The 47123-nt window shown below is 58.8% G+C and carries 43 protein-coding genes; 23 read left to right on the forward strand and 20 right to left on the reverse strand.

Annotated features, from left to right (window positions below; translation table 11 throughout):
• Nucleotides 1–318: 318 nt before the first annotated feature.
• Complete coding sequence (locus tag CYR52_RS19115) at nucleotides 319–771, reverse strand: DMT family transporter (protein WP_072925961.1); 453 nt, start codon at nucleotides 769–771, stop codon at nucleotides 319–321.
• Nucleotides 772–774: 3 nt separating this feature from the next.
• Nucleotides 775–1209: a DMT family transporter gene (locus CYR52_RS19120; RefSeq protein ID WP_072925963.1), complete on the reverse strand. Its 435-nt coding sequence runs from the start codon at nucleotides 1207–1209 to the stop codon at nucleotides 775–777.
• 144 nt (nucleotides 1210–1353) lie between these two features.
• Here CYR52_RS19120 and CYR52_RS19125 point away from each other — a divergent pair, with 144 nt between their 5' ends.
• The gene (locus tag CYR52_RS19125) at nucleotides 1354–2292 is read left to right on the forward strand and encodes a LysR family transcriptional regulator (protein ID WP_072926861.1); all 939 of its coding nucleotides are present in this window, start codon (nucleotides 1354–1356) and stop codon (nucleotides 2290–2292) included.
• On the opposite strand, the gene CYR52_RS19130 is transcribed toward CYR52_RS19125, so the two are convergent.
• On the reverse strand, nucleotides 2277–2741 hold the full coding sequence (locus CYR52_RS19130; RefSeq protein WP_072925965.1) for a GNAT family N-acetyltransferase: 465 nt from the start codon (nucleotides 2739–2741) through the stop codon (nucleotides 2277–2279). The two genes, CYR52_RS19125 and CYR52_RS19130, sit on opposite strands and share 16 nt — an antisense overlap.
• Before the next feature lie 216 nt (nucleotides 2742–2957).
• On the opposite strand from CYR52_RS19130, the gene CYR52_RS19135 reads away from it, so the two are divergent.
• Both CYR52_RS19135 and CYR52_RS19140 read left to right on the forward strand, forming a co-directional pair.
• The gene (locus tag CYR52_RS19135) at nucleotides 2958–3635 is read left to right on the forward strand and encodes a DcrB/PsbP domain-containing protein (protein WP_101829209.1); all 678 of its coding nucleotides are present in this window, start codon (nucleotides 2958–2960) and stop codon (nucleotides 3633–3635) included.
• 188 nt (nucleotides 3636–3823) lie between these two features.
• Nucleotides 3824–4408, forward strand: a complete 585-nt coding sequence (locus tag CYR52_RS19140; RefSeq protein WP_072925968.1) for a YceI family protein — start codon at nucleotides 3824–3826, stop codon at nucleotides 4406–4408.
• A gap of 149 nt (nucleotides 4409–4557) precedes the next feature.
• Here CYR52_RS19140 and map read toward each other — a convergent pair whose 3' ends face one another.
• From map to betI, 5 genes are all read right to left on the reverse strand, one after another.
• Complete coding sequence (map, locus tag CYR52_RS19145) at nucleotides 4558–5346, reverse strand: type I methionyl aminopeptidase (protein WP_072925970.1); 789 nt, start codon at nucleotides 5344–5346, stop codon at nucleotides 4558–4560.
• Entirely contained in the window at nucleotides 5343–5555 is a 213-nt protein-coding gene (locus tag CYR52_RS19150; protein WP_072925971.1) for a ParD-like family protein, read from the reverse strand. The genes map and CYR52_RS19150 overlap by 4 nt, the downstream gene beginning before the upstream one ends.
• A 132-nt stretch (nucleotides 5556–5687) precedes the next feature.
• A complete protein-coding gene (gene betA / locus CYR52_RS19155; RefSeq protein ID WP_101829210.1) occupies nucleotides 5688–7373 on the reverse strand; it encodes a choline dehydrogenase in 1686 nt (561 codons plus the stop codon).
• 138 nt (nucleotides 7374–7511) lie between these two features.
• Nucleotides 7512–8984, reverse strand: a complete 1473-nt coding sequence (gene betB / locus CYR52_RS19160) for a betaine-aldehyde dehydrogenase (protein ID WP_101829211.1) — start codon at nucleotides 8982–8984, stop codon at nucleotides 7512–7514.
• A 48-nt stretch (nucleotides 8985–9032) separates the two neighbouring features.
• Nucleotides 9033–9629, reverse strand: coding sequence for a transcriptional regulator BetI (gene betI, locus CYR52_RS19165; protein ID WP_101829212.1), 597 nt, complete (start codon nucleotides 9627–9629; stop codon nucleotides 9033–9035).
• Between the two features lie 364 nt (nucleotides 9630–9993).
• On the opposite strand from betI, the gene CYR52_RS19170 reads away from it, so the two are divergent.
• The 3 genes from CYR52_RS19170 to CYR52_RS19180 all read left to right on the forward strand — a co-directional run bounded on the left by CYR52_RS19170 (nucleotide 9994) and on the right by CYR52_RS19180 (nucleotide 13184).
• Nucleotides 9994–12024, forward strand: coding sequence for a choline transporter (locus tag CYR52_RS19170; protein WP_072925978.1), 2031 nt, complete (start codon nucleotides 9994–9996; stop codon nucleotides 12022–12024).
• Between the two features lie 125 nt (nucleotides 12025–12149).
• Nucleotides 12150–12608 (forward strand): helix-turn-helix domain-containing protein, encoded by a 459-nt coding sequence (locus tag CYR52_RS19175; protein WP_101829230.1) that lies wholly within the window; start codon nucleotides 12150–12152, stop codon nucleotides 12606–12608.
• Nucleotides 12609–13184, forward strand: a complete 576-nt coding sequence (locus CYR52_RS19180; protein WP_072925980.1) for a PIN domain-containing protein — start codon at nucleotides 12609–12611, stop codon at nucleotides 13182–13184.
• Between the two features lie 73 nt (nucleotides 13185–13257).
• Here the strand turns inward: CYR52_RS19180 and CYR52_RS19185 are convergent, their stop codons facing one another.
• Nucleotides 13258–14157 carry a LysR family transcriptional regulator gene (locus tag CYR52_RS19185; RefSeq protein WP_101829213.1) on the reverse strand — a complete coding sequence of 300 codons (900 nt, stop codon included), beginning with the start codon at nucleotides 14155–14157 and terminating at the stop codon, nucleotides 13258–13260.
• 180 nt (nucleotides 14158–14337) lie between these two features.
• On the opposite strand from CYR52_RS19185, the gene CYR52_RS19195 reads away from it, so the two are divergent.
• Nucleotides 14338–15831, forward strand: a complete 1494-nt coding sequence (locus CYR52_RS19195) for a UbiD family decarboxylase (RefSeq protein WP_101829215.1) — start codon at nucleotides 14338–14340, stop codon at nucleotides 15829–15831.
• A 106-nt stretch (nucleotides 15832–15937) separates the two neighbouring features.
• Nucleotides 15938–16843 (forward strand): type I 3-dehydroquinate dehydratase, encoded by a 906-nt coding sequence (gene aroD, locus CYR52_RS19200; protein WP_101829216.1) that lies wholly within the window; start codon nucleotides 15938–15940, stop codon nucleotides 16841–16843.
• Nucleotides 16844–16851: 8 nt separating this feature from the next.
• On the opposite strand, the gene CYR52_RS19205 is transcribed toward aroD, so the two are convergent.
• The 4 genes from CYR52_RS19205 to CYR52_RS19220 form a co-directional block, all read right to left on the reverse strand.
• Nucleotides 16852–17976 (reverse strand): endonuclease/exonuclease/phosphatase family protein, encoded by a 1125-nt coding sequence (locus tag CYR52_RS19205; RefSeq protein WP_101829217.1) that lies wholly within the window; start codon nucleotides 17974–17976, stop codon nucleotides 16852–16854.
• Between the two features lie 117 nt (nucleotides 17977–18093).
• Complete coding sequence (gene eptB, locus CYR52_RS19210) at nucleotides 18094–19746, reverse strand: kdo(2)-lipid A phosphoethanolamine 7''-transferase (protein ID WP_101829218.1); 1653 nt, start codon at nucleotides 19744–19746, stop codon at nucleotides 18094–18096.
• A gap of 136 nt (nucleotides 19747–19882) precedes the next feature.
• Nucleotides 19883–21265, reverse strand: coding sequence for a heavy metal sensor histidine kinase (locus tag CYR52_RS19215; protein WP_072926001.1), 1383 nt, complete (start codon nucleotides 21263–21265; stop codon nucleotides 19883–19885).
• Nucleotides 21262–21933 carry a heavy metal response regulator transcription factor gene (locus tag CYR52_RS19220; RefSeq protein WP_072926003.1) on the reverse strand — a complete coding sequence of 224 codons (672 nt, stop codon included), beginning with the start codon at nucleotides 21931–21933 and terminating at the stop codon, nucleotides 21262–21264. The genes CYR52_RS19215 and CYR52_RS19220 overlap by 4 nt, the downstream gene beginning before the upstream one ends.
• A 165-nt stretch (nucleotides 21934–22098) precedes the next feature.
• On the opposite strand from CYR52_RS19220, the gene CYR52_RS19225 reads away from it, so the two are divergent.
• From CYR52_RS19225 to CYR52_RS19235, 3 genes are read left to right on the forward strand one after another with little or no spacing between them, the layout of a single operon-like run.
• Nucleotides 22099–22743, forward strand: coding sequence for a hypothetical protein (locus CYR52_RS19225; RefSeq protein ID WP_101829219.1), 645 nt, complete (start codon nucleotides 22099–22101; stop codon nucleotides 22741–22743).
• A 19-nt stretch (nucleotides 22744–22762) separates the two neighbouring features.
• A complete protein-coding gene (locus CYR52_RS19230) occupies nucleotides 22763–23377 on the forward strand; it encodes a cytochrome b/b6 domain-containing protein (RefSeq protein ID WP_072926006.1) in 615 nt (204 codons plus the stop codon).
• Nucleotides 23370–24128, forward strand: a complete 759-nt coding sequence (locus CYR52_RS19235) for a molybdopterin-dependent oxidoreductase (RefSeq protein ID WP_101829220.1) — start codon at nucleotides 23370–23372, stop codon at nucleotides 24126–24128. Before CYR52_RS19230 ends, CYR52_RS19235 begins: the two co-directional genes overlap by 8 nt.
• A gap of 98 nt (nucleotides 24129–24226) precedes the next feature.
• Here CYR52_RS19235 and ompX read toward each other — a convergent pair whose 3' ends face one another.
• Nucleotides 24227–24760, reverse strand: a complete 534-nt coding sequence (gene ompX, locus CYR52_RS19240; RefSeq protein WP_072926010.1) for an outer membrane protein OmpX — start codon at nucleotides 24758–24760, stop codon at nucleotides 24227–24229.
• Between the two features lie 368 nt (nucleotides 24761–25128).
• On the opposite strand from ompX, the gene rhtA reads away from it, so the two are divergent.
• The 7 genes from rhtA (at nucleotide 25129) to CYR52_RS19275 (ending at nucleotide 34091) form a co-directional block, all read left to right on the forward strand.
• The gene (gene rhtA / locus CYR52_RS19245; RefSeq protein WP_072926011.1) at nucleotides 25129–26004 is read left to right on the forward strand and encodes a threonine/homoserine exporter RhtA; all 876 of its coding nucleotides are present in this window, start codon (nucleotides 25129–25131) and stop codon (nucleotides 26002–26004) included.
• Between the two features lie 56 nt (nucleotides 26005–26060).
• Nucleotides 26061–26837, forward strand: coding sequence for a trans-aconitate 2-methyltransferase (gene tam / locus CYR52_RS19250; protein WP_101829221.1), 777 nt, complete (start codon nucleotides 26061–26063; stop codon nucleotides 26835–26837).
• Nucleotides 26838–27298: 461 nt separating this feature from the next.
• Complete coding sequence (dps, locus tag CYR52_RS19255) at nucleotides 27299–27802, forward strand: DNA starvation/stationary phase protection protein Dps (RefSeq protein ID WP_072926015.1); 504 nt, start codon at nucleotides 27299–27301, stop codon at nucleotides 27800–27802.
• A 514-nt stretch (nucleotides 27803–28316) separates the two neighbouring features.
• Complete coding sequence (locus tag CYR52_RS19260; RefSeq protein ID WP_101829222.1) at nucleotides 28317–29093, forward strand: ABC transporter permease; 777 nt, start codon at nucleotides 28317–28319, stop codon at nucleotides 29091–29093.
• Nucleotides 29090–29755: an ABC transporter ATP-binding protein gene (locus CYR52_RS19265; RefSeq protein WP_072926018.1), complete on the forward strand. Its 666-nt coding sequence runs from the start codon at nucleotides 29090–29092 to the stop codon at nucleotides 29753–29755. Before CYR52_RS19260 ends, CYR52_RS19265 begins: the two co-directional genes overlap by 4 nt.
• 101 nt (nucleotides 29756–29856) lie before the next feature.
• Nucleotides 29857–33354: an HAD family hydrolase gene (locus CYR52_RS19270; RefSeq protein ID WP_146001356.1), complete on the forward strand. Its 3498-nt coding sequence runs from the start codon at nucleotides 29857–29859 to the stop codon at nucleotides 33352–33354.
• Between the two features lie 80 nt (nucleotides 33355–33434).
• The gene (locus CYR52_RS19275) at nucleotides 33435–34091 is read left to right on the forward strand and encodes a CatB-related O-acetyltransferase (protein ID WP_101829224.1); all 657 of its coding nucleotides are present in this window, start codon (nucleotides 33435–33437) and stop codon (nucleotides 34089–34091) included.
• Nucleotides 34092–34134: 43 nt separating this feature from the next.
• Here CYR52_RS19275 and CYR52_RS19280 read toward each other — a convergent pair whose 3' ends face one another.
• The 5 genes from CYR52_RS19280 to CYR52_RS19300 form a co-directional block, all read right to left on the reverse strand.
• Nucleotides 34135–35403 carry a capsule biosynthesis protein gene (locus tag CYR52_RS19280; RefSeq protein ID WP_101829225.1) on the reverse strand — a complete coding sequence of 423 codons (1269 nt, stop codon included), beginning with the start codon at nucleotides 35401–35403 and terminating at the stop codon, nucleotides 34135–34137.
• A gap of 91 nt (nucleotides 35404–35494) precedes the next feature.
• Nucleotides 35495–37555: a capsular polysaccharide biosynthesis protein gene (locus tag CYR52_RS19285; RefSeq protein WP_101829226.1), complete on the reverse strand. Its 2061-nt coding sequence runs from the start codon at nucleotides 37553–37555 to the stop codon at nucleotides 35495–35497.
• Between the two features lie 9 nt (nucleotides 37556–37564).
• Nucleotides 37565–39238 (reverse strand): polysaccharide biosynthesis/export family protein, encoded by a 1674-nt coding sequence (locus CYR52_RS19290; RefSeq protein WP_072926865.1) that lies wholly within the window; start codon nucleotides 39236–39238, stop codon nucleotides 37565–37567.
• A 22-nt stretch (nucleotides 39239–39260) separates the two neighbouring features.
• Complete coding sequence (locus CYR52_RS19295) at nucleotides 39261–40415, reverse strand: capsule biosynthesis protein (protein WP_394854024.1); 1155 nt, start codon at nucleotides 40413–40415, stop codon at nucleotides 39261–39263.
• 125 nt (nucleotides 40416–40540) lie between these two features.
• Complete coding sequence (locus CYR52_RS19300) at nucleotides 40541–41524, reverse strand: KpsF/GutQ family sugar-phosphate isomerase (protein WP_101829227.1); 984 nt, start codon at nucleotides 41522–41524, stop codon at nucleotides 40541–40543.
• Nucleotides 41525–41897: 373 nt separating this feature from the next.
• On the opposite strand from CYR52_RS19300, the gene CYR52_RS19305 reads away from it, so the two are divergent.
• The 4 genes from CYR52_RS19305 to glnQ all read left to right on the forward strand — a co-directional run bounded on the left by CYR52_RS19305 (nucleotide 41898) and on the right by glnQ (nucleotide 44748).
• On the forward strand, nucleotides 41898–42164 hold the full coding sequence (locus CYR52_RS19305; RefSeq protein WP_101829228.1) for a DksA/TraR family C4-type zinc finger protein: 267 nt from the start codon (nucleotides 41898–41900) through the stop codon (nucleotides 42162–42164).
• A gap of 388 nt (nucleotides 42165–42552) precedes the next feature.
• Complete coding sequence (glnH, locus tag CYR52_RS19310; protein WP_072926030.1) at nucleotides 42553–43305, forward strand: glutamine ABC transporter substrate-binding protein GlnH; 753 nt, start codon at nucleotides 42553–42555, stop codon at nucleotides 43303–43305.
• A 67-nt stretch (nucleotides 43306–43372) separates the two neighbouring features.
• Entirely contained in the window at nucleotides 43373–44029 is a 657-nt protein-coding gene (gene glnP, locus CYR52_RS19315) for a glutamine ABC transporter permease GlnP (RefSeq protein ID WP_072926038.1), read from the forward strand.
• A complete protein-coding gene (gene glnQ / locus CYR52_RS19320) occupies nucleotides 44026–44748 on the forward strand; it encodes a glutamine ABC transporter ATP-binding protein GlnQ (protein ID WP_072926040.1) in 723 nt (240 codons plus the stop codon). Before glnP ends, glnQ begins: the two co-directional genes overlap by 4 nt.
• Nucleotides 44749–44812: 64 nt before the next feature.
• On the opposite strand, the gene rlmF is transcribed toward glnQ, so the two are convergent.
• A complete protein-coding gene (gene rlmF / locus CYR52_RS19325) occupies nucleotides 44813–45781 on the reverse strand; it encodes a 23S rRNA (adenine(1618)-N(6))-methyltransferase RlmF (protein WP_101829229.1) in 969 nt (322 codons plus the stop codon).
• A gap of 159 nt (nucleotides 45782–45940) precedes the next feature.
• Between rlmF and CYR52_RS19330 the strand changes: the two genes are divergently transcribed.
• A complete protein-coding gene (locus CYR52_RS19330; RefSeq protein ID WP_072926043.1) occupies nucleotides 45941–46585 on the forward strand; it encodes a flavin reductase family protein in 645 nt (214 codons plus the stop codon).
• Nucleotides 46586–47123: the final 538 nt, after the last annotated feature.

The following is a 47123-nucleotide window of genomic DNA, read 5'->3' on the forward strand; positions in this document are numbered from 1 at the left end:
GGCAATGATTCAGCCGGGGCACCGAAAGCGCGCGGGTGCAGGGCCGGCGCGCCGGCAGGCCCTGCTCGGTTGAGGCTCGGAGGCTCAGGCAGCCAGCGATGCTGAACAACCGAAACATGCCACGTTACCCATTAAAATTAACATGCGGCACTTATGCCCGCGGGTGCAGGGCCGGCGCGCCGGCAGGCCCTGCTCGGTTGAGGAACGGAAAGCCGGGTAGATATCCGCACATGAACAACCGAAACATTCCACTTCACCGAAACATGCCACCTCGCCGAAACATGCCACCTCACCGCCCCCCGGCAGGGGAGAAAACCCCTACTCCCCCTTCTTATTACTCCGGTAAATCAACACCAACGCCACCGCCAGACACACCAGCGCCGCCAGGCGGTTCCCATTGAGCGGGATCTCCGGGTTATCCAGCCAGCCGAAGCTGTCGATCAGGATGCTCATCGCCAGTTGGCCGAGGATCACCGCCACCGTCGCCACCGCCGTGCCGACACGCGGCACCGCCGTCACCATGATGATGATATACGGCACGCCAAACAGCGCACCGGCCAGTTGCCACTTCGGCACCGTCATCAGCGTTTGCGGATGCGCGCTCTCAAAGAACAGGATCAGCAGCATCGTCACCAGCGCCCCGAGGCTGAAGGTGAGGAACGCACTTTTCAGCACCCCGACGCGTGCGCCGAGTTGCCCGTTAATCGCTGCCTGTACGCTCAGCGCGGCCCCGGCGACGATCGCCAGTACCACCATAATCATTTCTGTCATCGTTTATCCCCGTGCAATCAGCCACAGTGCCGCAATAATGAACAGCAGCGCCAGCAGGCGTTCCCTGCCGATTTTCTTCTTCGCCCCACCAAACCAGCCGTAATGGTCGATCAGCACACTTTTGGCCACCTGGCCGGAGAGAATGGCGATCATGGTCATGGCCAGCCCGATAACCGGCGTGGTCAGCGTCAGCACCACCACATACACCGGCCCCAGGATGCCGCCGAGCAGTTGCCAGCCGGGTTGCGCGGTAAATGAAGGCGCGTTGCGCGGGCCGAAAAACAGTACCAGCAGCAGCGTCAGGGCGCTGCCGACGCCAAAGATGCTCAGGGTGGCCCAGAGATGGCCGACTTCGCTGCCCAGCGGGCCGAGCAATCCGGCCTCGACCGACAGCCCCATGCCGCCGAGGATCACCAGCGGGATCAGTAACAAATTCATACGTTGCCTTTTTGTTGTTAAAAGAAAGGTGTCAGCACGTGAATGCAAAAACAGGCCGCCCACCGGGCGGAGGCGGACTATAACGTGGCGCGCTATTGCGAAAAACCGGATAATAGCGAAAAGAGTTTTGCGGATAATGCACAGATGAACGATTTCGATGCCGTTTCCCTACGGGCCTTGCGCCTGTTTGTGGCCGTACTGGATGAAGGGAGCTTTTCCGAGGTAGCGCGTCGCACCGGGGTCGCGCCCTCTTCTGTTTCGCGGGTTGTCCAGCAGCTCGAGCAGCATCTGCACACCCAGTTGCTGTACCGCAACACCCGCGCCCTGGCCCCCACGGAAGCGGGGCTGGCGTTCAGCCATTACGCACGGCGGATGCTGGAACAGGCGGATGAGGCGGCGCGCACCTTGCAGGAGCGGGAACAGTTGCCGGGCGGGCTGGTGCGCATCAATGCGCCGGTGGTGTTCGGCCAGCGGCACCTTGCCCCGTGGCTGGCGGCGCTGGCGGAGCGTTACCCGAAACTCAACGTGGAGCTGACCCAGACCGACGACTATGTTGACCCGCTGCACACCGCCGCTGACCTGCTGATCCGCATCGGTGTGCTGAACGATTCCAGTATGCACGCCCGCCCGCTGGCACGGCTGCGCTACCGGCTGGCGGCCAGCCCGGCCTATCTGGCACGGTTCGGCACGCCGCGCACCCCGGAGGATCTGCACGCGCACCGTTGCCTGGTGTTTAAGGGGTCATCCGGGCCGCAGCGCTGGTTTTTCCGCCCGCGTGAGGGTGAACAGCCGTGGCAGGCCTACAGCCTGCGCGGGCCGCTGACCGGCAACAACGCCGAAACCCTGACGCAGGCGGCGCTGGACGGCCTCGGGCTGGTGCTGTTCCCGAGCTGGCTGATTGGCGAGGCGCTGCACCAGGGGCGGCTGGTGCGGCTGCTGCCGGCGTATCAGGCGTCGATTACACTGGAACCGTCCACGCTGGCCGCGCTCTACCCGCGCAGCCGGTTGCCGTCACGCAATGTGCGGGCGGTGGTGGATTTTCTGGTGGAAAAAATGGGCGACCCGCCCTACTGGGATCGCTGATCGCCGTGCGTTAGCCGCATATCGATATGCGGGATGCCATCTTCGTCATACACCTCTGAACAGGGCTGGAACCCCAGCGCGCGGTAAAACGGCTGGAGATGCGCCTGGGCAGAGAGCATCACGCCGGCCTGCGGCCAGTGGCGCGCGCAGGCCGCCAGTGCCTGTTCCATCAGCGCCCTGCCGAGCCGCTGCCCACGCGCGGCAGGCGCGACGATCACCCGGCCAATGGCGGCCTCGTCATGTTTCAGCAGCCGCGCATAGGCCGCCGGTTTCCCCGCCTGCCAGCCGATCAGGTGGCGTGTTTCGCCGCTCAGGTCTTGCCCATCCACATCCAGATAGGCGCATTGCTGTTCCACCACAAACACCTCGCAGCGCAATGCCAGCACCGCGTAGAGCTGGGCGGCGGTGAGGTCACTGTGGTGCAGATCCTGCCACACTATATTCGCCATAATAATTCCCTAATTAATAATTCACGCTGGTTATATCTCACCTGGGCACGCCGCCTGCCCCGCGGCCGCGGCAGTAATCCGCCGCCCCCACTTTTTCATCTTTCAATCAATTAAACAATAACTTAACAATGTAGCCAGAGTGAAATCAGATTGTATTCGCCTCCTGCCATGACCTGTGTATATTGCGCCAGCTACATTACCTTAGGAATTTATACCATGACCCCGTTTATGAAATACTCTCTGGTGGCGCTGATGCTGACCGGGTTGACCGCGTGTGACAATGCGGCAGACAGCACCAAAACCGCTGCCGCCAAACCGGCAGAAAGCAAAACCGCCCCGGCGGCTGACGCCAACGCGGCCCCTGCCCCGGCAGTGAAGGCGCAGGAGGCAACGGCAGAGGAAGCCAAGGCCGCACCCAGCGCCCCGCAAGCGCCTGTTCAAGCGGAAGCCCCGTCGTTCTCGATGAATATCCCGAAAGGCTTCGCGGACAAATCCCCGGCGGTGGACGAGAAATCCAACTCGCGCACCCGCATTTTCGTCAACCCTGAAACCCGCCAGATGATCACTGTCACCACCGTGATGGGTGTGCAACCGGTGGCAGACGAGAAGATGAAGGCGTCACTGGAAGAGGCGATCCCGAGCATGATGACTGCCCTGAAAAAGCAGTACTCCACGGTGAACGTCGCCAAAAAAGAGGTGATTACCCTGGCTGACCACCCGTTCCTGCATATTGATGCCGCGCTGAAACAGCAGGAAAAGAGCGCCCTCAATACCACGCTGTTGACCCAGCAGGGCGTGCAGCTGATTAACGTCCAGCTGATGACGGTTTCCGACGACAAAAAAGCCCATGAGGCGTTGGTTAAACAAGTCAGCAGCCGGATTACCTTTAAGTAATCGCTGTTTTTTGCCAAAACCGCCTGCGGGCGGTTTTTTTATGCCGGGAAAACAGCAGGCCGCGGGCGGTGGATTGGTAAAATTTTTTGAATATACCGGTCAAATATATTCGCTGGCGGGATCAGGGGGAGTCACGCAGACTGCAGGAAGACGTAAATGCATATTCTTTAACGAAAAGGACGTAACCCATGTCAGTCATGAAAAAAGTATGGCTTCCGGTGATCATGAGCATCGGCTTGTATTCTCAGGTGTCTGCCGCCGCGACCCAACACTACGCGATGGACCCCGGCCATACCTCCGTGGTGGTTTCCTGGACGCACTTCGGCTTTTCACACCCGACCGCTGACCTGTCCAACGTCACCGGCAACATCGCTTTTGACGCGCAAAACCTCGCGCAGTCCAAAGTGGATGTCAGCATCCCGGTGAGCAGCATTGATACCCACGTTGCGGCCCTGACCAGCGAATTCAAAGGCGCCGAGTACTTCGACGTCGCCAAATACCCGACCGCCACCTTCCACAGCACCAAAGTCACCGCCACCGGCGACAACAAGTATGATGTTGAAGGTAACCTGACCCTGAAAGGCATCACCAAGCCGGTTGTGCTGCACGCCGTGCTGAACAAACAGGGCGAGCACCCGATGATGAAGAAACAGGCGATCGGTTTTGACGCCACCACCACCCTCAAACGTTCTGACTTCAAGCTGGACAAATATGTCCCGGCAGTGGGCGACGACGTACAGATCACTATCTCTACCGAAGCCTACGCCAAATAAGTTTCCGGCCCCTTGCCGCGCGCTTCAGGCCTGTCTCCGGACAGGCCTTTTTTTTGCCGGGCCGCTCAGCCCCCCGGCGACGCGTTAACCCGGCGCGCAGTTAACGCAGGGCGCAATGACATCGGGGCCGTAATCAAACCGGGGCGTAATCAAATCGGGGCATAGTCGCCGTAGCCGTCCGGCCACGGGGTCAGCAGGTCAAACCCGGTTTCCGTCACTGCCACGGTGTGTTCCCACTGCGCGGAGAGCGAACGGTCACGCGTGACCACCGTCCAGCCGTCGGCCAGGGTGCTGGTCGGCGCTTTCCCGGCGTTGATCATCGGCTCAATGGTAAAGATCATCCCGGCTTTCAGCGGCATCCCCTCACCTGGCCGGCCGTAGTGCAACACCTGCGGATCGGTGTGGTATTCGGTGCCGACCCCATGCCCGCAATATTCACGCACCACGGAGAAGCCCTTCTCATGCGCCACGTTCTGGATGGCATAACCGATGTCGCCCAGCGTTGCGCCCGGCCTGACCACGCGGATGCCCGCCACCATGGCGTTATAGGTGGTTTCCACCAGCAATTTGGCGCGGATTGACGGCTCGCCGACGAAATACATGCGGCTGGTGTCGCCGTACCAGCCATCTTTGATCAGCGCCACGTCGATATTGACGATATCGCCCTCTTTCAGCGCCTTTTTATCGGTCGGGATACCGTGGCACACCACATGGTTGACCGAGGTGCAGATGGTTTTCGGGTAGCCGTGATAGCCGATGTTGGCCGGGGTGCAGTGCAGTTTGTCCACGATATAGCGGTAGCAGATCGCGTCCAGTTCATCGGTGGTGACGCCCGGTTTGACATACTCACCGATCATCGCCAGCACTTCCGCCGCCAGATGCCCGGCAGTGCGGGCCTGTTCAATGTCGGCGGCAGAGTGCAGCATAATGTTGTTCATGAAGGCTCCTTGGTGGTCAGTGTTCCGTTGGCCTGTTCAGGCGCATGCAAGAGGGTGATGATGTCGCTGTAGGTCAGGCCGGGGTTACGTTCGGCCAGCCGGCCGATGCGCAGCCAATATTCCGCCTGCGCGTTGATCGAGCGGCAATAGATGTCGCTGGCGGCGCGCAGTTCGTCATGCATAAGGTCAGAGATTTTAATGATGCCCATCGGGTTCCCCCTGATATGAAACATATACAAAGTATATATAGAACATAGCCACGAAGTATAGATGAACCGGATGAAAAACGGCGATAAAAAAAGCTGCCCGGAGGCAGCTTTTATCACACAACAGCAACAGAATCAGGCGCTTTTCTTCAGCGGCACCGTGCGTACCGGCGCGTCACCGGCCACATAGTAGTCGGCGGTGCTGCGCGGCAGCGGCTGGCGGCCGCGGATGGCGTCAGCCATCTTCTCGGCGATCATGATGGTGGTGGCGTTCAGGTTACCGGTGATGATCTGCGGCATGATGGACGCATCAATGACGCGCAGGCCGCTCATGCCGTGCACCCGGCCCTCGCCGTCTACCACCGCCATCTCGTCGGTGCCCATTTTGCAGGAGCCGCACGGGTGGAAGGCGGTTTCGGCATGTTCCCGGATAAAGGCGTCCAGCTCCTCATCGCTCTGCACATGCTCGCCGGGGCTGATTTCGCGGCCGCGGTACGGGTCGAGCGCCGGTTGCGCCATGATCTCACGGGTAATGCGGATCGCGTCGCGGAACTCCTGCCAGTCCTGCTCGCTGGACATATAGTTGAACAGGATGCTCGGGTGCTGGCGCGGATCTTTGGATTTCACCTGCACCCGGCCGCGGCTCGGCGAGCGCATCGAACCGACGTGCGCCTGGAAACCGTGCTCTTTCACCGCGTTGCTGCCGTTGTAGTTAATCGCCACCGGCAGGAAATGGTACTGGATGTTCGGCCACGCAAACTCTTCACGGCTGCGGATAAACCCGCCCGCCTCGAACTGGTTGCTGGCCCCGACGCCGGTGCCTTTGAACAGCCACTCCGCACCGATTTTCGGCTGGTTGTGCATCTGCAATGCCGGGTAGAGCGACACCGGCTGGGTGCAGCTGTACTGCAGGTACATCTCCAGGTGATCCTGCAAATTCTCGCCCACGCCCGGCAGGTCATGCACTACCGGGATGTCGAGGCTGTTCAGCAGCGCGGCCGGGCCGACGCCGGAACGTTGCAGGATCTGCGGTGAGGCGATCGCCCCGCTGCACAGCAGCACTTCGCGGCTGGCGCGGGCGGTTTTTGCGTTGTACTCATCCTGGTGGAAATAGCTGACGCCCACCGCACGCTTGCCGTCGAACAGGATGCGGTCGGTGGTGGCGTGGGTCAGGATGGTCAGGTTGCTGCGTGATTTCGCCTGGTCGAGGTAACCGCGTGCGGTGCTGGCGCGGCGGCCGTTCGGCGTCACGGTGCGGTCCATCGGGCCGAAACCTTCCTGCTGGTAGCCGTTCAGGTCGTCCGTGCGCGGGTAGCCGGCCTGCACGCCCGCTTCCACCATCGCGTGGAACAGCGGGTTATTGCCGGTTTTCGGCGTGGCCACGCTCACCGGGCCGTCGCCGCCGTGGTAGTCATTCGGGCCGATGTCACGGGTTTCCGCTTTGCGGAAATACGGCAGGCAGTCGAGGTAGCTCCAGTGCTCCAGCCCCGGCGCTTTCGCCCAGTTGTCGAAATCCATCGCGTTGCCGCGGATGTAGCACATGCCGTTAATCAGCGAGGAACCGCCCAGCCCTTTGCCGCGCCCGCACTCCATGCGGCGGTTGTTCATATGCGGCTCCGGGTCGGTTTCATAGGCCCAGTTATAGCGTTTGCCCTGTAACGGGAAGGCCAGCGCAGCCGGCATCTGGGTGCGGAAATCGAGGCGGTGGTCGGGGCCACCGGCTTCCAGCAACAGTACGGTGACACCTGGGTCTTCGGTCAGGCGGGTGGCGAGGACGTTACCCGCGGAACCGGCCCCGATGATGATGTAATCGTATTCCATTGAATGTCTCCTCAATGTGATTGCTGTGGGTCGGGGCATCGGCCGCCGGAAAGCGGCGGCAGGCGGGGTAATCTCTCCCCGCATAAACCGCGGCAGGCGTTACCGGCCTGCTGCCCCTGACAACATGTCGTGGGTCGGTCAGAACACGGAGCTGAATTCGCCCAGTTCCACTTCAACCGATTTGATCTGCGTGTAGTGTTCCAGCGTGCCGAGGCCATTCTCACGGCCGACGCCGGAGTGCTTGTAGCCACCGACCGGCATCTCAGCCGGGGATTCGCCCCAGGTGTTGATCCAGCAGATGCCGGCTTCGAGCTGGTGGATGACGCGGTGCGCGCGGTTCAGGTCGCGGGTCACCAGCCCCGCGGCCAGGCCGAAGGTGGTGTTGTTGGCGCGGGCAATGACTTCCTCTTCGGTCTGGTAGGTGAGGATGCTCATCACCGGCCCGAAGATCTCTTCCTGCACAATTTCCATGTCGTCGGTGCAGTCGCTGAACACCGTCGGCGCGACCCAGGCACCCTGCGCCAGCACGCCGTCGGTCAGGCGTTCGCCGCCGGCCAGCAGGCGCGCGCCCGATTTTTTACCGCTTTCGATAAAGCGCAGCACGTTTTCCATGTGGGCGAAGCTCACCAGCGGGCCGAAGTTGACGTCCGGCTGGGTCGGCTGGCCGATGCGGATGCGCTGCACGCGCGCCAGGATTTTCTCCTCAAACGCCGCTTTCAGGCTTTCCGGCACAAACACGCGGGTGCCGTTGGTGCAGACCTGGCCGGAACTGTAGAAGTTGGCCATCATGGCGATGTCTGCCGCGCGGTCGAGGTCGGCATCGTCAAACACGATCAGCGGGGACTTGCCGCCCAGCTCCATCGTCACCTCTTTCAGGGTGGAACCGGCCGCATTCGCCATCACTTTTTTGCCGCTCACCACGCCGCCGGTAAAGGAGACTTTGGCGATGCCGGGGTGCTCGGTCAGCGCCTGGCCGACCTGCTTGCCGCTGCCCGGCAGCACGTTGAACACGCCGTCCGGCACGCCCGCCTCGGTGTAGATCTCGGCCAGCTTCAGCGCCGTCAGCGAGGTGACCTCACTCGGCTTGAAGATCATCGCGTTACCGGCGGCCAGCGCCGGGGCGGATTTCCACAGCGCAATCTGGATCGGGTAGTTCCAGGCGCCGATGCCGGCCACCACGCCCAGCGGCTCGCGGCGGGTGTAAACGAAGGCGCTGTCGCGCAGCGGGATCTGCTGCCCTTCGATGGCCGGGATAAGCCCGGCGTAGTACTCCAGCACGTCCGCGCCGGTCACGATGTCCACTGCCGTGGTTTCAGACAGCGGTTTGCCGGTGTCGGCGGTTTCAATTTCCGCCAGTTCATCATTGCGCTCACGCAGGATATCCACGGCGCGGCGCAAAATACGCGAACGCTGCATGGCGGTCATCGCCGCCCACACTTTCTGCCCTTTCGCAGCAGCCGCGACGGCGCGGTCCACATCGGCGGCGGTGGCGGCCTGAACCTGGGCGATCACCTCGCCATTGGCCGGGTTAACGGCATCAAACGTCTCGCCGGTGGCGCAATCGGTGTAGGTGCCGTTGATATAGAGTTTTTGCAAGCCATAGCGGGACATAGGTTTCTCCTGTCAGTTGCTCTGTGTGGTGCCGGTTAATCGTGCCGGTTAATCGTGCCGCGCGTCGCTCAAGAGCTGGTCAATATAGTCAAACGTGATCTCCAGTGCCTCCCGGCGGTCGAAGCTGTCGCCGCTCAGGGCGCTGCGTAACCAGAGGCCATCGATCATGCCCGCCAGCCCGTTGGCGGCACGGCGCGCCTGCGCTTTCGGCAGGCAGCGGCGGAACTCGGCAGATAAATTGGAAAACAGCCGGCGGCTGTTAACCCGTTGTAAACGTTTCAATTGCGGGCTGTGCATACTGCTGACCCAGAAGGCCAGCCAGGTTTTCATCGCCGCGCTGTTGGTCTGGCTTTCATCAAAGTTGCCTTCGGCAATCGCCCGCAGGCGGAGCCTGGCATCACCGCCCTGTAACGGCCGCAACCGCTGGCGCACCGCCTCGCCCAGGTGGCTTATCAGGTAGCGCATGGTCGCTTCCAGCAGCCCGTTCTTGTCACGGAAGTAGTGGCTGATAATGCCGTTTGACACCCCGGCGCGCCGGGCAATCTGCGAAATGGAAGCGTCATGCATCCCCACTTCATTCACGGCGGCCAGCGTCGCCTCAATCAATTGCTGCCGCCTGATCGGCTGCATTCCTACCTTCGGCATGGTGCCCTCTCCGGGTAAAAGCCAGAACGACTCGCGTCAGAACCGGCCAATGCTTCCGGCTGCGGCGCGTTGTTGGCCCCTATTAAACTTTTTTTTGATTGAACGTTCAATTAAAAATGCATATATTTTATTACCGCAACGTTATGGAATTGTGTAAATTAAGGATAGAAATCGTTGATTTGCGGCGCGTTTTTTGATCTGGCGCAAACAACAAACTTTTTGATCTGACAGGTTGCAACGGCAAGCGGTCTCAGCGGATGCCCTGTAACAGGCGTTTTTTTAAGCAGTCGACTCGCCCTTTGATATGCGCTAAGCGCGCTTCTGTTGCCCATCAGATCCCGTTTGAGACAAGTATGGGGAAAGCATGAGTACACCCGAAGACGTTAAACCGCAGGCCGACCGGTTAAACCCTGTCGTGTTCTTCACGTCAGCCGGCCTGATCCTGGCCTTCTCGCTGATGACCATTTTCTTTACCGCGGAGTCCGGCCGCTGGATAACCGCCACCCTGAACTGGGTGTCGGCCACCTTCGGCTGGTACTACCTGCTGGCGGCCACCCTCTATATCGTGTTTGTGATCTTTATCGCCTGCTCGCGCTACGGCGACATCAAGCTCGGGCCGGAGCAGTCCAAACCGGAATTCAGCATGATGAGCTGGGCGGCGATGCTGTTTGCCGCCGGGATCGGCATCGACCTGATGTTCTTCTCCGTGGCGGAGCCGGTGACGCAGTACATGATGCCGCCGGAAGGCCAGGGGCAGACGCTGGAAGCGGCGCGGCAGGCGATGGTCTGGACGCTGTTCCACTACGGCCTGACCGGCTGGTCAATGTATGCGCTGATGGGCATCGCGCTGGCCTACTTCAGCTACCGCTATAACCTGCCGCTGACCATCCGCTCCGCGCTCTACCCGATTTTCGGCAAGCGCATCAATGGGCCTATCGGCCACACGGTGGACATCGCGGCGGTGGTCGGCACCATTTTCGGCATCGCCACGACGCTGGGGATTGGCGTGGTGCAGCTCAACTACGGGCTGAAAGTGCTGTTCCATATCCCGGAAGATTTGCGGGTGCAGGCGGCGCTGATTCTGCTGTCAGTGATTATGGCCACGGTTTCCGTGACGTCCGGCGTGAACAAGGGCATCCGCTTCCTGTCGGAGCTGAACGTGCTGCTGGCGCTGGGGCTGATCCTGTTCCTGCTGTTTGCCGGTGACACCGAGTTCCTGCTGAATGCGCTGGTGCTGAATGTCGGCGATTACATCAACCGCTTTATGGGCATGACGCTCAACAGCTTCGCCTTTGACCGCCCGACGCAGTGGATGAACAGCTGGACGCTGTTCTTCTGGGCCTGGTGGGTGGCGTGGTCGCCGTTTGTCGGGCTGTTCCTGGCGCGGATTTCGCGCGGGCGCACCATCCGCCAGTTTGTGTGCGGCACGCTGATTATCCCGTTTGTGTTTACCCTGCTGTGGCTCTCGATTTTCGGCAACAGCGCGCTCTACCAGATTCTGCACGGCAACCTGGCCTTCGCCCATGAAGTGATGCAATACCCGGAGCGCGGCTTCTACAGCCTGCTGGCGCAGTACCCGGCGTTCAACCTCAGCGCCTCGGTGGCGACCATCACCGGCCTGCTGTTCTACGTGACCTCAGCGGACTCCGGCTCGCTGGTGCTCGGCAACTTCACCTCAAAACTGGCGGACATCAACAACGACGCACCGAACTGGCTGCGGGTATTCTGGTCAGTGGCGATTGGCCTGCTGACGCTCGGCATGTTGCTGACCGGCGGGGTGTCGGCGTTGCAGAACACCACGGTGATCATGGGCCTGCCGTTCAGTTTCGTGATCTTCTTTGTGATGGCCGGGCTGTATAAATCGCTGAAAGTCGAGGATTACCGGAAAGCGAGTGCGATGCAGAACGCCCCGGCCCCGGTATCACGTGATGGCGTGCTGAACTGGAAACAGCGCCTGGCGCGGGTGATGAACCACCCCGGCGCAACCTATACCCAGAAGATGCTGGACAACGTCTGCCGCCCGGCGATGGAAGAAGTGGCACGCGAACTGGCGGTGCGCGGCGCGAAAGTGGAGTTCAGCGAGCTGCCGCCGCAGGGCGAGGAGCGCCTGAGCCACCTGGAGCTGCTGGTGCGCCTCGGCGAGGAGCAGAACTTCGTCTACCAGATCTGGCCGCAGCGCTATTCAGTACCGGCGTTCACTTACCGCGCCCGCGCCGGCAAGTCACACTATTACCGGCTGGAGACCTACCTGCTGGAGGGTACCCAGGGCAATGACCTGATGGACTACAGCAAAGAGCAGATTATCAACGACATCCTCGACCAGTACGAGCGTCACCTGCACTTCCTGCACCTCCACCGTGAAGCCCCCGGCGCGGTGCTCACCTTCCCAACCTGACTTCCAAAACCGGCACAAGCCGGTTTTTTTGTGCCCATGCACGCCAGGCATTTCGTTTGTTTCGATTATTGTGCATTTCGTTTATTTCGATTAACCTGACAACCTACCTTGAAGAGGAGATGATTATGACCACATCCCTGCCCCATCCCGTCTTACCTGATCGCCGTGAAAGCGAACTGGCACAACAGGGCCAGCGGGCATTGGCCGCTTACCTGTCCACCAAACTGGAAACACAGCGCATCACGCTGATGGCGGGGGACGCGCACGGCCATACCATTGAATTACCCACCAGCGCGCTGACGTTGCTGATGGACATTCTCGGTGAACTGGCGTTGGGCAATGCCGTGCAACTGGTGCCTGTCCATGCTGAGCTGACCACCCAGGAGGCCGCCAACATCCTGAAGGTATCCCGCCCCCATATGGTGAAACTGCTTGAAGAGGGGCACCTGCCTTTCCACAAAACCGGCCGCCATCGCCGGGTCTTGTTTGCTGATCTCATGGAATATAAACAGAAACGTGAACATGCCAGCCTTGATGCCATGCAGGCACTGGCCGATCAGGCGCAGGATTTAGGGATCTACTGAATGAGACATTCGCCTTACCCGGTGGTGTTGGATGCCTGTGTGCTTTATCCCGCAAGGTTAAGGGATTTATTGATGCATCTCGGCATCGTGGGGCTTTACCAGCCCAAATGGAGTGACGCCATTCATGAAGAGTGGTGCCGAAATTTATTGGCCAACCGCCCGGATATCGCCCCGGACGCGCTGAAACGCACCGTAGCCCTGATGGACTCCGCCCTGCCTGATGCGCGTGTGACGGGCCATGCGTGTTTGATAGACGGGCTAAACCTGCCGGACAGCGGCGATCGCCATGTGCTGGCGGCGGCTATCCGTGCCAAAGCCGAGGTGATTGTCACGCTCAACCAAAAAGATTTCCCCGCCGCGGCGCTGGCAGAATTTGACATCGAAGCGCTGCATCCTGATGAGTTTATTTCCGATCTGTTTGATTTGAACCATGCCCTGGCGCTGGAAGCCGTGCGGCGTCAGCGCCAGTCATTAAGGCACCCACCGCTGGGTGTGGATGACTTTCTTGAAATGCTATTGAAACAGGGTTTGCCGATGACGGTAAAAGCGCTGGAAGGCTATACCTGCGCCTTCTGACTTCTTCCTGTTTTTAACCTTTACCTTAATGCCGTACCGCCTGCCTACAGCCGGGAACCTGCTGAGGCAGGGGTCACGACGGCGTGGCCGCCGCCCCCTGGTATGCCAGCAGCACCGCCATCAGTTCCGGCTGTTGCGGGGCGGCGGCCGGCGTCACCAATGCCGGGAAGAAAACGTTGGGCATGGGGCGGATGTCTGCCATGTGGCAGAGGGTTTTCACCTGTTCCGGCACCTCGGAGGCCGGCATCAGCGAGGCGGCCTCAATCCCCTGCGAGAGCATATCGAACACAATGCGCGGCTCATTGCCGGAGATAATAATGTTCGGCTGCACCCCCAGCTTGCGCAGCTGGGCAGAGATCAGCTCGAATGTCCCTTCGCCGTGGATGCGCCGCAACAGGATCAGCGGCAGTTTTCCCAGATCCGCCAGCGACACCGGCGCGCCCGGCGCAGGGGCCGGCAGTGAGCGGGACATCACCGCCACTGCCTTGATCGGCGGCAGGCTGACACAGGCATACCCCGCCAGCGACTGCGGCTGCTGGATCAGCGCCACATCAATGCGCCGCTCGTTCAGCATGGTTTCCAGCGTGCTGGAGTCAGAGATCACTGTCTCGACCCGGATGCCGTCAAGCTTCTGGCAGAACAGGGCCACCAGCGGGCTGAAATAACACTGATAAAGGTAAGAGATGCCGATGCGCAACACCTGCGCCTGATGCCCGGCGGCCTGAAGTGCGTCGCTGCGCGCCTCTTCCACACTGCGCAGGATGTCGCAGGCACGCTGGTAGAGCACCTTCCCGGCCTCGGTGGGGCTGATGCCGCGGCCGTTACGGGTCACCAGCGCGGTGCCGATCTCCTCTTCAAGCTCTTGCAGGCGTTTACTCAGCGGCGGCTGGGAAATATTCAGTATCCGTGACGCTTTGCTGATCGACCCCTGCTCCACAATCACACAAAAGTAACGCAACCTTTTCAGATCCATACTCCCTCCCTGATGCTTACCCGCCCCACGCGGATCACCCGCAGGCAGATCAGCATGGATACGCGCCGGTTACAACCTTTCTGGTATAGGTCGGGGGATGAAAACAGTATTACCCCCTGCTTTTTGTTGCTGCCTATGCTTAGGGCTGAAGAAATCATCCCCTGAAAGAAGGTGAACATTATGATTAAAACGACACTGGAACCGGGCACCGTTTATGACTTGCGCTCCGCCCTCGCCCTGCTGGCGCGCTACCCCGATGAACTGATCAGCACCGATGTGGAAGCTGACCCGAATGCCGAAATCAGCGGCGTCTACCGCTATGTCGGCGCAGGCGGCACGGTAAAACGGCCGACCCGCATCGGCCCGGCGATGATGTTTAACAAGGTTAAAGGTTTTGATGACGTGCGGGTGCTGATTGGCCTGCTGGCCTCGCGCCGGCGCGTGGGGCGCCTGCTGGGTGCTGACCCGGAGAAACTCGGCTTCCTGCTGAAGGATTCCGTCAATAACCCGGTTCCGCCGGTGGTCATCGCCAATGAGAACGCGCCGTGCCAGGAAGTGGTGCACCGCGCCGGGGAGCCGGGCTTTGATGTGCGTAAACTGCTGCCCGCCCCGACCAACACCGAAGAGGATGCCGGGCCTTACTTCACCATGGGCATGTGTTACGCCTCTGACCCGGAAACCGGCGAATCAGACGTCACCATCCACCGCCTCTGCATCCAGGGGCCGGATGAAATTTCGATGTATTTTGTGCCGGGCCGCCACCTGGACACCTTCCGCCAGAAAGCGGAGGCGGCCGGGAAAGCGCTGCCGATCTCCATCAGCATCGGCGTGGACCCGGCGATTGAAATCGGGGCCTGCTTTGAGCCGCCGACCACCCCGCTGGGCTACGACGAGCTGGCGGTGGCCGGCAGTTTGCGCAATCAGGCGGTGGAGCTGGTGAAATGCCTCTCGGTGGATGCCCGCGCCATTGCCAATGCCGAGATTGTGATTGAGGGCGAACTGGTGCCGGACTACCGGGTGCGGGAAGACCAGAACACCAACACCGGCAAAGCGATGCCGGAGTTCCCCGGCTACACCGGCGAGGCCAAAGCAGCGGTGCCGGTCATCAAGGTGAAAGCGATCACCCACCGCAAGCACCCGATCCTGCAAACGGTGATTGGCCCCAGCGAGGAGCACGTCAACATGGCCGGTATCCCGACAGAGGCGAGCATCCTGGAGATGGTGGAGCGCGCCATGCCGGGCCGCCTGCTCAACGTTTACGCCCATTCGTCCGGCGGCGGCAAATACCTGGCGGTGATGCAGTTCAAAAAAGCGTCGATTTCTGACGAGGGGCGGCAGCGCCAGGCGGCCCTGCTGGCGTTCGCCGCCTTTGGTGAGCTGAAACATGTGATCCTGGTGGATGAGGATGTCGATATTTTCGACACCAACGACGTGCTGTGGGCGATGCAAACCCGCTACCAGGGCGACGTCAGCACCGTCTTCATTCCCGGCGTGCGCTGCCACCCGCTCGACCCGTCGCAGTCCCCGGCGTTCAACCCGCTGATCCAGGATACCGGTATCTCCTGCAAAACCATTTTTGACTGCACCGTGCCGTTCAACCTGAAAGATCAGTTCCAGCGTTCCCGGTTCAAAGAGGTGGACGTCTCACGCTTTATTCCCGGTTTCACGGCCTGACGGCGAAACCTGTCATCAGGGGGCGATATCGCCCCCTTTTTCTTTTCTGCTTATACACTTAAACGTCCCCAGCTATTTTTTTGACAAGGAAACAGGAGAAGATGTGATGAAACGCCGTGAATTTATGTTGTCCGGGGCCGCGCTGGCGGCCGGTACGCTGGTCATGCGTTCTGCCGCGGCAGCCCCCGCCGGCCATGTTGAGGAGAAAGGGAGCGCCCTGATGCCGCCTGTCACCGATCGTATTAAGACCCTGACCATCAAAGGGACAGTGATTGGCGAGGGCAAACCGAAACTGATTGTGCCCACCACCGCCACCACCCCCGGTGACGCGCTGGCGGCAGTGAAAAAATATGCCGGCAACCCGGCGATTCAGGTCGTGGAATTGCGCATCGACACCCTGCGTGATACGCCGGACAACGCGGCGATCGCCGCCCTCACCCGCGAGGCCTGGGCGTTGCTGCCCCGGCAGGCGCTGCTGGTCACCTTCCGCACCAAGGCAGAGGGCGGCAACCGCGCCATCAGTGATGACGACTATGCTGCGCTCTACCGGGAGATTATCACCCACGGCAAGGCCGACCTGCTGGACATCGAGATGTTCCGCGGTGAGGCACAGGTGAAAGCGCTGGTGGCGCTGGCGCACCAGGCCAACATGGCGGTGGTGATGTCGAGCCATGACTTCCGGAAAACACCGTCGGCAGAGGAGATCATCACCCGGTTGCGCCGCCAGCAGGCACTGGGGGCGGACGTGCTGAAAATCGCCGCCATGCCGCAGGATTCCGGCGATGTGCTGCGGCTGATGAGCGCCACCTGGGAGATGCACAGCCGCTACGCAGAGCGCCCGCTGCTCACGATGGCGATGAGCGGCACCGGCGTGGTGTCGCGGCTGGCGGGCGAACTCACCGGATCGGCGCTGACCTTCGGCATGGTGGGCGAGGCCTCCGCGCCTGGCCAGATAGAGGCGGATGACCTCAGCCGGGTGCTGAACATCATCCACACCGCCAACCAGGCCTGACGCGCAGATCAGTTCTCCGCGCTGTGCACCTGGCGGCTGACGATCCCGGCGGAGGCCATTTTCTCCCGCGCTTCCAGCCGGTCACCGGCCGCCAGCTCCAGCGGCTGCTGCAAGCGGCCGACGCGCGGGTTCAGCGCCAGTTCGGCCAGGATCGGGAAATGGTCAGAGCCGATATGCGGCAGGCGCTGCATCCGCACCAGCGTAAAATCGCGGCTGTGGAACACGTGGTCGAGCGGCCAGCGCATACAGGGGATCCCGGCATGGAAGGTGTTAAACATGCCGCGGCCGCGGCGCGGGTCGAGCAGCCCGCTGACTTTCATAAACAGCCGGGTGGTGCGTGACCACGCCACGTCATTCAGGTCACCGGTCACTACCGTCGGGTAACGGGCGCGGGCGGCGCAATGGCCCACCGCCACCAGCTCACCGTCACGGTTGGTGGACTCATCATCCTCGGTCGGGCTGGGCGGCATCGGGTGCAGGCAGTGCATCACCACCTCATCGCCCGAGTCCAGTTCCACGCGGAAGTGCATCGACGGGATCCCCTCTGCCACCAGGTACTGGATCATCGCGTCCTTGATCGGCAGCCGTGAATAGACGTGCATCCCGTACAGGTTGTCCTGCGGGCATTTCAGCTGATACGGGTATGGCGCGCCGCTGTCGCCGCGCTCCAGCACATCAAGCTCGGCCTGCCACCAGAGGTCGGTTTCCAGCGCCACCAGCACATCGGGCTGATGCTCCCGCACCAGCGCTTTCAGGGCGCAGGCGTTGCGGTTGGTCATCAGCACATTGGCAGTGAGAATTTTCAGGGTCGGCCGGTTGTGCAGGCGCGAACGTTTGACCTGCACCGGCCAGAGCCGGGTATAGGGAATGATCCAGTGCGCCTGGTAGAGCGCGCACAACAGCGACAGCAACACAATCAGATCCCCGGTGGGGATGCCGGCAAGCGTCGGCCCGCCACTGCCCGGCAGCAGGCAGAGTTCCACCACCAGCAGCAGCACCGCGATCGAGGCCATCTGCAACCGCGGGAAGTCCCATACCCGCACCCACCACGCCTGACAACGGCAAAACGGCAACAGCGTCAGCACGGTCATGACCACCGTCAGCCCGCTGAACAGCATCCGTATTTTATCCATACTTAATTCTGTTCCCTTGCTGTAACAGCCTGGGCACGCCGCCCGGCTAAAAAAGTGACGATTCTGGTTATTCACCCATGTTATCGATTTCCACCGGGCTTTGTCGTGAAATTTTGATCAGGGTGCCGGGGTATGGCACCAGTTGCGTCCGTCCAGCAGGCCGCCATCCGGCGAGGTAAAGCCGATGCAGCCCAGCACGCTGTCAAACAGCTTGCCGTGGAACGCCGGTTTCTTCTCCGCCGCCATGCGCTGCAACTGCGTAAAGGCGGCGCGGTGGGCCGGTTCGGCCAGGAACGCATCCGAGGCCCACACCATGATCGGGATGGTGCGCTGCTCCGGCGGCGCGCGATCCCGCGGGGTGCTGTGGAAGTGGATGTTGTCGGAGATCGACTCGCCGTGGTCAGAGGCGTAAAACACAATCGCCTTGCGGTCACGCACCTGGTCAATCACCTGTTTCAGGAAGGCATCGGTGTAGAGCACGCTGTTGTCATAGGCGTTGATCATGCTCTGGGTCGAGCAGGCTTCGTCAATGCCCATGCACTCCGGCTGCCAGCGGGCGAAGCTGCGCGGGTAGCGCTCGGAGTAGAGGTAGTGCGAGCCTTTGGTGTGCAGGATAATCAGGTGGCGGCCGTGCGGGTGGCGTTGCAGCGAGCCTTGCATCTGCCCCACCAGCAGCATGTCGCCAATCGGTTTACCGGCGTTGCGCGCCTGGGTTTCGATGTCATCGCGCAGCACATAGCGGTCCGCCAGGGTTTTGCTGTAGAACCAGTCCTCCGTCTGCATGGCGAACAGCTCGGAGCTGAAGCCCTGCTGTTTCAGCACCGAGAAGACGTTCATCTCTTTCAGCGTGCGAGACGGGTCATCGGTGGTGCCGCCGATGCGCACAAACATGCAGCGCAGCGAGAGTTTGGTGGAGGTGTCACACGAGGTGCCCTGCAAGGCCACCAGGTTCTTCTCACGCGACAGGTTCGGCGTGGTGTCACGCGCATAACCGTAAAGGCCGAAGTGGTCGCGGCGGGCGCTTTCGCCAATCACGAACACCACGTCGATGTCATCGGCATCTTTCGGCGGCAGGTAGGTAAAGTGTTTGGCCGGGTCGAACAGATTATTCAGCTCCTCCGGCTGGGTGTAGGCGCTGTAGGCAAACAGCCCGAGCGCCGACAGCCAGTTGGACGGCAGGTAGGTGCCGGCCACGGTGTCATCATACTGGGCGGCCATCGTGGGGTTGCCGTCCACTTCCAGCACCTCGCCCATCAGCTTCAGCGGCAGCCAGCAGAACAGCGCCGCCGTCAGCAGCACGCCGGTTTTGCGCAGCAGCAGGCGGCGGTTCACCGGGCGCAGATCGCCGTCCGGCAGGCGGCTGAGCCAGAGCGCCGCCAGCGGCGGCAGCCCGGCCACCACAATCCACAGCATAAAATGGTAACCGATGGAGGCTTTCGACAGGTCGAGGTCGGTGGTCATCACCGCCGCCAGGATGCCGTAACCGATATCGACATTAAACACCGCCATATAGTAACTGGCGGCGGCCGACGCCAGGATAACAATGGTGGTGAGCAGCCGGAACAGCCAGCGGCCGGTAAATGAGAACAGCAAACAGAGGAAATAGACCAGCGAAAAGGCGGCCAGCATCTCGGCGGCCAGCGCCAGCGGCGTATCCTGCGGCACCTGGGTAAAGCGCCGCCAGAACACCGGGGCGTTAAGGATGACCCCGACATAAAAGGCGATAAACAGCATGACCTGCTGCTGGGAAAGAAGTCTGAAACGTTGCATGGTGACCTGTGACCGGAGGGTGAGTGTTGTTCTGTACCCCGCACGAGCGCGCAGTAATGTTTAAGATATATGACAAGGCGCGCGCTTTTGCCAACTTCCCGGCCCATCCAACTGAAAATTCAGTGCATTCTTAGGGTTAACCCGGAAACCACAACGTAAACCGTACCCGGCCCGGCAGCGTGCAGTCGGGCGTGACGCTGCCGTGGTGCAGCTCCATGATCGCGCGGACGATCGCCAGCCCCAGCCCGTTGGCGGCACCGTCACTGCGGGCGGCGTCGGCACGGTAGAAGCGGTCGAACAGCTTCGCCTGCTGCGCCTGGGGGATAGGTGCGCCGCGGTTATCGACGTGCAGCGCCACCCCGCCCGCCTGCGGTGCAATGGTCAGGCGGATGTCGCTCTCCGGCTCGCCGTAGCGGATGGCGTTCGCCACCAGGTTGCTCAGGGCGCGCTGCACCATCAGCGCATCGGCGGTGATGTGCGCGTCGCCGTGGTAACCCAGCGTCATGCCGCGTTCGGCCGCCACCCCTTCGAAATAGTCACAGATGCGCCCCGCCTCCTGCGCCAGGGCCAGCGCCACCGGTTTCACCACCGACTGCGCATGGCTGGCACGCGCCAGGAACAGGATGTTCTCCACCATGCGTGAGATGCGCTCCAGCTCCTCCATATTACTCTCCAGCAGCATCTCATACTCCGCCGCACTGCGCGGCTGGTAGAGCGCCACCTGGCAGTGGCCCATCAGGGCGTTGACCGGCGTGCGGATCTCATGCGCCAGATCAGCGGAGAACTGCGTCAGCCGCTGGTAGCCCTCGTCCAGCCGGTCCAGCATCGCGTTGAAGGCGCGGGTCATCCGCCGCAGCTCCGGCGGCGCGTCCTGCTCGCTCAGCCGGTGGCTGAGGCTGGCCGGGTGGATCGACGCCATCTCACGCGCCATGCGCCGCAACGGCCGCAGCCCGCGCCGCAGCACCAGGTAACCCAGCAGCGCAATCAGCGTAAACGCCCCCAGCACCGCGCCCACCAGCCGCCAGCGGAAGGCCGCCAGCAGGTGCTGTTCGTTGAACATCAGATGCGCGGCGGTGATCTCCAGCACCCGCCCATCCGCCAGTTGCACGTCAGCCACCAGGTAGCGCACCGGCACGCCGTCAGGCGTCACCACGGCGTGCACCGCCGACAGCGACGGGGGCTGGTCAGCCGCCAGTGCCGCCACCGGCGGCAGCGTCAGGCGTGACGGGTTAACGTTAATCAGCGTGGCACCGTGGTGCAGCCGGAAGCGGATCACATCGCGCTCATTGCCCATCATGTTCTCAAACAGGCCGGGGTTCTGGCTGAGTTGCGACAGCGGGAAGTTGTCCGCCAGCAGGTGGCGGAAATACTGCACCCGGCCAATCACCTGGTACTCACTGCGCCGCGCCAGTTGCTGCGCCATCTCACCATAGAGCCACAGGCTCACCGCGCTGAGCACCAGCGAGGCCACCAGCGCAAACAGCAGCGTACTGCGCAGCGTCAGGGATACCGGCCTCATGGCCGTACCTCGCACACATAGCCGATGCCGCGCACCGTGTGAATAAGCTTGGGCTCCCAGTCGCGGTCGATTTTGGCGCGCAGCCGTTTCACCGCCACATCCACCACGTTGGTGTCGCTGTCAAAGTTCATGTCCCAGACCTGCGAGGCGATAAGCGTGCGTGACAGCACCTCCCCTTCCCGGCGCAGCAGCAGGTGCAGCAACATAAACTCTTTGTTGGTCAGGGTGATAAGCTGCTCTTTCCGCGTGACCCGGCGGCGCAGCACATCCACTTCCAGGTCGGCCAGCGTGTAGAAATCCGCCTCACGCACCGTGCCGCGCCGCAGCAGGGTGCGCAGCCGCAGCAGCAGCTCGGTAAAGGAGAACGGCTTGACCAGGTAGTCATCCGCGCCCAGCTCCAGCCCGTGAATGCGATCCTGCACCGCGTCACGCGCCGTCAGGAACAGCACCGGCACCTCGTGTTTTTTACGCAGCACCTCCATGACCTGCCAGCCGTTCAGCCCCGGCAGCATCACGTCCAGGACGATGGCGTCAAAGCTCTGCTCCAGCGCCAGAAACAGGCCGTCGGTGCCGTTGCGCGCCAGATCCACGCAGTAGCCCGCCTCGGTCAGCCCTTTTTTCAGATAGTCACCGGTGCTGGTGTCATCTTCTACAACCAATATGCGCATTGTCTGTCTACCCACGGTGTCATCAGCCAATTCTATCAGTTTGCTGCCCGGCACTTGATGACAATATTGTCATGCAGCGGTCATCTGCCGGTGCCGGTTAAGGGGGCAGGATGAATCACCGAACGGCGGCCGCCCGGCTGCCGCGGTTGCCAAGGAGAAGTCACCATGTCCATCCTGTCCCGCTTTACCACCACCCGTCTGGCCTCTGCCCTGCTCGCCTCGCTGCTGCTCAGCAGCGCCGCCCACGCCGCCCCCACCACGCCGGGCAATGACGTCATCAAGCCGGTGCGCGGCACGCTGACGCAGGTCAGCGACCACGACCTGACCCTGACTGACCGCCGCGGCGGCACCCTGAACGTCGGCCTGACCGACCAGACCAGGGTCAACAGCGTCACTACCGGCAAACTCAGCGACATCCAGCCGGACAGCTTTATCGGCACCGCCGCTGTGCCGCAACCGGACGGCAGCCTGAAGGCGCTGGAAGTGCATGTGTTCGCCCCCAGCCTGCGCGGCACCGGGGAAGGCTTTAACCCGTTTGAATCACCGGACGGCAAAGTCAACACCATGACCAACGGCACCGTGGGCAAGCTGGTACAGGCCAATGGCCGCACCCTGACCGTGACCTACCACAATGAGCAGAAAACCGTGCAGGTGCCGGATGATGTGCCGGTGGTGACCATTGCGCCGGGCGACCGCAGCCTGCTGAAACCGGGCACCCATGTGGTGCTGTTCGCGATGAAAGATGCGCAGGGCAACCTGGTGGCGCGGGGTATTTCCGCCGGGAAAGACGGCACCGTACCGCCGATGTAATCCGGCTGAGGAGAACATGATGGCCGTTTCCGCTTCCCGACCGGTTCACCCCTGGCCGGTGCGCCTGTGCCACTGGCTCAACGTCTTTGCCATGGTCTGCATGGTGATGAGCGGCTGGGGCATCTACAACGCCTCGCCGCTGTTTGGTTTCACCTTTCCGCCCGCTGCCACGCTGGGCGGCTGGCTGGGCGGCGCTATCGCCTGGCACCTGGCGGTGATGTGGCTGCTGGTCGCCAATGCGCTGGTTTACCTGGTGTGGGGCGCGGCGCGCGGCCACTTCCGCCGCCGCTTTTTCCCGCTGTCACCGCGGGCGGTATGGCAGGACACCCGGCAGGCGCTGGCGCTCCGGCTGCCGCACCGGCTGGGGCAGTACAACGCGGTGCAGAAAGCGATGTACCTCGGCGTGCTGCTGCTCGGGGCGCTGCTGGTGCTCTCCGGCCTCGCCATCTGGAAGCCGGTGCAGTTCAGCGGGCTGGTGGCGCTGCTCGGCGGCTTCGGCTGGGCGCGTTACGTCCACTTTTACGCCATGAGCGGCATCGTGCTGTTTGTGGGGGTCCATGTCCTGATGGTGCTGCTGGTGCCGAAAACCCTGCCCGCGATGATGACCGGCGGTAAGGAGCCGAGTGATGAGTAAAAAAGAACGCAGGCTGGTGCTGGAACCGGACCAGCGCAAACAGCTGGTGAACCTGCAACGCCGGATGCTGCTGCGCGGCGGCCTGACGCTGGGCGCGGTGTCGATGCTGACCGGCTGCAATCTGCAGGACGGCGACAGCGTGGACAAGGTGCTGTGGGCGATGTCACGCTGGAATGACCGGGTGCAGGCGTGGCTGTTCCACGGCCAGAAACTGGCGCAGACTTACACCCCGGCAGAGATTACCCGGCCGTTCCCGTTCAACGCCTACTACCCGGAATACAACGTGCCGGCGGTGGACCTGGCGAGCTGGAAACTGGAGGTCAGCGGGCGGGTGCAGGATAACACCCCCTGGACACTGGATCGCCTGAAGGCACTGCCGCAGGCGAGCCAGATAACCCGGCTTATCTGCATTGAAGGGTGGAGCGCCATAGGCCAGTGGGGCGGCGTGCCGCTGCGTACCTTCCTGCAACGTATCGGGGCCGATACGCGGGCGAACTATGTCGGGTTCCACTGTGCCGACCGCTACTACACCAGCATCGACATGGCCACCGCGCTGCACCCGCAGACGCTGCTGGCGCTCGATTTCGGCGGCGAGGCGCTGGCGGATGATTACGGTTTTCCGCTGCGGTTACGGATGCCGACCAAGCTCGGCTTCAAGAACGCCAAACATATCGTGGCCATCAGCGTCACCAATGACTATCCGGGCGGCTACTGGGAAGATCAGGGCTACAATTGGTTCAGCGGCATCTGACGCGGTGGCCGCAGCGCGCAGAAACAAAAAATCCGCCCGGAGGCGGATTTTTTTTAGACACAGCGAATAACGCGCTGAGGTGCTCCGGCAAGAATGCCTTAGAAGCGGTAACCTACACCGGCGATCCAGGTGCCGACGTCAACGTTACGGATGCGGCTCTGCTCGTAGGAAACGTCCAGTGCCACGTTTTCGATCGGGTTGAACTGCAGACCGGCACCGTAGGAGAAGCCGTAATCGCTGGAGGATTGCTTGTCACGGTTGTCAGCGGTCGCGGCGTTAACCACGTTGTTGTCGAATTTGCCGTAGCCCACACCGATCACACCGTAGATGCTTGCCCAGTCGTTCAGACGGTAAACCGGACCTGCGGTGATGCCGTAGTATTGGCCTTTGCTGTACACGTCGGACGCGGTGTCGTCATGCTCGATGTAGGTGAAAGAGCCGATCACGCCCAGCGGGTTGGTGTTATCGAAATCGTAACGGTATTTCAGGTTGAAGCCGTTAGCTTTGTTCGCTACGCCTTGTGCGTCGCCCTGTGCGTAACCTGCAGTCACGGTGCTGTCGCCAGCGAATGCGTTAGTTGCACCAACAGCCAGTACACAAGCCAGAGCGGAAAGACATGCAATTTTTTTCATAACCACCTCAAATGAGAAAATTAATTACCTTCACGACAAAAATATAACAAAGATCTGGCGGAAACTCTGCCCGAGATAAGGTGTCTAAGCCGTGTTATGGTGTAACAGGAAATTTCCAATACCCTCTATCCTTCTAATTTAGAAGGATTTTTTTCAATCCAAATTATAAGGCAATCTTATTGAACTTTTTATCCAATACAGATAATTCCTAAAAATTTGGTCAGCATTCATGCGTTTTTTCCCATTTTGTAAACGGCTGTTTACCCTTTAATTGACCTGTTTTTACACTTCACGCCGCCTGCCCCCTCCCTTACACTGGCCCGACCCGCCCACTGACCGGGCCTTTTGTGGATCTGAAAAGGAATGCGATGAAATCCCCTGCCTCTCTTACGCCTGCCGCCGGCCCGGCTTCCATGCTGCTGCCGGTGGGGTTGCTGCTGATCTCCATGATTTCCATCCAGGGCGGCGCAGCGCTGGCCAAATCGTTGTTCCCGCTGGTGGGTGCGCCGGGCATCACCGCCCTGCGCCTTGGGCTGGCGACAATTATCCTGTTTGTGATTTTCAAACCCTGGCGGATGCGCCTGCACGCCGGTAACCGCCTGCCGCTGCTCTGTTACGGGCTGGCGCTCGGCACCATGAACTTCCTGTTCTATCTGTCGATCCGTACGGTGCCGCTGGGCGTGGCGGTGGCGCTGGAGTTCACCGGGCCGCTGGCGCTGGCCATCTTCGGCTCACGGCGGGCGGTGGATTTCCTCTGGGTGGTGCTGGCGGTGCTGGGGCTGGCGTTCCTGCTGCCGCTCGGCCATGCGCTGGGCAGCGTTGACCTCAAAGGCGCGCTGCTGGCGCTTGGGGCCGGGGCCTGCTGGGCGCTCTACATCCTGGCCGGGCAGCGTGCCGGCAGCCACGACGGCCCGGCCACCGTGGCGGTCGGGTCACTGATTGGCGCACTGATCTACTGCCCGATAGGCATTATCGACACCGGCAGCGCACTGTTCGCGCCGTCACTGTTACTGCCGGCACTGGCGCTGGCGATCCTCTCCAGTGCGCTGCCCTACTCGCTGGAGATGGTGGCGCTGACCCGGATGCCCGCGCGCACCTTCGGCACGCTGATGAGCCTGGAACCGGCGCTGGCAGCCTTTTCCGGCATGTTGTTTTTACATGAGCACCTGAGCGTGATCCAGTGGCTCGCTCTGAGCGCGATTATCTGCGCCTCGGCCGGGGCAACGCTGAGCGCCCGGCGCTGATCCGGCCAAAGCGATCTACGCTTGATACGTCGCCTACCTATTAACAGGAGATCGCCATGCCGGATTGGAACCCTGAGCTTTACCGCCAGTTTGAAGCAGAACGTACCCGCCCCGCCCAGGAGCTGCTGGCGCGGGTCACGGGCCAGCGCGCCCACCACATCAGTGACCTGGGCTGCGGCCCCGGCAACTCCACTGAGCTGTTGAAACAGCGCTTCCCACAGGCTGACCTCATCGGCATTGATAACTCCGGCACCATGCTGGAGAGCGCACGCACCCGCCTGCCCGGCTGTACCTTTGAGCAGGCGGATATCACCGACTGGCAACCGGCCGCGCCGCAAGACCTGATCTACGCCAATGCCTCCTTGCAATGGCTGCCTGACCACCCGACGCTGATGCCGCGCCTGATGGCCTTGCTGGCACCGGGCGGCACGCTGGCCGTGCAGATGCCGGACAACCGCAATGAACCGACCCACCGCCTGATGCGTGAAGTGGCGGCGCGTGACCCGTGGAAAGCGAAAATAGGTGACGCCGCGGCTGACCGGGTCAGCATTCTGTCGCCCGGCGAATATTACGACCTGCTCTCACCGCTGGCCGACAGCGTGGACCTCTGGCGCACCACCTATTTCCATATTCTGCCCTCCACCGCCGCCGTGGTGGACTGGGTGCGCGCCACCGGCCTGCGCCCGTTCCTGGCGCCGCTCGACCACGTGGGGCAACAGACCTTCCTTCAGCATTACCAGTCAGAGATCGACCTGGCGTACCCCAAACGCCGGGACGGCAATGTGCTGCTGGCGTTCCCGCGGTTATTCCTGGTTGCCCGCCGGAAAATATAATCTGCCGCCTGCCTGCGGGCAGGCCGCTTATTTCCCTGCCCGGTCAGCGCGTTATTTCCCCCCGGCCTTTCCGTTATGTTTTGTTACATAGAAGTGAATTTATTCTGACAGCGCGGCAGGCATTATTGCGCCGTAAGGCAATTCCTAAAAAACAGGCGTCTCATTCTCACCTCCGCTGGGCAAAATAAGTTCACCCTGATGCTTTTTAAATAAATTCACTTATAAAACAGTTAATTGAAAAAATATTCCCTGATAGCGGTTGAATTCCGACCTGGGTGCCCTTAGGTTTATTAACAGCAGCGTGATTGCACTGAAAAATCATGACGCTGGAAAAGGAGAGGATGCCGCTGCCTATTAATGTGATAGGCGAGACTGGGGCAATCATTTCCGGCAGATGTTTAAAAGGTTGCTATACTTAACCCGTATTGAATCCGCAACCGACAATCAAGAGGATAACTATTATGAGTACCGCTAAACTGGTAAAAACGAATTCTTCTGAACTCCTCTATACGCGTAACGATGTAGACGAAAACGTCAAAATTGAAACCATCAAGATCCTGAACCGTCTGGTCGCGCAATTCATTGATCTGTCGCTGATCACCAAGCAGGCGCACTGGAACATGCGCGGCAGCAACTTCATCGGCGTGCATGAAATGCTGGACGGCTTCCGTACCACCATCACTGACCACCAGGATACGCTGGCAGAACGTATTGTTCAGCTGGGCGGTGTGGCGCTGGGTACCGTACAGATCGTTAACGATCAGACCCCGCTGAAAAGCTACCCGACCAATATCCACAGCGTACAGGAACACGTGAAAGCGCTGGCTGACCGCTACGCCGTGACCGCGAACGAAACCCGTAAAGCGATCACCCAGGTGCAAGACGAAGACACCGCCGACATCCTGACTGCGGCGTCCCGCGACCTGGATAAATTCCTGTGGTTCATTGAATCCAACATCGAATAACCGTTTTCGCGCCGCGCCACGGCGTAGGAATATGTTCTTTGATCGTGATGGCCTTTGCGCCAGCCAGACAGGCAACCTTTGGGTTGCCTGTTTTTTTTGCCTGTTCACCCCGCCTGATACCTGCTCCTCCCCCACTGACGGCGCGCGTTACTAAGAATTATCTTAAATTGATAGGGCTTGTGAATGGATTCTTCATTATTAATAGCGCAAAGCAGCTTTCACCCTTCTGCCATTCCCTGTAACGTTCGCCCCACTTTCTTTACGCTTATTTACGGATGCCCTAAAGGTGCCCGGCGGGGCCGTGGCCTGCGCCGTCGCGTAAACAACTATGATTTTTGTGCCTTTTTCCGGGCATTACATTGCACTAAATCAAATTATTATTTTCCTGCCGGTCCCGCTGCCCGTGTCGCCTCTGGGGGAACAGTTCCCGCCGGCACTTGGCCTGCGGGTGAGCCATGCCCTTTTTTATGCATGGCAGCCGCCCGGACTCTTTTTATGACCTGATGGATTTCTTATGGCCCGTAGTGGACTGGAAGTACAAAAAGCGGCCGTCAAAGCGCTGTTTTTACGCGAGATAAAAACACGTTTCGGTAAATATCGCCTGGGGTACCTGTGGGCGGCGCTGGAGCCGGCGGCCCATATCGTGATTATGCTGACGATCTTCGGCTATATCATGCATCGCACCATGCCGGACATCTCTTTCCCGGTCTTTCTGATTAACGGCATTATCCCGTTCTTTATTTTCAGCAATATCAGCAACCGCTCGATCGGCGCGATTGAGGCCAACCAGGGGCTGTTCAATTACCGCCCGGTTAAGCCTGTCGACACCATTATTGCGCGCGCCGGGCTGGAGCTGGTGATTTACGGGCTGGTGTACCTGTTATTGATGCTGGGGGTCGGGTTATTGGGTGAACAGTTTGCTGTGACCCGGCTGATTACCCTGATCGCCGTCTGGCTGCTGCTGGTGCTGTTCGCCGGCGGTGTCGGGCTGATTTTTATGGTGGTCGGCAAAAGTTTCCCGGAGACGGAGAAGTTTCTCCCTATCCTGATCAAGCCGCTCTACTTCATCTCCTGCGTGATGTTCCCGCTACACAGTATCCCCAAAGAGTACTGGCCCTATTTGCTGTGGAACCCGCTGGTGCATGTGGTGGAGCTGTGCCGGGAGTCGGTGATGCCCGGTTACGTCAGTGACGGCGTCAGCCTCGGCTACCTGGCGCTCTGCACGCTGGTGGTGCTGTTTATCGGGCTGGCACTTTACCGGGTACGCGAAGAGGCCATGCTGACGTCATGATTACCATTGAGAACCTGACAAAATCTTACCGCACCCCGGCCGGGCGTCATTACGTCTATAAAGACCTGAACGTGGTGTTGCCGGAAGGCAAAAGCGTGGCGCTGGTGGGCCGCAACGGCGCGGGGAAATCCACGCTGCTGCGGATGATTGGCGGTATTGACCGGCCGGACCACGGCCGGGTCGTGACCCACAAAAGCATCTCCTGGCCGGTCGGGCTGGCAGGCGGTTTTCAGGGCAGCCTGACCGGCCGTGAAAACGTGAAATTTGTCGCGCGGCTCTATGCCCAGGCCTCAGAGCTGAAAGAAAAAGTCGCCTTCGTGGAAGAATTTGCCGAGCTGGGCAAATATTTCGACATGCCGATTAAAACCTACTCCTCCGGCATGAAATCCCGCCTGGGGTTTGGCCTGAGCATGGCCTTCCGTTTTGACTACTACCTGGTGGACGAAGTCACCGCCGTGGGCGATGCGCGTTTCAAACAGAAATGCGCGGAGCTGTTCAAGGCGCGCCATGCCGAATCCAGTTTTCTGATGGTTTCCCACAGCCTCAACAGCCTGCGCGAGTTCTGCGATGTGGCACTGCTGATCGGCCGCAACAATCAGGTCACGTATTATGACGCAGTGGATGACGCCATTGCGGTGTATCAGCAGGAAGAGGGGCTGTAGACGGCCCTTTAATTATTTTCCTGCAAGATAAAATTAATTCACAGCATTAAATGCACGTTGCTTTATGCAGCTAATAACGTTAATTACTTTGGTATTTTGACATGAATGTTCTGTTTTACCTTGAGCCGGCCATTGAATTTGGAAACCCGCTCTTTCGTTACGCCACATTAAGAAACTCCTTTCTGCCACAAATTAAATCCTTGCAACAGGCAGGCATGAATGTTGTTACTTTAATGGGGTTGCCGGTTGCCAGCCAATGCCTGGAAGATAGGCACGCACGTAATATTAATACGCTGGCTGTTATCGATCCTTTCGAATGGATGAAAGGTGAAAGTTATCTTACCCGTGCACAGCGTCACCATGATGAAGAGTATCATGAAGGTGAGGTAGAGAGATTAGGTGAGTTACTGACTCAGTCGCTCCCGGACGCCTTTACGCCGGATGTGATTATTGTCTGGGAAAGTCCGGCTAATTTCCTTAACACATTATATCCTCAGGCCAAAATCCTCTATCAGATGCCGGGCTTCTTCTCACGCCCGCCTTTCGGCCAATTGGTTTCTCTGGATATCGGGCTATTAAAATATGCGGCGGCTAAAACCTATGAAGGCAATGTTGTTTCCAATGAAGAAATGGATGCATTGCATACTTTACGGTTGACAGAAAATCAATTTTTGCAGGCTGTTTCACCGGTAAAAGAGATTGTCGCCGATATTTATCATCGTTTCTCTAAAGTCGTGCTGCTGCCGCTGCAAATTGACAACTACTTTATGATAAACAGCGTCATCGGTAATCATAAAAGTCAATTTGATATCTTAGTAGATATATTAACGCGTTTGCCTGATGATCATGCGCTGCTGGTCACGAATTATAAGTCTAAAGATGCACAAAGTGCCGTCTTGACTGAGCAAGGCATTACCTATCTGCGTAGCCGTTTCCCTAACTTTATCTATCGTCAAGAGACGGATAACGTTCCCTGGGTTTCTCAATTCCTGGTGCCCCTGGTGGATGGTATTATTACTATCTCCTCCTCAATTGGTTTCCAGGCAGCATTTTGGCAAAAACCTTTGCTGGCATTGGGCCAGAGTCATCTTACGCCTTTTGCAACTGCGGCTACACTGGACGCCTTCTTAACACAAGCCGCCAGCCCCATTCCGCAAAACCGCGATAAGTTGATGTTAGAAACTATCCGTCATCAGCATTGTCCGATGAATTTCCTAGCAGATAGCCGCTATGCTGAGTGGTTGAAAAAATTTGTGGCCACCGGCGAATTGACGCCGTGGTGCGACCGCCCTGTCGGCCAAATGTTATTGGAAGAGCGCCGTGAAAGTCAGTTATTGGACGCATTAGGATATTTCAATAACGTACGAGGGGAATCCTCAATGGATCATTGCCACGAGCTTTCCCAGCAAATCATAAAACATGATATCGTCTCTTTCGATATTTTTGATACTTTGCTTTACCGGCCATTTAAATCGCCTACCGATCTTTATACCTTCATTAATCATGAAGCCCGTGCTATCACCGGCATTGCCACACTGGATTTCAAAACAGTCCGCCGTGCCGCAGAAAAAACAGCCTTCCTTGCTGCCATTGAGCGTGGCGAAGGTGAAGTAACATTTGAAGAGATTTATCAGGTATTGGCGGCAGACCTGGCGTTGGATGAAACCATCATGCGTCGCCTGATGCAGGCAGAAATGTCTGCTGAACGCGAGTTACTTTATCCACGCGTGTCCGGCTATAAAGCCTTTTTAGAAGCCAAGAGTTTGAAGAAACGTATCATCATCATCTCTGATATGTATCTTCCGGAATCTTTCCTGGCTGAAATTCTGGAAAAAAATGGTTATACCGGTTATGAACGTTTATTTGTCTCCTCTACTTACCGTGCTAAAAAACACAGTGGTGTGTTGTTTGACCGGGTATTGGAGCAGATGCAGGTTGATCCCAGCCGCATCCTGCATATTGGCGATAACCTTGATGCTGATGTAAAACGCGCAAAATCACGTGGTTTAAAACCATTCCACCTGATAAAAGCGTCTGAAGTATTCGAAAAAAACAGCAACTATACGTTGCCCTGGTCTCGTGATGAAGCGCGCCATGCCCTTGACTGGCGTATGCTGCTTTCAATCGCCGGTAACCGCCTGCATGACAACCCATACCTGCCTCACCGTAATGGCACAGTATTTGGGGGATCCCCCTGGAAGCTGGGCTACTACGGATTTGGCGCCTTACTCCTGGGTTATACTAAGTGGCTGTTGGAAAATGCTGTTCGCGATGGTGTGGAAGACCTCTATTTCCTGTCGCGCGATGGCAAGGTGATGAAAGCCGCTTATGACGCAGTAGCACCTCTTTATCCCAACGCGCCACGATCGCATTATTTACTTTGCTCACGCCGTGCCGTTAACCTGGCGAAAGTAGAAAATATGAGCGATATTCTGGATCTTCTGCATGTCGATTTTGCGCACCGGGTCAGACTGTCACATCTGTTAAAACATCGCTTTGGGATTAATAGCGATATTATTCCGCAAGAGATCCTTAAAGAGCATGATTATACGCTTGAAAGCCCGCTGACAGCGGCGGATATCCCACGCCTGGAAGCGTTATTTAACGATCTTCAACCGATACTGCTTGCCGCAGCGGCCGAGGAACGTACCCACTATCTTGATTACCTGCAACAAAGCGGCATTTATGGCGCGACCAAAAATGCCATTGTTGATATAGGGTATGCAGGCACCATGCAGGAATCACTGCATCAGCTGTCGGGCGGAGAAAAAGAGATTGGCGGATATTATCTGATGACCTTCCGTCAGGCCCTGAAGCGGGTGGCACAACGCAACCTGCCTGTTCGAGGCTATCTGGCTGAATTTATTGACCGGCATGATACTTACCATCCTTTCTGCCGCCATGTACCGCTTTATGAAACCTTGTTCAGCAGTGAAGATACGTCCTTTATCTGTATGACGCGGGACTGGGAAAAAAACCTTTATCCGGTCTTTATGGCTCGCTCGCCAATCGAAGCGCGCCGTGAAGAGGTCGTGTATAAAGTCCAGCAAGGGGCAATAGAATTTATTTCAGAGGTCGTCCGTATCCTGGGGCCGCGTTTTGATGCGCTGGATATCGAACCTAATAAAACCCTGCGTATTATGGATAATTACTTCAATAATCCACATCCTCGTGATGCTGCTATTTTGTCAGGCGTCATGTTTGAAGATGCCTATGGCGGCACAGCTTATAAAACAATTTTACCGGATGTCAACGCGTTAGATGTGCCTTGCGTCTGGCAAAAAGGCCGGGAAGTGCTGCTGAAAGATCAAGCTATTAAACAGGCCCCGGCTCCTGCGCCGAAACGTGCACCAAAGCCTGCTGCCCCGAAATCTGCAGCCGTACCCCCTGCCCCGGTGAAAGCGCGTAGTCATGCCGGAGCGCCGCCTGCGCCACGCGGGGTTACACACCATGTCATTCGCTGGGTAATGCTTAATACCCTTTCTGAAAAGAAAAAATATAAATTTGAACATAAACCGCATCTTTTCTTTAACGATGCAAAAAACCCGTTACTGCGTAAATTGGGTAAACGTTATTTAAAAGGGTATAGCAACCTATGATCACGCCGTTCTTTGAATTGGCCCGGCGTCATATCGATATTGTCTCTCCGTAAGAAACGAAATTGATTCGTCCGGCAGAGATGACGTTTGAGTCACCTATCTGGCTGGCCCGCGGACATTACGATGTCCGCTCTTTTGGCGCTTACAGCTATGTGAGAGAAGATGCCTTAATCATGGCGACCGGCCGTATCGGTCGTTATTGCTCTATTGCACGGCGTCTTAATGTTGGTGAAAGTGAACATCCGACCGGTTATTTCTCTACGTCGCCTATGTTCTATACCACCCGGTACTGGAAACGGCATCAAGAGACGATGTCATTTTATCGTCACCAGGCCGGAACTATTAAGAAAGCCGCAGAGATCTTTCGCCAGGAAGGTAAGAATGAAGGGCGTAATAGCATTGGTAACGATGCGTGGATAGGTGAAGGTGTGTCTATCCGGCGCGGCTGTAAGATTGGCCATGGGGCGATTATCGCCTCACGAGCAGCCATTACCCGTGATGTTCCGCCTTACGCTGTTGTCGGAGGAACACCGGCACACATCGTAAAATATCGGTTTGCGCCTGATATTATTGCCCGTTTACTGGCGTTGAACTGGTGGGATTATGATATCCGCAATGTGGATGGATTGGACTGGACGAATGTAGAAGCAACGCTTGGACGTCTGAAAATGCTGAAAGCGGCAGGCAATCTGCTGCCCTTAACGCCGGATCTTATTACCTGGAACGACGTTACATAATGATAACCGGGCAGCATTATATTGCTGTCCGGTATTTATGTGTTCAGGGTTTAAGCGATTTCCCTATATTACCTGCTTCATTACCCCACCTTTCAGACTGTTCCGGCTCTTCCCTCTTATCAAGAATAAAATGATAATTCTGCCCATAATACACCGCATTGATTTGGGTGGTATTTAACAGATAAGTGCGGAACCGTTGAAAAAGCTTCATATCGGGTTTGAAATCCGATCCCCAGAACTGGTTCAGATGCCCCTGAAATGTCAGCCCACGCATATCGTAGAGCGCCCTGCCCATCACTTTAAGCGGTTTATTGTGGATAAGTGCGGAGATTCCGGCGGTGCTGTTGATGGTCACTACACCTCTTGCATGATTCAGCAATTCCGGCATCGGCAAATCATGCACATAAAATACCCGTTGGCTGACTTTATACTGCTCGCTCAGGCGACGAATCAGCGGCCCATAAAGCCGGTGTCCGCGATCCATAGGATGATGCTTGATGACCAGTGTTTGGTCTGCCGGAGCTTTTTTGGCAAAGGAATAAATCACATCGTTAATATAATCACGGACATCATGATAAGGGCTATGGTGACGGATTTGGCTGTCATTATAAACCTGCAGGATAGCCAGATAATAGCGCTGATCTAATGTGGTGCACAATTGTGGCAAAATACCGCGCTGACGGAACCCATACCAATATTTCCGGCACGCTGCCCTCATCCAGCAACGCGCTTCATAAGTGGGGGAAAAGGATTTATGGTGCCGGTATTCCGGAAACTGCTTGCGATACCACTTACCCATTAAATAATAGAGAATGGCATGACCTGCCCTCAATGAAAAAGAGGGAGAAAGATCGGTAACGTCCATAGATATCTGGGGAGGTAATTGCCGGTAGAACTCTCCCTCACGCGGTATGCCGGAAAAGGCATTGACGCCCCCTTGCTCTACAGTAATAAAGTGCGGCCGGAGGTAGCCCTCTTCAAACGCCAAAAAACGGATCCCTTTTGCCTGTGCCCAACGCTTTGCTTCACGGTGCAAGGGGCGGCAATCACCAAAGCAGAGTATCGTGTCAAAGTCATAATGACGATAGACCTCTTTCAGCCAGCCGGGAAACTCTTTGGGGGTGGCCCGATAAGGAAGCACCGTGCGTTGGCGGCAATAAAACTGATCGCCCCCATTAAACACCACATTGACAGTCTCCCGCCCAAGCGTTTCCAGCCACTGTGCCACATCACTGAAAAATGGGCCCATTGGTCCTTGCAATAGCAGGTATTTCTTACCAGAAAGTAATAACGTGAGGGCGCTATTTTCCATATACACCAACGTGAGAAAACCGGCCCCACTTTATGGGCCTTATTTATTATTCATGCCTTTAGCAGTGCTGTATTACGGCATGACCAGAGTATTAAAGCTGTTGGGCGGCGTTATAATTTAATTTGACTTTAATCAGCATCTTAATCTTTTTATACATATTGATGATGCTGCTGAATTTTCTTTTTGCGATAAACATCTCCCCACGTGGGAGACTTTCCAGATAATTCACGGCGGCTTCTGCGGTAAGGGGTTTACCGGAAACAGGGTGAATATAACTGGGGTAACGGATCAGAGCCTGATATACCAATTCATCCAGTGTGATTCTGCGTGTACGCCGGGAACATGGGTATTCATCCTGGGTTAACCCCCAACCGGCGTAGAACGGGATCCCATAGCATGTCACCGGTTTGCCGTGCATCAGGGCTTCGAAACCGGCCAGTGATGTCAGGGTATGTACTTCATCTGCTGCCCGGATACAGTGAATAATATCGGCATCCAGCACCATTTCATTAGCCCAGCACGCCACATCCTCTGCGGCGATGGCACCTTTGCGGTTACCGGCCAACACATCCGGGTGCGGTTTATAGAGGATGTAAGCGTCTGGGTTACGTTCCCGCACTGTACGCAGTAAGGCGCTGTTACTGCAGATCCCTACGGTTCCGGTCAGGATAGAAGCGTCATCCTCAACCTGTCCCGGCACCAGCAACAGCCGTTTGCCGGCTGCTGCTGCCGGCCGTGAGAAGGCAGCACCCAGGTTGTATTTACTCAGGCGGGCTGCCAACAGACGGTGGCGGAGCGCAGCTGCCCGCTCACACTGCTGCTTTGTCAATGCACTACGGTTCAGCAGCGTTTCAAGATCACTTGGACGGGTAGCATCGTAATAGATGCCGCACTTATCCAACACCAGCGATAAGGGGGGATGCAGATGAGAACCCAGCCCGGCAGAACGCAGGAAGCCATCCTCCATGCGCCAGACTGGTAACGCCGGATCGTGCGCGGCATTCTGCCACTGACGCTCCCCTTTAATGCCCCACACAACAGCGGCAGTGGCTCCTGCCGGCGTTGGGCTGAAACGCAGCCGGTTATCTGCTGTCTGTAAAAACGGTGACAAAATGGCCCGCTTCCACATCGACATGCCTGGCGCAACCAGTGTCCCTTGCCGTGCGCGGCAATGATCACGCGCCATACCCAGCCACGTCAGCAACTCATTCAGCGTGCCTGATTTGCCGCTTTGGGGATCGAGATAGCGGCTGTAGCGCAGATAGGCGGCAGCAAAAAGGTCGGTCAGGGTTGCCCGGCCACGGCGGAGGGATAAAGATGAAGCTTGGGGATGGCGATCGTCCGTCAGCCCCCAGCCGGCATACCATGGCAGCCCAAAACACGTGACGGCTTTTCCGGCCAGGAGTGCTTCAAACCCATATTGGGACGTTACCGCATACACCCGGCTGACATGCTGAAGCAGAGAGTAAGGGCTGGCATTGCAGGTCAGCAGCGTAACACGTGGGTGCTGTTCAGCGGCCTTACGGGCAGCCTCAGCCAGATAGCCGGCTTTTTTGCCGTGCAAGACATCCGGATGCACTTTGACCCAGATCGCCGCCTCCGGATGCTCTTCCAGGGCCGCCTCCAGCATCCGGGAAAATGCCTCCGGCCCCGCCCCGCCATAAGCGACGGCCTTATCCCCAAAGGTCTGATCAACCACCAGAACTATATCGCCTTCAGGCACCACACCGCTGTAAGGCGGGGCCTGATTGTATTTGGAGATGTCAAGCCGGGTAATGGTTTCTATTGCCGCATTGGCCTGCGGATACAGCACCGCGTTGCCTGGCTGGTCCTGGATCAGGTATTCCAGCGTACTGGGTTGGGCGGCATCGTAATAGATCCCTGCCTGATCCACTACGATGGAGTATGGCGGGCTTCCGGCGACGCCTAATCCGAGTGAACGGATAAATCCATCCTCAAGCCGCCACACCGGCACGCCCCGGCGGCGGGCTGCAGCTGCCGCCTTATGCCCGCTGGGGCGATGCCCCCAAACGGCAACAGCGGTGACCGAAGCCGGGATCTGCCGGTGACATGCCAGCTTGACGACCCCTTCCGGCAGGAGCTCTTCAAGATGGGGAATACGCGCAATACCTGCCGAAAAGATGCCGATCATCCCCTCTCCTTACAGCGTCAAAATAACTTTGGCGGCGACGGCAATCTGGTAAATGATGGTCGAGATACCGCGGGTGACTTCAATGCTCTTCGATTCAAACTTCGGCAGTACCATCAGCTCATCGCCCGGTTGCAGGGTGTCGACATTGTCGGCGTCATCCGCCTCGCCGTTCTGATGGATAACGATGACCTTCGCGTTGCCTTTTTTCTGGGTGAAGCCCCCCACCTTGGCGATGTAGTCATCCGGCGACAGCCCTTTCTGCCAGGCCACCGCGTTCGGGAACAGCACTTCGCCGTGCACCATCACCAGTGAGGTGCGCTCCGGGATGTTGATGATGTCCCCATCTTCCAGGATCACCTGGTCAAGGGTGTTTTCATTCAGCACCACCGCGCCCTTGGGCACCACGTTGCGCGCCTTGGCCACAAAGCGGCTGATCAGCTGCGCCTCCTGCATCCGCAGGTTGGCCTCTTCAGAGGTCGCGGACTGGGCCGAGAGCGACGCCTCCTCCAGCTTCTGCAACGACAGGTTGAGCATCTCTTTCTGGCGCTCCGCCACCGAGCGGCGGAACAGCTGGATGGCGTTCAGCTGCGACATGTTATTGGCGCGGATCTGGGCCAGCACCTGGCGCATGGTGGCCCCGTACGGCAGCACCACGGCGTGTTCGCCGGAGTGCGCGCCCTCGATGCGCACCTGGATCGTCCCGGCGTAGCGGTCAGCACTGACGATCAGCTGGTCGCCGTCCTGCAGGGAACGGCCGCTTGCCTGGCTGAGCGGGTAGTACTCGCTGCGTTTGACGGTGCCCTGCTGGCGGATAATGGTCATGTGGGTGGCACCCGGTTTCGGGCGCGCCCAGCTCAGTGCCTCGCTGACCGGCAGTGAGCCGTCACGGAACTCAAAGTCATAGCTGTTGAACACCTCGCCCTGCACGCTGACGGTGTGCTGGCGCGGGCCGACCACGATCACGTCACCGTCGGCGAACTGTGACAGGCTGAGGTTGCCGTTCAGCAGGAAGTCATACAGGTTGATGTGGTTGCGCACGCGGTTGCCGCGCTTGACCTCGATGTCAACATAACTGCCGCGCTCGGTGTCCACCCCGCCTGCCTTGCTCAGGTAAGAGAGCAACGAATCGGAGGCGACGCCGCCATACAGGCCGGGGTTATTGACATAACCGGTGACAAACACCTTGACCGGCTGCGCCTGCACCAGCGAGGCATAGACGTTGACGTTGGCCTGATAGACCTCTTTCACCTTGCTGGTGACCAGGCTGTTGAGCTGGCCGTTCGGCGTGCCGGCGACTTTCATCGGGCCGACGTTCGGCAGGAAGATGTTGCCTTTCGGGTCCACCGCCAGGCTGCCCTCAAAGTTGAAGGCGCCCCAGAGCCGCACCTGGATCTGGTCGCCCAGCCCAATCACATAACCGGGGTTGAACCCGATGCTGCTGGCGCTGTTGCCGCCGCTGCCGCTGAAGATCTGGGCGCCGAACATGCGGCTGGCCGGGGCCGGGACAACCGGTGCCGGGGTGTCGTCAAACTGGTTGTTGCCCGCAGGCTGGGCGGTCTGGCCGCTTATTACCTGCGGCAGCGGGGCCGCGCCGGTCAGGCTCGGGTCGGCGGTCAGGGAGATCGCCTGGGCCTGGGCCAGCGGCAACATCAGGCTAAGAATCACGGTGTTAAACAGTTTCATGGCGTGCTCGCGGTAGTCGTTATTAGTCCCGGTGGTCATCAATCACTGCCAGCAGCAGTTTGATGGTGCCGAAGAGTAAGCAGCAGATCAGCAACAGGCTGATGATCAGGTAAGGGCTGTTGGGGTAGGTCGACTCTTCCGGCATCTGCGGCGAGCTGATCACTGACAGCACTTTCAGCTTGCGCGCGCTTTCAACGCGGGTTTTCTCAATCGAGGTGAGCGCCAGCTTGTAAAGGTCGGTGTCAAACGCCACCCTGGCTTTGATGGCTTCGAAGTCCACCGCCATGGTGTTGAGCTGGCGGCCGTCCGGCGCGGTAATTTTGCTCTGCTCCGCCTCAATCTGTGCCGAGAGCGACGCCAGCGCATTGCGGGCGCTGACCACCTGCGGGGTATCCTCACGCAGGTAGGTCAGCAGGTTGCGCAGTTCCGCTTCCATCTGGATTTTCTGGCCGGTCAGGGTATTCACCAGGGCGCTTGCCGCCTGGGCCTGGGCACCGGGGTCCAGAATGCTGTTGCTGTTCTGGTAGGCCAGCAACGCGGCGCGGCTGGCGTCCAGGCGGCTGCTGGCTTCATGCATCTCTTTCTCAGCAAAGGCCAGCTGGTCACGGGCGATCCGGTGGGACAGCTCGTTAATGAAACGCTCGGACTCCCTCAGCACCGCCTGGTTAAAGCGCTGGGCGAACTCCGGGGTAAAGCCCTCGGTGGCGATGGTCAGCAGGCCGGTTTTATCGTCAAACGTGACGCTGATGCGGTTGCGGTAGTACTCCAGGAAGCGCTCACGCGGCAGCTCTGCCGGCAGGTGGTAGAAAATATCCCAGCCGCTGGCGCCAAAGGCCTGATGGAAATTGAGCTGCTTGTCGAGGAGCGCCAGCATATCCGGCGAGTTGATATAGGCTTTTAAATAGAGCGCATCCTCGGCGGTACTGGTCGCCCCTGCCCCCAGCAACAAGCCGACGTTGACGCTGCTGCCGTTGATATCATCGGAACGTTTAACGGCAACCGTGGATTCACTCTGGAAGCGCGGCTGGCTGAACAGCACCAGATAAATAATCAGCAGCGCCAGCGGCGCAATAATGATGATTTTTGCCAGGTGGCGATGCAAAAAGGCCAGGTTGACAGCCTGCCGTAACCGTCGGGCCAGTTGCCGGCCCGGCATCGCAGCTTTTACGTTATTCATTAACATGAGGGGTCATCATTTTTATTAAGGGGCGTGGCGTGGTGCCATTATCACGCGCGTTATCCCCCTGCAACACAGGGGTTATCGCGCAAAAATGGGCGTTATTCGAGTAATTAGCTGAATTTTTAATCAAAAATCCGGATGAGCCCCACCACATCCCGCCCCTCGCCGGTGACCAGCAGCGCGGAAATACGCGCCTGCTGCATCAGCCGTTCGGCATCCGCGATCATGGTGTCCTGCGGCAGGGTGATTGGGTCTGAGGTCATGATGTCGCGGGCGGTGCAGGTGTCGAGGCCGCTGCACTTCGCCAGCGCCCGGCGCAGGTCGCCGTCGGTGATGATGCCCACCAGCCGTCCGGCCTCGTCATTCACGGCCACCATGCCCTGGCAGCCGCCGGTGATCTCCTGAATCACCTCACGGAAGGTGGCGGAGGCCTGCACCTGCGGCACAGTGGTCTGCATCAGGTCAGCCACGCGGGTCAGCAGGCGGCGGCCCAGCGAGCCGCCGGGGTGGTAGCGGGCGAAATCCGTGGGCTGGAACTGCCGCTGCTGCATCAGGGCGATGGCCAGCGCATCCCCAATCGCCATCGTCAGCGTGGTGGAGGTGGTCGGCGCGAGGTTATTCGGGCAGCTTTCGCTCTCCATCATCAGCTCCAGCACCGCGTCAGCATGGTGCGCCAGGGTGGAGTTGCCGACATTGGTCAGGGCGATGATGCGGTTGCCGAACGCTTTCAGCGACGGGATCAGCTTCAGGATCTCATCGGTTTCGCCGCTGGCGGAGATCAGGATCAGCAGGTCATACGGGGTAATCATCCCCAGATCGCCGTGGAAGGCTTCCGCCGGATGGATAAAGAAACTGGGCGTGCCGGTTGAGGCCAGCGTCGCAGACATTTTGCGCCCCACGTGGCCCGATTTTCCCATTCCCGACAGAATGACATGCCCTTTGCATTGGCTCATCAGCGCCAGCGCCTTTTGATAGTGCGCCGGGTCAATATGCTCCGCCAGCTTGTGCAGGGCGTCCGCCTGTTCATTCAGCGTGCGTTTAATGGAGGCGATATTATCAGGCGGCGCAACATCGTCGGGGAGTATGGAAAACAGCGTATCAGACACGTGATTAACCTTAACCGGTAATAAAATGACAAAGGCAGCGGGCTGCCGGAATAGCGCGAATGGGTAAAATAACGCCTCAAAAAAAGGGGACTTAACTAAAACGCTGCCTATTTATCATATGAAATAAATGAACACAATAAATTTAAGATTATTCTTAGCTTACGTACAATTTTCATCCAAATGTAACCTGAAATTACCCCATGTAACCTTACTTCTTCAGATTAACGCTTTCTTAACGCAAATTACCCACGCCGTTATTGGGCTTTCCGGCAAACCACCCGATTAACAGCTATAATTTAAGGTGCCGGCACGTTATTTCACCTGAGGGTGAATACGGTGGCCGGGGCTTGTTTATTTATCACCGGAGGTAACAATGGCCAGTGGTTGGGCACAAGATGGTGCCGTTCAGGATCAGATTGATTCGACCGTGGATGATGCGGTGCAACGCGCCCGGCAGGCGCTGGGGCACGGCGACAGTGAGAAATTCTGCCAGGAGTGCGGCGAGCCGATCCCGGAAGCGCGGCGGCAGGCGTTGAAAGGCGTACGTTACTGCGTGCAGTGCCAGGCTGAGCTGGACAAAGCCGCGCAAGACCATGCCGGGTATAACCGCCGCGGCAGTAAAGACAGCCAGTTACGTTAGGCGGGCCGGGCCACCGGCCCCCGCCCCTTACCGATTATGTTTCCTTATCATTCCCTCCTCTGCCCTCTCCCGCTTTTTTTCGCGGAATAACGCCTTTTGCCCTGGAAAAGTTACCGTTTAGTAGCAAACTAAAAGCGTTATTGTTAATAAACGCACGTTAATTCCTCAAAACAGTGCTTATCCTGTCCCCATGCACCACCAGAGAACACCTGCACCGTTTTAGTGCACCCTGATGGTGCAATAACGCCCCTGCCGGGCTGTTTTAGGAGAGAGTGCGAAAAATCCTATTGCTTTTCAATAACTCGAAAAGTTGGCACGATTCTTTCATGGCAGGGCGTGAAATATAAGAATTGGCTATTACCCCCCGGCCTTACATAAGGAACTTTCCATGAAGTCACTGTTACGTTCATACGCAAAAAGTTCGCTGGTTGCCCTGTCACTGGCGTTCGCGTTTTCCGCACACGCAGCCGATAAATTGATTGTCGCCACGGATACGGCTTTCGTGCCGTTTGAGTTTAAACAGGGCGACAAATATGTCGGGTTTGACATCGACCTCTGGGACGCCATCGCCAAAGAGCTGAAGCTGGACTATAGCCTGAAGCCGATGGATTTCAGCGGCATCATCCCAGCCTTGCAGACCCACAACGTTGACCTGGCGCTGGCCGGCATCACCATTACGCCGGAGCGTAAAAACGCCATCGACTTCTCTGACGGCTACTACAACAGCGGCCTGCTGGTGATGGTGAAAAATGACAACACCGCGATTAACGGCGAGAAAGATCTGGCCGGGAAAGTGGTGGCCGTGAAGAGCGGCACCGGCTCGGTGGATTACGCGAAAGCCAATATCAAAACCAAAGACCTGCGCCAGTTCCCGAACATCGACAACGCTTACATGGAGCTGGCCACCGGCCGGGCGGATGCGGTGCTGCATGACACCCCGAACATCCTCTACTTCATCAAAACCGCCGGCAACGGCCAGTTCAAAGCGGTAGGCGACTCGATCAAAGCCCAGCAGTACGGCATCGCGTTCCCGAAAAACAGCGACCTGCGCGAGAAGGTCAACGGTGCGTTGAAAACCCTGCGTGACAACGGCACTTACAACGAGATTTACAAAAAATGGTTCGGCACCGAGCCTAAATAAGGCCGGCGCCCCACCGTTAAGCAGTTTCCCGGCAGCACCCGCTGCCGGTTTTTCCAGGAGATGAGTCATGCAGTTTGAATGGAGCGCCATCTGGCCCGCTCTCCCCCTTTTGCTCGAAGGCGCGAAGATGACCCTGTGGATTTCGGTCCTGGGGTTGCTGGGCGGCCTGATTATCGGCGTGATCGCGGGCTTTGCCCGTGCTTATGGCGGCTGGCTTTCCAGCCACATCGCGCTGGTGTTTATCGAGCTTATCCGTGGTACGCCGATCGTGGTGCAGGTGATGTTTATCTACTTCGCCCTGCCGATGATGATCCCGGTGCGTATTGACCCGTTCAGTGCGGCGGTGGTGACGATTATCATCAACTCCGGCGCTTATATCGCGGAGATCACCCGCGGCGCGGTGCTGTCTATCCATAACGGCTTCCGTGAGGCCGGGCTGGCGCTGGGCCTCTCCCGGCGTGACACCCTGCGTTACGTGATTGCCCCGCTGGCGTTGCGCCGCATGTTGCCGCCGCTCGGCAACCAGTGGATTGTCAGCATCAAAGATACCTCCCTGTTTATTGTGATCGGTGTGGCTGAACTGACCCGTCAGGGCCAGGAGATCATTGCCGGGAACTTCCGCGCCATGGAAATCTGGACGGCGGTGGCGGTGATCTACCTGATCATCACCCTGGCCCTGAGCTTCATCCTGCGCCGGCTTGAAAGAAAACTGAAAATCATATGATCGAATTCAAAAACGTCTCCAAGCATTTCGGCAAAACCCAGGTGCTGCATGACATTGACCTGAAGATTAACCAGGGCGAAGTGGTGGTGATTATCGGGCCGTCCGGCTCCGGGAAATCCACCCTGCTGCGCTGCATCAACAAGCTGGAAGAGATCACCTCCGGCGATCTGGTGGTTGACGGCCTGAAAGTCAACGACCCGAAAGTGGACGAGCGCCTGATCCGCCAGGAAGCGGGCATGGTGTTCCAGCAGTTTTACCTGTTCCCGCACCTGACGGCGCTGGAGAACGTGGCGTTCGGGCCGATCCGCGTGCGCGGGGCCAACAAGGCAGATGCCGAGAAACTGGCGAAAGAGCTGCTGGGTAAAGTCGGGCTGTCTGAGCGCGCCCACCACTACCCGTCTGAGCTGTCCGGCGGCCAGCAGCAGCGCGTGGCGATTGCCCGTGCGCTGGCGGTGAAACCGAAGCTGATGCTGTTTGATGAGCCGACCTCCGCGCTGGACCCGGAGCTGCGCCACGAGGTGCTGACGGTCATGAAGGATCTGGCTGAAGAGGGCATGACGATGGTGATCGTCACCCACGAGGTGGGGTTCGCCGAGAAAGTGGCCTCACGCCTGATCTTTATCGACAAGGGCCGCATCGCCGAGGATGGCGAACCGCACGCCCTGATCAACAACCCGCCAAGCGACCGCCTGCGCGAGTTCCTGCAACACGTTTCCTGAGCCTCTGTCCGGAACGTTTGGCGGCGGGCGTCCTGCCCGCCGTTTTCCTGCCCTGCCCCGCTTTTCAGCCCTGCCAGCGGCTCGCGACCCAGGCGGCCTGCTGCCGTTCGTTCAGGAACGTCCAGGCGACAATGCGGCTGACTTTCTGCCCCTGCGCCATGTCCAGCGTCCGTACCGTGACAGCCCCGGCCTCTTCCAGCGCCTGGTAGATCAGCGGCAGCGTCTCTTTTTTCGACACCAGCGAGGTAAACCAGAAGCAGTTCTGCGCCAGGGTGCGGCTTTCGCTGACCATCCGGCTGATGAACAGGGCTTCGCCGCCTTCACACCAGAGCTCGTTGCTCTGGCCGCCGAAGTTAAGCAGCGGCGCGCCGTCCGGGTTGCCCTGGCCGAGGTTCTGGCGCTTGCGGCGGGTGCCGGAAGCGGCCTCTTCTGCCGAGGCGTGGAACGGCGGGTTGCAGAGGGTGGCGTCGTAACGCTCATTGGGTTTGATGATGTTGGTGAAGATCTGCTGCGGCTGTTTTTGCAGGCGCAAGCGCACATTGTGGGTCAGCAGCGGGTTCTGCGCGATGATCTTCTTCGCAGAGGCCAGCGCCACCTCATCGGTGTCACTGCCGGTGAAGCGCCAGCCGTAGTCATGCAGGCCGATAATCGGGTAGATGCAGTTCGCGCCGATGCCGACATCCAGCACGGTGATATTTTTGCCGCGCGGCACCTCGCCCCGGTTGCAGGAGGCGAGCAGGTCAGCCAGGTGGTGCAGGTAGTCGGCCCGGCCGGGGATGGGCGGGCAGAGGTAACCTTCCGGGATGTCCCACTCCGCGATCTGGTAGAAGTGGCGCAACAGCGCGCGGTTCAGCGCCTTGACGGCAGCCGGGTCGGCGAAGTCCACGGACAGGTCACCCCAGGCATTTTCCGCCACAAAGGCGGCCAGCTCCGGGCTGGAGGCGATAAGCACCGGGAAATCGTAGCGGCTGCGGTGGCGGTTACGCGCGTGAAGTCCGCTTTTTTCCTGCGGGAAGGTTTTCTTTTTTTGCACCTGAAGGCTCTCTCACAACATTTTCTGCGCCATACGATAGCACATTCCGCCCACGGCCTGTGGCCCCATCGGCACGCAGAGCGCACATTCTCCCCCTGGACGAACCCCCTGCCCGGCGGCTAACGTTAAGGATTACGCCATTAAACAAGCAGGTATGCCATGACTGAAGAGAACCGTTACGCTGATGACCGTTACTACTATGAACCCGCCGCCGGGCACGGTTTGCCGCACGACCCGCTGAACGCGATTGTCGGCCCGCGGCCGATTGGCTGGATTTCGTCGCTGAACGCTGAGGGGCAGCGCAATCTGGCGCCTTACAGTTTCTTTAACTGTTTTAACTACCGGCCGCCGATTATTGGTTTTTCCAGCACCGGCTGGAAAGACAGCGTGGCGAATATCCGCGCTACCGGGGAGTTTGTGTGGAATCTGGCGACGCGCTCCCTGGCGGTGCAGATGAACGAGACCTCCGCCAGCCTGCCGAACGGCGAGGACGAGTTCGAACGCACCGGGCTTACGCCAATACGCGGCCGCCGGGTCGCCGCCTGCCGGGTGCTGGAAAGCCCGGTGAATTTCGAGTGCAAGCTGTCACAGTTGATCCAGCTTGAAGGCGCTGACGGCCGGAAGCTCGATTCCTGGCTGGTGCTGGGGGAAGTGGTGGCGGTGCATATTGACCGCACGCTGCTGGAAGACGGCATTTACCAGACGTCACGCGCGGAGCCGGTGTTGCGGGCGGGCGGCCCGAGCGCCTATTACGGGATTTCGGAGGATCAGAGGTTTGATCTCGTGAGGCCGGATGCCAGGTAGGGCTGGCGGGACGCCCCGTCCGGCGTCTGCCTGCAACCCCGCTGCCGTCATTGGTCGTAAAGTGGGATGTTTCGGTTGCTTATAGGCGCTTATGTGGCTGGGGATCGAGTTTGTTGCGTTGGCAGACGCGCGCATTCTTTCTGCGGCTCCGCTGCCGTCATCGGTCGTAAAGTGGGATGTTTCGGTTGTTTATAGGCGTTTATGTGGCTGGGGATCGAGGTTTGTTGCGTTGGCAGACGCCTGCATTCCTTCTGCGGCTCCGCTGCCGTCATCGGTCGTAAAGTGGGATGTTTCGGTTGTTTATGTGCGGTTATGTGGCTGATGTTAAAGGGGCTTGAGGTTTGTTGCGTTGGCAAACGCCTGCATTCCTTCTGCGGCTTCGCTGCCGTCATCGGTCGTAAAGTGGGATGTTTCGGTTGTTTATGTGTATTTATCTACTTAAACCTCCCAGCCTCAACCGAGCAGGGCCTGCCGGCGCGCCGGCCCTGCACCCGCGCGCTTTCGGCGCCCCGGCTGAATCATTGCACGCTCCCGCGTG

The sequence above is a fragment of the Chimaeribacter arupi genome (genome assembly GCF_002858805.1).
In the GTDB taxonomy this organism is placed as follows: Bacteria; Pseudomonadota; Gammaproteobacteria; order Enterobacterales; family Enterobacteriaceae; genus Chimaeribacter; species Chimaeribacter arupi.

Excerpts from the sequence above, each read along its gene's own strand:
- rhtA (WP_072926011.1), top strand. The coding sequence starts at position 25,129 with ATGAAATCCCCTGCCTCTCTTACGCCTGCCGCCGGCCCGGCTTCCATG.
- ompX (WP_072926010.1), bottom strand. The coding sequence starts at position 24,760 with ATGAAAAAAATTGCATGTCTTTCCGCTCTGGCTTGTGTACTGGCTGTT.
- tam (WP_101829221.1), top strand. The coding sequence starts at position 26,061 with ATGCCGGATTGGAACCCTGAGCTTTACCGCCAGTTTGAAGCAGAACGT.
- CYR52_RS19270 (WP_146001356.1), top strand. The coding sequence starts at position 29,857 with ATGAATGTTCTGTTTTACCTTGAGCCGGCCATTGAATTTGGAAACCCG.
- map (WP_072925970.1), bottom strand. The coding sequence starts at position 5,346 with ATGAACAACATTATGCTGCACTCTGCCGCCGACATTGAACAGGCCCGC.
- CYR52_RS19215 (WP_072926001.1), bottom strand. The coding sequence starts at position 21,265 with ATGAGGCCGGTATCCCTGACGCTGCGCAGTACGCTGCTGTTTGCGCTG.
- CYR52_RS19230 (WP_072926006.1), top strand. The coding sequence starts at position 22,763 with ATGGCCGTTTCCGCTTCCCGACCGGTTCACCCCTGGCCGGTGCGCCTG.
- CYR52_RS19170 (WP_072925978.1), top strand. The coding sequence starts at position 9,994 with ATGAGTACACCCGAAGACGTTAAACCGCAGGCCGACCGGTTAAACCCT.
- CYR52_RS19295 (WP_394854024.1), bottom strand. The coding sequence starts at position 40,415 with ATGAATAACGTAAAAGCTGCGATGCCGGGCCGGCAACTGGCCCGACGG.
- glnH (WP_072926030.1), top strand. The coding sequence starts at position 42,553 with ATGAAGTCACTGTTACGTTCATACGCAAAAAGTTCGCTGGTTGCCCTG.
- CYR52_RS19135 (WP_101829209.1), top strand. The coding sequence starts at position 2,958 with ATGACCCCGTTTATGAAATACTCTCTGGTGGCGCTGATGCTGACCGGG.
- CYR52_RS19235 (WP_101829220.1), top strand. The coding sequence starts at position 23,370 with ATGAGTAAAAAAGAACGCAGGCTGGTGCTGGAACCGGACCAGCGCAAA.
- CYR52_RS19195 (WP_101829215.1), top strand. The coding sequence starts at position 14,338 with ATGATTAAAACGACACTGGAACCGGGCACCGTTTATGACTTGCGCTCC.
- CYR52_RS19225 (WP_101829219.1), top strand. The coding sequence starts at position 22,099 with ATGTCCATCCTGTCCCGCTTTACCACCACCCGTCTGGCCTCTGCCCTG.
- CYR52_RS19140 (WP_072925968.1), top strand. The coding sequence starts at position 3,824 with ATGTCAGTCATGAAAAAAGTATGGCTTCCGGTGATCATGAGCATCGGC.
- CYR52_RS19290 (WP_072926865.1), bottom strand. The coding sequence starts at position 39,238 with ATGAAACTGTTTAACACCGTGATTCTTAGCCTGATGTTGCCGCTGGCC.
- CYR52_RS19275 (WP_101829224.1), top strand. The coding sequence starts at position 33,435 with ATGACGTTTGAGTCACCTATCTGGCTGGCCCGCGGACATTACGATGTC.
- eptB (WP_101829218.1), bottom strand. The coding sequence starts at position 19,746 with ATGCAACGTTTCAGACTTCTTTCCCAGCAGCAGGTCATGCTGTTTATC.
- glnQ (WP_072926040.1), top strand. The coding sequence starts at position 44,026 with ATGATCGAATTCAAAAACGTCTCCAAGCATTTCGGCAAAACCCAGGTG.
- CYR52_RS19220 (WP_072926003.1), bottom strand. The coding sequence starts at position 21,933 with ATGCGCATATTGGTTGTAGAAGATGACACCAGCACCGGTGACTATCTG.
- CYR52_RS19260 (WP_101829222.1), top strand. The coding sequence starts at position 28,317 with ATGGCCCGTAGTGGACTGGAAGTACAAAAAGCGGCCGTCAAAGCGCTG.
- aroD (WP_101829216.1), top strand. The coding sequence starts at position 15,938 with ATGAAACGCCGTGAATTTATGTTGTCCGGGGCCGCGCTGGCGGCCGGT.
- CYR52_RS19205 (WP_101829217.1), bottom strand. The coding sequence starts at position 17,976 with ATGGATAAAATACGGATGCTGTTCAGCGGGCTGACGGTGGTCATGACC.
- betI (WP_101829212.1), bottom strand. The coding sequence starts at position 9,629 with ATGCCGAAGGTAGGAATGCAGCCGATCAGGCGGCAGCAATTGATTGAG.
- CYR52_RS19115 (WP_072925961.1), bottom strand. The coding sequence starts at position 771 with ATGACAGAAATGATTATGGTGGTACTGGCGATCGTCGCCGGGGCCGCG.
- CYR52_RS19180 (WP_072925980.1), top strand. The coding sequence starts at position 12,609 with ATGAGACATTCGCCTTACCCGGTGGTGTTGGATGCCTGTGTGCTTTAT.
- glnP (WP_072926038.1), top strand. The coding sequence starts at position 43,373 with ATGCAGTTTGAATGGAGCGCCATCTGGCCCGCTCTCCCCCTTTTGCTC.
- CYR52_RS19125 (WP_072926861.1), top strand. The coding sequence starts at position 1,354 with ATGAACGATTTCGATGCCGTTTCCCTACGGGCCTTGCGCCTGTTTGTG.
- CYR52_RS19280 (WP_101829225.1), bottom strand. The coding sequence starts at position 35,403 with ATGGAAAATAGCGCCCTCACGTTATTACTTTCTGGTAAGAAATACCTG.
- CYR52_RS19150 (WP_072925971.1), bottom strand. The coding sequence starts at position 5,555 with ATGGGCATCATTAAAATCTCTGACCTTATGCATGACGAACTGCGCGCC.
- CYR52_RS19305 (WP_101829228.1), top strand. The coding sequence starts at position 41,898 with ATGGCCAGTGGTTGGGCACAAGATGGTGCCGTTCAGGATCAGATTGAT.
- CYR52_RS19120 (WP_072925963.1), bottom strand. The coding sequence starts at position 1,209 with ATGAATTTGTTACTGATCCCGCTGGTGATCCTCGGCGGCATGGGGCTG.
- CYR52_RS19330 (WP_072926043.1), top strand. The coding sequence starts at position 45,941 with ATGACTGAAGAGAACCGTTACGCTGATGACCGTTACTACTATGAACCC.
- CYR52_RS19130 (WP_072925965.1), bottom strand. The coding sequence starts at position 2,741 with ATGGCGAATATAGTGTGGCAGGATCTGCACCACAGTGACCTCACCGCC.
- CYR52_RS19265 (WP_072926018.1), top strand. The coding sequence starts at position 29,090 with ATGATTACCATTGAGAACCTGACAAAATCTTACCGCACCCCGGCCGGG.
- CYR52_RS19185 (WP_101829213.1), bottom strand. The coding sequence starts at position 14,157 with ATGGATCTGAAAAGGTTGCGTTACTTTTGTGTGATTGTGGAGCAGGGG.
- betA (WP_101829210.1), bottom strand. The coding sequence starts at position 7,373 with ATGGAATACGATTACATCATCATCGGGGCCGGTTCCGCGGGTAACGTC.
- dps (WP_072926015.1), top strand. The coding sequence starts at position 27,299 with ATGAGTACCGCTAAACTGGTAAAAACGAATTCTTCTGAACTCCTCTAT.
- CYR52_RS19285 (WP_101829226.1), bottom strand. The coding sequence starts at position 37,555 with ATGATCGGCATCTTTTCGGCAGGTATTGCGCGTATTCCCCATCTTGAA.
- betB (WP_101829211.1), bottom strand. The coding sequence starts at position 8,984 with ATGTCCCGCTATGGCTTGCAAAAACTCTATATCAACGGCACCTACACC.
- CYR52_RS19175 (WP_101829230.1), top strand. The coding sequence starts at position 12,150 with ATGACCACATCCCTGCCCCATCCCGTCTTACCTGATCGCCGTGAAAGC.